General features: G+C 72.7%; 52 protein-coding genes, 4 tRNA genes and 3 pseudogenes (2 of these 59 running past the window's edge). 27 read left to right on the forward strand and 32 right to left on the reverse strand.

Annotated features, from left to right (window positions below):
- Together purF and purM are read left to right on the forward strand one after the other, a co-directional pair.
- Positions 1-679, forward strand: partial view of an amidophosphoribosyltransferase gene (gene purF / locus LBW97_RS12975; RefSeq protein WP_224499799.1) — the end only. It extends 860 nt beyond the left edge of the window; the window shows 679 of its 1,539 coding nt (coding positions 861-1,539); its start codon lies beyond the left edge, outside the window; the stop codon is at positions 677-679.
- Positions 676-1,740, forward strand: a complete 1,065-nt coding sequence (purM, locus tag LBW97_RS12980; protein WP_224499800.1) for a phosphoribosylformylglycinamidine cyclo-ligase — start codon at positions 676-678, stop codon at positions 1,738-1,740. Before purF ends, purM begins: the two co-directional genes overlap by 4 nt.
- Positions 1,741-1,867: 127 nt before the next feature.
- On the opposite strand, the gene LBW97_RS12985 is transcribed toward purM, so the two are convergent.
- Entirely contained in the window at positions 1,868-2,056 is a 189-nt protein-coding gene (locus tag LBW97_RS12985) for a DUF3073 family protein (protein WP_374489915.1), read from the reverse strand.
- Between the two features lie 232 nt (positions 2,057-2,288).
- Positions 2,289-3,353 (reverse strand): Glu/Leu/Phe/Val dehydrogenase, encoded by a 1,065-nt coding sequence (locus LBW97_RS12990; protein WP_224499802.1) that lies wholly within the window; start codon positions 3,351-3,353, stop codon positions 2,289-2,291.
- Between the two features lie 166 nt (positions 3,354-3,519).
- On the opposite strand from LBW97_RS12990, the gene LBW97_RS12995 reads away from it, so the two are divergent.
- The 4 genes from LBW97_RS12995 (at position 3,520) to LBW97_RS13010 (ending at position 7,851) form a co-directional block, all read left to right on the forward strand.
- Complete coding sequence (locus LBW97_RS12995) at positions 3,520-4,500, forward strand: sugar ABC transporter substrate-binding protein (protein ID WP_224499803.1); 981 nt, start codon at positions 3,520-3,522, stop codon at positions 4,498-4,500.
- 74 nt (positions 4,501-4,574) lie between these two features.
- Positions 4,575-5,555, forward strand: coding sequence for an ABC transporter permease (locus tag LBW97_RS13000; protein ID WP_224499804.1), 981 nt, complete (start codon positions 4,575-4,577; stop codon positions 5,553-5,555).
- Complete coding sequence (locus tag LBW97_RS13005) at positions 5,552-6,358, forward strand: ATP-binding cassette domain-containing protein (RefSeq protein WP_224499805.1); 807 nt, start codon at positions 5,552-5,554, stop codon at positions 6,356-6,358. Before LBW97_RS13000 ends, LBW97_RS13005 begins: the two co-directional genes overlap by 4 nt.
- 152 nt (positions 6,359-6,510) lie before the next feature.
- On the forward strand, positions 6,511-7,851 hold the full coding sequence (locus LBW97_RS13010) for a M23 family metallopeptidase (protein ID WP_224499806.1): 1,341 nt from the start codon (positions 6,511-6,513) through the stop codon (positions 7,849-7,851).
- A gap of 6 nt (positions 7,852-7,857) precedes the next feature.
- On the opposite strand, the gene LBW97_RS13015 is transcribed toward LBW97_RS13010, so the two are convergent.
- Positions 7,858-8,298, reverse strand: a complete 441-nt coding sequence (locus LBW97_RS13015; RefSeq protein ID WP_224499807.1) for a hypothetical protein — start codon at positions 8,296-8,298, stop codon at positions 7,858-7,860.
- A gap of 96 nt (positions 8,299-8,394) precedes the next feature.
- Between LBW97_RS13015 and LBW97_RS13020 the strand changes: the two genes are divergently transcribed.
- From LBW97_RS13020 to mftG, 3 genes are read left to right on the forward strand one after another with little or no spacing between them, the layout of a single operon-like run.
- On the forward strand, positions 8,395-9,264 hold the full coding sequence (locus LBW97_RS13020) for an MBL fold metallo-hydrolase (protein ID WP_224499808.1): 870 nt from the start codon (positions 8,395-8,397) through the stop codon (positions 9,262-9,264).
- The gene (locus LBW97_RS13025) at positions 9,261-10,571 is read left to right on the forward strand and encodes a class I adenylate-forming enzyme family protein (RefSeq protein WP_224499809.1); all 1,311 of its coding nucleotides are present in this window, start codon (positions 9,261-9,263) and stop codon (positions 10,569-10,571) included. Before LBW97_RS13020 ends, LBW97_RS13025 begins: the two co-directional genes overlap by 4 nt.
- A complete protein-coding gene (gene mftG, locus LBW97_RS13030) occupies positions 10,564-12,066 on the forward strand; it encodes a mycofactocin system GMC family oxidoreductase MftG (protein WP_224499810.1) in 1,503 nt (500 codons plus the stop codon). The genes LBW97_RS13025 and mftG overlap by 8 nt, the downstream gene beginning before the upstream one ends.
- Positions 12,067-12,122: 56 nt before the next feature.
- Here mftG and LBW97_RS13035 read toward each other — a convergent pair whose 3' ends face one another.
- Positions 12,123-12,338, reverse strand: coding sequence for a hypothetical protein (locus LBW97_RS13035; RefSeq protein WP_224499811.1), 216 nt, complete (start codon positions 12,336-12,338; stop codon positions 12,123-12,125).
- 183 nt (positions 12,339-12,521) lie between these two features.
- Between LBW97_RS13035 and LBW97_RS13040 the strand changes: the two genes are divergently transcribed.
- Together LBW97_RS13040 and LBW97_RS13045 are read left to right on the forward strand one after the other, a co-directional pair.
- The gene (locus tag LBW97_RS13040) at positions 12,522-13,211 is read left to right on the forward strand and encodes a phosphodiesterase (RefSeq protein ID WP_224499812.1); all 690 of its coding nucleotides are present in this window, start codon (positions 12,522-12,524) and stop codon (positions 13,209-13,211) included.
- A 219-nt stretch (positions 13,212-13,430) separates the two neighbouring features.
- Positions 13,431-14,408, forward strand: a complete 978-nt coding sequence (locus LBW97_RS13045) for a glycosyltransferase (protein ID WP_224499813.1) — start codon at positions 13,431-13,433, stop codon at positions 14,406-14,408.
- Positions 14,409-14,467: 59 nt separating this feature from the next.
- Here the strand turns inward: LBW97_RS13045 and LBW97_RS13050 are convergent.
- The 3 genes from LBW97_RS13050 to LBW97_RS13060 form a co-directional block, all read right to left on the reverse strand.
- Positions 14,468-14,541: transfer RNA gene (locus LBW97_RS13050), tRNA-Phe, on the reverse strand.
- Positions 14,542-14,563: 22 nt separating this feature from the next.
- Positions 14,564-14,637 (reverse strand) — tRNA-Asp (locus LBW97_RS13055).
- A gap of 17 nt (positions 14,638-14,654) precedes the next feature.
- Positions 14,655-14,727: transfer RNA gene (locus LBW97_RS13060), tRNA-Glu, on the reverse strand.
- A gap of 82 nt (positions 14,728-14,809) precedes the next feature.
- Between LBW97_RS13060 and LBW97_RS13065 the strand changes: the two genes are divergently transcribed.
- Positions 14,810-15,433, forward strand: a complete 624-nt coding sequence (locus tag LBW97_RS13065) for a hypothetical protein (protein ID WP_224499814.1) — start codon at positions 14,810-14,812, stop codon at positions 15,431-15,433.
- A gap of 15 nt (positions 15,434-15,448) precedes the next feature.
- Here the strand turns inward: LBW97_RS13065 and LBW97_RS13070 are convergent, their stop codons facing one another.
- From LBW97_RS13070 to LBW97_RS13080, 3 genes are read right to left on the reverse strand one after another with little or no spacing between them, the layout of a single operon-like run.
- Positions 15,449-15,772, reverse strand: a complete 324-nt coding sequence (locus LBW97_RS13070; protein WP_224499815.1) for a hypothetical protein — start codon at positions 15,770-15,772, stop codon at positions 15,449-15,451.
- A gap of 23 nt (positions 15,773-15,795) precedes the next feature.
- A complete protein-coding gene (locus LBW97_RS13075; RefSeq protein WP_224499816.1) occupies positions 15,796-17,289 on the reverse strand; it encodes a metallophosphoesterase in 1,494 nt (497 codons plus the stop codon).
- A 46-nt stretch (positions 17,290-17,335) separates the two neighbouring features.
- Positions 17,336-17,773 (reverse strand): GtrA family protein, encoded by a 438-nt coding sequence (locus tag LBW97_RS13080; protein WP_224499817.1) that lies wholly within the window; start codon positions 17,771-17,773, stop codon positions 17,336-17,338.
- Positions 17,774-18,050: 277 nt separating this feature from the next.
- On the opposite strand from LBW97_RS13080, the gene LBW97_RS13085 reads away from it, so the two are divergent.
- The 3 genes from LBW97_RS13085 (at position 18,051) to LBW97_RS20060 (ending at position 20,150) form a co-directional block, all read left to right on the forward strand.
- Positions 18,051-18,932 carry a Rieske (2Fe-2S) protein gene (locus LBW97_RS13085; RefSeq protein ID WP_224499818.1) on the forward strand — a complete coding sequence of 294 codons (882 nt, stop codon included), beginning with the start codon at positions 18,051-18,053 and terminating at the stop codon, positions 18,930-18,932.
- 31 nt (positions 18,933-18,963) lie between these two features.
- Positions 18,964-19,794, forward strand: coding sequence for a hypothetical protein (locus LBW97_RS13090; RefSeq protein WP_224499819.1), 831 nt, complete (start codon positions 18,964-18,966; stop codon positions 19,792-19,794).
- A gap of 221 nt (positions 19,795-20,015) precedes the next feature.
- Positions 20,016-20,150 (forward strand): hypothetical protein, encoded by a 135-nt coding sequence (locus LBW97_RS20060; protein ID WP_255601004.1) that lies wholly within the window; start codon positions 20,016-20,018, stop codon positions 20,148-20,150.
- Positions 20,151-20,207: 57 nt separating this feature from the next.
- Here LBW97_RS20060 and mqo read toward each other — a convergent pair whose 3' ends face one another.
- Entirely contained in the window at positions 20,208-21,710 is a 1,503-nt protein-coding gene (gene mqo / locus LBW97_RS13095; RefSeq protein ID WP_224499820.1) for a malate dehydrogenase (quinone), read from the reverse strand.
- Between the two features lie 210 nt (positions 21,711-21,920).
- Positions 21,921-22,493, reverse strand: a complete 573-nt coding sequence (locus LBW97_RS13100; protein ID WP_224499821.1) for a hypothetical protein — start codon at positions 22,491-22,493, stop codon at positions 21,921-21,923.
- 100 nt (positions 22,494-22,593) lie between these two features.
- Here LBW97_RS13100 and LBW97_RS13105 point away from each other — a divergent pair.
- Positions 22,594-22,666: transfer RNA gene (locus LBW97_RS13105), tRNA-Lys, on the forward strand.
- A 203-nt stretch (positions 22,667-22,869) separates the two neighbouring features.
- On the opposite strand, the pseudogene LBW97_RS20625 reads toward LBW97_RS13105, so the two are convergent.
- The 3 genes and pseudogenes from LBW97_RS20625 to LBW97_RS13120 form a co-directional block, all read right to left on the reverse strand.
- Positions 22,870-23,928, reverse strand: a pseudogene (locus LBW97_RS20625) (tyrosine-type recombinase/integrase); the annotation flags it as partial.
- Between the two features lie 239 nt (positions 23,929-24,167).
- On the reverse strand, positions 24,168-24,725 hold the full coding sequence (locus LBW97_RS13115) for an RES domain-containing protein (protein WP_113810717.1): 558 nt from the start codon (positions 24,723-24,725) through the stop codon (positions 24,168-24,170).
- A gap of 3 nt (positions 24,726-24,728) precedes the next feature.
- Positions 24,729-25,127, reverse strand: a complete 399-nt coding sequence (locus LBW97_RS13120) for an antitoxin Xre/MbcA/ParS toxin-binding domain-containing protein (protein WP_113810716.1) — start codon at positions 25,125-25,127, stop codon at positions 24,729-24,731.
- A gap of 161 nt (positions 25,128-25,288) precedes the next feature.
- Between LBW97_RS13120 and LBW97_RS13125 the strand changes: the two genes are divergently transcribed.
- Positions 25,289-26,515 (forward strand): hypothetical protein, encoded by a 1,227-nt coding sequence (locus LBW97_RS13125; protein ID WP_142023914.1) that lies wholly within the window; start codon positions 25,289-25,291, stop codon positions 26,513-26,515.
- Positions 26,516-26,877: 362 nt separating this feature from the next.
- Here the strand turns inward: LBW97_RS13125 and LBW97_RS13130 are convergent, their stop codons facing one another.
- A complete protein-coding gene (locus tag LBW97_RS13130) occupies positions 26,878-27,537 on the reverse strand; it encodes a hypothetical protein (protein WP_224499822.1) in 660 nt (219 codons plus the stop codon).
- A gap of 178 nt (positions 27,538-27,715) precedes the next feature.
- The gene (locus LBW97_RS13135) at positions 27,716-27,925 is read right to left on the reverse strand and encodes an AlpA family transcriptional regulator (protein ID WP_113810713.1); all 210 of its coding nucleotides are present in this window, start codon (positions 27,923-27,925) and stop codon (positions 27,716-27,718) included.
- A 958-nt stretch (positions 27,926-28,883) separates the two neighbouring features.
- Between LBW97_RS13135 and LBW97_RS13140 the strand changes: the two genes are divergently transcribed.
- Positions 28,884-29,969 carry an ArdC-like ssDNA-binding domain-containing protein gene (locus tag LBW97_RS13140; RefSeq protein WP_113810712.1) on the forward strand — a complete coding sequence of 362 codons (1,086 nt, stop codon included), beginning with the start codon at positions 28,884-28,886 and terminating at the stop codon, positions 29,967-29,969.
- Between the two features lie 468 nt (positions 29,970-30,437).
- Here LBW97_RS13140 and LBW97_RS13145 read toward each other — a convergent pair whose 3' ends face one another.
- Both LBW97_RS13145 and LBW97_RS13150 read right to left on the reverse strand, forming a co-directional pair.
- The gene (locus tag LBW97_RS13145) at positions 30,438-30,914 is read right to left on the reverse strand and encodes a universal stress protein (protein ID WP_142023915.1); all 477 of its coding nucleotides are present in this window, start codon (positions 30,912-30,914) and stop codon (positions 30,438-30,440) included.
- Positions 30,911-31,975, reverse strand: coding sequence for a TerC family protein (locus tag LBW97_RS13150; RefSeq protein ID WP_142023916.1), 1,065 nt, complete (start codon positions 31,973-31,975; stop codon positions 30,911-30,913). Before LBW97_RS13150 ends, LBW97_RS13145 begins: the two co-directional genes overlap by 4 nt.
- A 388-nt stretch (positions 31,976-32,363) precedes the next feature.
- On the opposite strand from LBW97_RS13150, the gene LBW97_RS13155 reads away from it, so the two are divergent.
- Positions 32,364-33,374, forward strand: coding sequence for an IS481 family transposase (locus tag LBW97_RS13155; RefSeq protein ID WP_142023917.1), 1,011 nt, complete (start codon positions 32,364-32,366; stop codon positions 33,372-33,374).
- Positions 33,375-33,384: 10 nt separating this feature from the next.
- On the opposite strand, the pseudogene LBW97_RS13160 reads toward LBW97_RS13155, so the two are convergent.
- From LBW97_RS13160 to nhaA, 3 genes and pseudogenes are all read right to left on the reverse strand, one after another.
- Positions 33,385-34,300: pseudogene (locus LBW97_RS13160) on the reverse strand (IS5 family transposase).
- Positions 34,301-34,346: 46 nt separating this feature from the next.
- Positions 34,347-34,580 (reverse strand): hypothetical protein, encoded by a 234-nt coding sequence (locus LBW97_RS13165; protein ID WP_158544625.1) that lies wholly within the window; start codon positions 34,578-34,580, stop codon positions 34,347-34,349.
- 201 nt (positions 34,581-34,781) lie between these two features.
- A pseudogene (gene nhaA, locus LBW97_RS13170) lies at positions 34,782-36,019 on the reverse strand (Na+/H+ antiporter NhaA).
- Between the two features lie 247 nt (positions 36,020-36,266).
- On the opposite strand from nhaA, the gene LBW97_RS13175 reads away from it, so the two are divergent.
- Complete coding sequence (locus LBW97_RS13175; RefSeq protein ID WP_224499823.1) at positions 36,267-36,821, forward strand: hypothetical protein; 555 nt, start codon at positions 36,267-36,269, stop codon at positions 36,819-36,821.
- 74 nt (positions 36,822-36,895) lie between these two features.
- Here the strand turns inward: LBW97_RS13175 and LBW97_RS13180 are convergent, their stop codons facing one another.
- Positions 36,896-37,564 (reverse strand): ion channel, encoded by a 669-nt coding sequence (locus LBW97_RS13180; RefSeq protein WP_113813087.1) that lies wholly within the window; start codon positions 37,562-37,564, stop codon positions 36,896-36,898.
- A 115-nt stretch (positions 37,565-37,679) separates the two neighbouring features.
- Complete coding sequence (locus tag LBW97_RS13185; protein ID WP_142023920.1) at positions 37,680-38,744, reverse strand: TerC family protein; 1,065 nt, start codon at positions 38,742-38,744, stop codon at positions 37,680-37,682.
- 526 nt (positions 38,745-39,270) lie between these two features.
- On the opposite strand from LBW97_RS13185, the gene mobF reads away from it, so the two are divergent.
- Complete coding sequence (gene mobF, locus LBW97_RS13190) at positions 39,271-42,909, forward strand: MobF family relaxase (RefSeq protein ID WP_224499824.1); 3,639 nt, start codon at positions 39,271-39,273, stop codon at positions 42,907-42,909.
- A 377-nt stretch (positions 42,910-43,286) separates the two neighbouring features.
- A complete protein-coding gene (locus tag LBW97_RS13195; protein ID WP_224499825.1) occupies positions 43,287-43,718 on the forward strand; it encodes a hypothetical protein in 432 nt (143 codons plus the stop codon).
- A 56-nt stretch (positions 43,719-43,774) separates the two neighbouring features.
- Here LBW97_RS13195 and LBW97_RS13200 read toward each other — a convergent pair whose 3' ends face one another.
- Positions 43,775-44,878, reverse strand: coding sequence for a hypothetical protein (locus LBW97_RS13200; RefSeq protein WP_224499826.1), 1,104 nt, complete (start codon positions 44,876-44,878; stop codon positions 43,775-43,777).
- A complete protein-coding gene (locus LBW97_RS13205; RefSeq protein ID WP_224499827.1) occupies positions 44,868-45,446 on the reverse strand; it encodes an RNA polymerase sigma factor in 579 nt (192 codons plus the stop codon). The genes LBW97_RS13200 and LBW97_RS13205 overlap by 11 nt, the downstream gene beginning before the upstream one ends.
- 444 nt (positions 45,447-45,890) lie before the next feature.
- Between LBW97_RS13205 and LBW97_RS13210 the strand changes: the two genes are divergently transcribed.
- Positions 45,891-46,100 carry a hypothetical protein gene (locus tag LBW97_RS13210; protein ID WP_224499828.1) on the forward strand — a complete coding sequence of 70 codons (210 nt, stop codon included), beginning with the start codon at positions 45,891-45,893 and terminating at the stop codon, positions 46,098-46,100.
- Positions 46,090-46,932, forward strand: coding sequence for a hypothetical protein (locus tag LBW97_RS13215; RefSeq protein ID WP_224499829.1), 843 nt, complete (start codon positions 46,090-46,092; stop codon positions 46,930-46,932). Before LBW97_RS13210 ends, LBW97_RS13215 begins: the two co-directional genes overlap by 11 nt.
- Positions 46,933-46,938: 6 nt before the next feature.
- Here the strand turns inward: LBW97_RS13215 and phaZ are convergent, their stop codons facing one another.
- Positions 46,939-47,763 (reverse strand): poly(3-hydroxyalkanoate) depolymerase, encoded by an 825-nt coding sequence (phaZ, locus tag LBW97_RS13220; RefSeq protein WP_224499830.1) that lies wholly within the window; start codon positions 47,761-47,763, stop codon positions 46,939-46,941.
- Positions 47,747-49,510, reverse strand: a complete 1,764-nt coding sequence (locus LBW97_RS13225) for an alpha/beta hydrolase (RefSeq protein ID WP_224499831.1) — start codon at positions 49,508-49,510, stop codon at positions 47,747-47,749. Before LBW97_RS13225 ends, phaZ begins: the two co-directional genes overlap by 17 nt.
- Positions 49,511-49,734: 224 nt before the next feature.
- Between LBW97_RS13225 and LBW97_RS13230 the strand changes: the two genes are divergently transcribed.
- The gene (locus LBW97_RS13230) at positions 49,735-50,388 is read left to right on the forward strand and encodes an enoyl-CoA hydratase/isomerase family protein (RefSeq protein ID WP_224499832.1); all 654 of its coding nucleotides are present in this window, start codon (positions 49,735-49,737) and stop codon (positions 50,386-50,388) included.
- 4 nt (positions 50,389-50,392) lie between these two features.
- Here LBW97_RS13230 and LBW97_RS13235 read toward each other — a convergent pair whose 3' ends face one another.
- Positions 50,393-51,574: an acyl-CoA dehydrogenase family protein gene (locus LBW97_RS13235; protein ID WP_224499833.1), complete on the reverse strand. Its 1,182-nt coding sequence runs from the start codon at positions 51,572-51,574 to the stop codon at positions 50,393-50,395.
- 101 nt (positions 51,575-51,675) lie between these two features.
- Here LBW97_RS13235 and LBW97_RS13240 point away from each other — a divergent pair, with 101 nt between their 5' ends.
- Entirely contained in the window at positions 51,676-52,383 is a 708-nt protein-coding gene (locus LBW97_RS13240; RefSeq protein ID WP_224499834.1) for a hemerythrin domain-containing protein, read from the forward strand.
- Between the two features lie 63 nt (positions 52,384-52,446).
- Here the strand turns inward: LBW97_RS13240 and LBW97_RS13245 are convergent, their stop codons facing one another.
- Complete coding sequence (locus LBW97_RS13245) at positions 52,447-53,487, reverse strand: YihY/virulence factor BrkB family protein (protein ID WP_224499835.1); 1,041 nt, start codon at positions 53,485-53,487, stop codon at positions 52,447-52,449.
- Between the two features lie 108 nt (positions 53,488-53,595).
- A complete protein-coding gene (locus tag LBW97_RS13250; protein WP_224499836.1) occupies positions 53,596-55,071 on the reverse strand; it encodes an MFS transporter in 1,476 nt (491 codons plus the stop codon).
- Between the two features lie 202 nt (positions 55,072-55,273).
- Here LBW97_RS13250 and LBW97_RS13255 point away from each other — a divergent pair, with 202 nt between their 5' ends.
- A complete protein-coding gene (locus tag LBW97_RS13255; protein ID WP_224499837.1) occupies positions 55,274-55,438 on the forward strand; it encodes a hypothetical protein in 165 nt (54 codons plus the stop codon).
- Positions 55,439-55,561: 123 nt separating this feature from the next.
- On the opposite strand, the gene LBW97_RS13260 is transcribed toward LBW97_RS13255, so the two are convergent.
- A protein-coding gene (locus LBW97_RS13260; protein WP_224499838.1) for an acyl-CoA dehydrogenase crosses the window boundary here: on the reverse strand, positions 55,562-55,936 show its 3' end. The gene runs 1,422 nt beyond the window's last position; 375 of the gene's 1,797 nt are visible here — the last part of the coding sequence; its start codon lies beyond the right edge, outside the window — the gene reads right to left on this strand; the stop codon is at positions 55,562-55,564.

Raw genomic sequence — 55,936 nt, forward strand, 5'->3', positions numbered from 1 at the left:
CCGCCGGCTGGCCAAGGAGCACCCGACCGAGGCCGACCTCGTCATCCCGGTGCCCGAGTCGGGCACCCCGGCCGCGGTCGGCTACGCCGAGGCCTCGGGCATCCCGTACGGCCTGGGCCTGGTCAAGAACTCCTACGTCGGCCGCACGTTCATCCAGCCGTCGCAGACGATCCGCCAGCTGGGCATCCGCCTGAAGCTCAACCCGCTGCGCGACGTCATCCGTGGCAAGCGGCTGGTCGTCGTGGACGACTCGATCGTGCGCGGCAACACCCAGCGCGCGCTCATCCGGATGCTGCGCGAGGCCGGAGCGCTGGAGGTGCACGTCCGCATCTCCTCGCCGCCGGTGAAGTGGCCGTGCTTCTACGGCATCGACTTCGCCAGCCGAGCCGAGCTGATCGCCAACGGCCTGGACATCGACGGCATCCGCGCCTCGATCAACGCCGACTCGCTGGCCTACGTCTCCGAGCAGGAGCTCATCGCGGCGACCGAGCAGCCCCGCAACCGGCTGTGCACCGCCTGCTTCACCGGCGAGTACCCGATCGACCTGGGCATCCCCGACGTGCTGGGCAAGCACGTGCTCGAGGGCATCGGTCAGCGGGCCATCAACGGGTGGACCGGCCAGCAGGCCGGCAGCGCGTCGGTCCCGGGTGGCGCCGAGGACGCTCTGAAGCGGCCGTGAGCACCGAGTTCACCTACGCCGCGTCCGGCGTCGACATCGACGCCGGCGAGCGCGCCGTCACGCTGATGAAGGCCGCCGTCGAGCGGACCAACCGGCCGGAGGTCGTGGGTGGGCTCGGCGGGTTCGCCGGCCTGTTCGCGCTCGACGTGCAGAAGTACCGCAAGCCGCTGCTCGCCTCCTCCACCGACGGGGTCGGCACGAAGATCGCGCTGGCCCGCCTGCTCGACCGGCACGACACGGTCGGCATCGACCTGGTGGCCATGGTCGTCGACGACCTGGTCGCCTGCGGCGCGGAGCCGCTCTTCCTGCAGGACTACGTCGCCTGCGGCACGGTCGTCCCGGAGCGGATCGCCTCGATCGTCACCGGCATCGCCACCGGGTGCACGCTGGCCGGGGCCTCGCTGGTCGGCGGGGAGACCGCCGAGCACGGCGACCTGATGGACGCCGACGAGTACGACCTGGCCGCCACGGCCGTCGGCGTCGTCGAGGCGGACGCCGTCCTGGGGCCGGAGCGGGTGCGCGACGGCGACGTCGTGATCGCCATGGCGTCGTCCGGCTTCCACTCCAACGGCTACTCGCTGGTGCGGCGGGTGGTGAGCGCCGCCGGCCTGGACCTGCACGCGACGCCGGCCGGCCTGGACCGCCCGCTGGGCGAGGAGCTGCTCGAGCCCACCCGGATCTACGCCCTCGACTGCCTCGCGCTGGTCGAGGAGCTCGGGGTGGAGACCGTGCACGCCTTCGCCCACATCACCGGAGGCGGGCTGGCCGGCAACACCGCGCGCGTCGTCCCCGAGGGCCTGCAGGCGGTCCTGGACCGCGGCACCTGGGCACTGCCCGCCGCGGTCCGGCTGATGGAGGAGCACGGCGTGCCCCGCACGGAGTCCGAGCGGGCCTTCAACTGCGGCGTCGGCATGGTGGCGGCGGTCTCGGCCGACCGGGCCGACGACGCCGTGCGGCTGCTGACCGCCCGTGGTGTGCCGGCCTGGGTCGCCGGCACCATCGGCGCGCGATCCGACCAGGACGCCGCGCCCGCCGAGCTCATCGGCTCCTACCGCTCCTGAGGGCCGCTGCGGGGACGTGCTCCCCGGGGCGGGCCCGAACGCGACGACACCTCAACAACACGACGACACCGCTGCCCCGAGGGGCCGCGGTGTCGTCGTGTGTGACGTCGATCGGGTCGTCGCCGCGTCAGCGGCTGGCGGTCCAGTCGTCGTCGGTGTCGTCGTCCGCCCAGCGGTCGGCGTACGTGTCGTCCTCTTCTTCGTCGTCGTCCGGCGCGCTGGGAGGCGCGGAGTACGACGACGGAGATCCGGCCAGCTCGCGCTGAAGCGCGGTGAGGTCGGTGTTCGGTGAGCTGTACTTGAGCTCACGGGCCACGCGTGTCTGCTTGGCCTTCGCTCGGCCGCGCCCCATCGGCTCGACCCCCTCGTTACCGGAGTACGGCGGCCCAGCCCGCGGCTGGACGGCCCGCGTGGCGACCCCGACTGAAGTGACTATGTCTTGGCCAACCTTACGACACGGATCCGCGGCGGGCACACGTCCCTCCCCGGGGAGGCCATACGTCCCTCCCCCAGGGGCCCGGCGTCGCCCGTCCGAGCGACCCGGAACCTCAGCGGGGAAGCCGGATCGTGGCCAGTCGGCCCACCGACGAGATGCGCTCCTCGGCCAGGCGATCGGCGGCGACGGCGGGGGAGATGCCATCGGATTCCGCGAGTGCGAACACCCGCAGCGCGACGTCGTAGATGCCTGAGGCCTTGGACTGGGCGCGGGGGAAGGAGAACCCGTGCCGCTCGTCCTCCACCTGGATGACGCCGCCGGCGTTCACCAGGAAGTCCGGGGCGTAGAGGATGCCGCGCTCGCGCAGCCGGTCGGCGATCTCCGGCGTCGCCAGCTGGTTGTTGGCGCCGCCGCAGACGATCCGGCCGGGCAGCTCCGAGACGGTCTCCTCGTCGAGCGCCCCGCCCAGCGCGCAGGGCGCGTAGACGTCGTGCGGTGTGCGCACGAGCGCCGCCGTGTCGGCCACGGCCCGGACGCCGGGGTGACGGGCCTGCAGCCGTTCCACGGCCGCGGGGTCGACGTCGGTGACGACGACGTCCGCGCCGTCGTCCACGAGGTGCCCCGCCAGCCAGGAGCCCACCTTGCCGACGCCGGCGATCGCGACGGTGCGCCCCGCGAGGGAGGGGGAGCCCCAGCACTGCTGCGCGGCGGCGCGCATGCCCTGGAAGACCCCGTAGGCCGTCAGCACCGACGAGTCGCCGCAGCCGCCGTAGGCCTCGGAGCGGCCGTGCGCGTACCGGGTCTCCCGGGCGACGACGTCGAGATCGGCGTTGTACGTGCCCACGTCGCAGGCGGTCAGGTAGCGCCCACCCAGGGACTCCACGAACCGGCCGTAGGCGCGCAGCAGCGCCTCGGTCTTGTCGGTCTGCGGATCGCCGATGATCACCGCCTTGCCGCCGCCGAGATCCAGCCCGGCGAGGCTGTTCTTGTACGACATCGCCCGGGACAGCCGCAGCGCGTCGGCGACCGCGGCGTCCTCGCTGGCGTAGGGGTAGAAGCGCGTGCCGCCGAGCGCCGGGCCGAGCGCCGTCGAGTGGATGGCGATCACGGCTCGCAGCCCCGATCCGGGATCGGTGCAGAACACGACCTGCTCGTGACCGGAGGTGAGGACGTCCACGCAGCCAGCCTAGAACGCCTGCGGCTGTACCCCGGACGGAGGAGACGTCGCCGCGTCGGGCCCCTCCTGAGCGCCTTCCGGCACCGAGGTGGAGCATGATCCTGGGTCGGACCGAGAACACGGTCGGCTCCGCGGGCACGGCCCGTGACCACAGGAGGACTTCCCGATGCCCGCACCGAAGCGACTGCTGGCGCTCGCCGTGGCCGCACCCCTGCTGCTCTCCGCCTGCACCACCGACGGTGGCGGCGACTCGGGCGGGGAGGGCTCCGCCGGCTCTCCGGCTGGTGGCGACCTGACCTTCTCGGTCATCACGCACGGCTCGGCCGGTGACGCGTTCTGGGACGTCGTGCAGAACGGCACCGAGCAGGCCGGCGAGGACCTGGGCATCGACGTCGACTACCAGAGCGACGGCGACCCCCAGCGCCAGGCGCAGCTGATCGACGCCGCGGTGAACTCCGACGTCGACGGCATCGTCGTATCGATGGCGAACCCGGACGCTCTGGAGGACTCGATCTCCGCGGCGGTCGAGGCCGGCATCCCGGTCGTCACCATCAACTCCGGCGGCGACCGCTCCGACGAGTTCGGCGCGATCGGGCACGTCGGCCAGGACGAGGCGATCGCGGGCCGCGGCGCCGGCGAGGAGCTCGCGGCCGGGGGCGCGCGGAAGGTCCTGTGCGTCGTGCACGAGGCGGGCAACATCGGCCACCAGCAGCGCTGCGACGGCGCCTCGGAGGGCCTGGGCGCCCCGGTGACGCCGCTGCAGGTGGACATCAACGACCTGCAGGGTGCGCAGTCGGCCATCGCCTCCCAGCTGCAGGGCGACGCCACCATCGACGCCGTCCTCACGCTCAACTCCGCCGTGGCCGCGGTCGCCGTCGAGGCGGCCGCCGACGCCGGCTCCGAGGCGCGGGTCGCCACCTTCGACCTCAACGAGGACGTCATCGCCGGCATTCAGGCCGGCGACATCGCCTTCGCCGTGGACCAGCAGCAGTACGAGCAGGGGTACCTGCCGATCGTGATGCTCAAGCTCTACGCCGAGAACCTGAACACCGTCGGCGGGGGGCAGCCGGTCCTGACCGGCCCGGGCATCGTGGACGCCGAGAACGTCGACGAGATCGCCGACCTGGCCTCGGCCGGCACGCGCTGAGCGCCCCGCAGGTCACCGCTCCGGCCGAGCGGCGGGCCGACGAGCGGCTGTCCGCTCCCGGCCCGCTCCGCCGGTTGTTGGTCAAGCCCGAGCTGGGTGCCCTCGTCGGGGCGATCGCCGTCTTCGCCTTCTTCGCGGTGCAGTCGGAGACGTTCCGGTCGACGCGCGGGATCGCCAACTGGCTGGACCCGGCGTCGACGCTGGGGATCATGGCGGTCGCGGTCGCCCTGCTGATGATCGGCGGGCACTTCGACCTGTCCGCCGGCGTGCTGGTCGGCACGACCGCGCTGACCGTCGGCATCGTGGCCACGGAGTTCGGTCAGAACCTGTGGGTCGCCATCGGCGTCTCGCTGGTGCTGGCGCTGCTGATCGGCTTCGTCAACGGCTGGCTGGTCACGCGCACCGGGCTGCCGAGCTTCATCATCACGCTGGGCACGTTCCTGATGCTCCAGGGGCTGAACCTCGGCCTGACGAAACTCTTCACGAGCACGGTCACCGTCACCGGCATCGACGACGTCCCCGGCTACGCGGCCGCGGAGTGGGTCTTCGCCTCACGGGTCGAGATCCTGGGCGCCGAGGTGCGCATCGCCGTCCTGTGGTGGCTGCTGTTCACCGCGCTGGCCACCTGGGTGCTGCTGCGCACCCGGTTCGGCAACTGGGTGTTCGCCACCGGCGGTGACGACGCCGCGGCCCGCAACGTCGGGGTCCCGGCCCGCCGCACCTCCATCGTCCTGTTCATGACGACGGCCGGCGCGGCCTGGTTCGTCGGGACGACGCTGGCCGTGCGGCTCACCTCGGTGCAGGCCAACACCGGCATCGGGCAGGAGCTGATCTACATCGTCGCGGCGGTGATCGGTGGCTGCCTGCTGACCGGTGGCTTCGGCTCGGCGATCGGCGCCTCGCTGGGTGCGCTGATCTTCGGCATGACGCAGCTCGGCATCCCGTACCTGCGCTGGGACGCCGACTGGTTCTACTTCTTCCTGGGCGCGATGCTGCTGCTCGCCGTGCTGGGCAACCGGCTGGTCCGGCGCTACGCCGAGGCGGCCCGGCGATGACGCGCCCGCTGATGACCCGGGACGACGCGCCGCTGCTCGAGCTGCGCGACCTGGGCAAGGACTACGGCTCGGTCATCGCGCTCGACGGCATCAGCGCCACGGTGCGCGCCGGCGAGGTGACCTGCGTGCTCGGGGACAACGGCGCGGGCAAGTCCACGCTGATCAAGATCCTGTCCGGGGTGCACCGGGCGGACCGGGGAGAGCTCCTCCTCGACGGCGCCCCGGTGGCGTTCGGCGCACCGCGCGAGGCGCTCGACGCCGGGATCGCGACCGTCTACCAGGACCTCGCGATGATCCCGCTGATGGCGATCTGGCGGAACTTCTTCCTGGGCGCGGAGCCGACGAAGGGATGGGGTCCGTTCCGCCGGTTCGACGGGGCGCAGGCCCGGGACGTCACCCGCCGCGAGCTGGCCGCGATGGGCATCGACATCCGCGACCCCGACCAGCCCGTGGGCACGCTCTCGGGCGGCGAGCGCCAGTCGGTGGCCATCGCCCGTGCGGTGTACTTCGGCGCCCGGGTGCTGATCCTGGACGAGCCGACGTCGGCCCTCGGCGTGAAGCAGGCCGGCGTCGTCCTGCGCTACGTGGCCCAGGCGCGCGACCGCGGGGTGGGCGTCGTGCTGATCACCCACAACCCGCACCACGCCTATCCGGTCGGGGACCGGTTCCTGCTGCTGAACCGGGGCCGCAGCCTCGGGGAGTTCGCCAAGGAGGACATCTCCCGCGAGGAGCTGACCCGGCTGATGGCCGGTGGGGCGGAGCTCGACGCGCTCGCGCACGAGCTGGAACGACCCGGCAACTGACCGGATTGTCGACATACCGATAGCTACGAGACGGTCACCGACCGTTTTGGTTGCGGCGCCCCTCGCGTGCCGCGTGTTGTCTTTGTGACTAGTGGTGACGGTGCGACTCTGCTGGGGCATCACGCCCCACCCTCTTCCCCAGGGAGCGAGTCATGTCCCACCGCCGTCCGACCGGACCGGTGACACCCGGGACCGGTAGCCGCCGGTCCGTTCCGGGTCGTCCCGCCCGGTCCCTGCGCGCCGCGCTGCTCGGCGTCGTGGCCGGCGTGGCGCTGATCGGCTCCACAGTCCCTGCCGTCGCCGCCCCTCCGCCGCCCAACCCCACCGACAGCCAGCTCGGTGCCGCGCGGACCACCCAGCAGGCAGCGGCCACCGAGGTGGGAAGGCTCAGCGGACTCCTCGCCGGAGCCGAGGCCGAGCTCGAGCGGGTCGGCATCCAGGCCGAGGCGGCCGGTGTCGCCTACGAGGCGGCGCTGGAGGCGTTCCAGCTGGCGCAGGCGGCGGCCGACCAGGCGGCCGCCGAGTTGCAGGCGGCGGCCGAGGCCGTCGCCGCGGCCGAGGCCCGGATCGCGCACTTCTCCCGGGACACGTACATGAAGGGTTCGGCGCTCGCCAGCTCCGTGGCGCTGCTGGACTCCGAGGGCCCGGGCGAGCTCATCCAGCGGGCGGCGATCCTCGACTACGTCGCGGAGAACCAGATCGACGTCCTCGGTGCGCTGGAGGTGGCCCGCGCCCGCCAGGCGAACGCCGACTCGCAGGCCCGTGCCGCCCGGGACGAGAGCGCCTCCGCGGAGGACGCCGCACAGGCGGCCAAGCGGACCGCCGACTCCCAGCTCGCCGTCCAGCAGGCCTCCTACCAGCAGGTCAGCGCGCAGAAGGCGCAGTACGAGCAGCAGTTGCAGGCCGCCCAGATCCAGCTCCTCCAGCTGCAGGGGGCGCGCAACGCCTACGCCCAGTGGGAGGCGCAGAAGCGGGCCGAGGAAGCGGCGGCGATCGCCGAGGCCCAGCGCGCCGCGGCAGCCGCGGCCGCCGCCTCCCGCGGGCCGAGCAGCGGTGGTGGCGGCAGCGTCGGGCAGGTCATCTCCGGCCACGCCAAGCCGACCTCGGGCCGGGTGTCGAGCTGCTTCGGCTGGCGCTGGGGCGCGCTGCACGGGGGCGTGGACATCGCCGCCCCGATCGGCACCCCCGTGTACGCGGCCTCCTCCGGGGTGGTGCGCCGGGCCGGTGCGGCCACCGGGTTCGGGCTGGCCGTCTACCTCGAGGGCGACGACGGCGAGGTCACCGTCTACGGGCACGTGAACCGCTACTTCGTCTCGGCGGGTGAGCGCGTCTCGGCCGGTGAGCAGATCGCCGAGGTCGGCAACCGCGGGCAGTCCACGGGCCCCCACCTGCACTTCGAGGTGCACCCCGGCGGCGCGATGCACGGCGGTCAGGTCAACCCCGTTCCGTGGCTCAACGCGCGCGGCATCTACCTCGGCGGCTGCGGGGGATGACGGGCGTCAGCCCGTCGCGTCGTCCTCGATGCCGCACTCGTCCCGGAGGTAGTCGCCCACGTTCGTCGACGCCGCGCCCAGCTGCTGCTGCAGCGGGGTGAGCTGCTGGTCCAGGGTGGTCAGGGCGTCGGGATCGGTGAAGTCGATGCCGGCGATCGCGGCGGAGAACTGCTCGACGCCGCCGGCGAGGGCTGCCCAGTCGCCGGAGATCTCGTCCGGGGCCTGGATGGCCCGGATCTCGCTGGCGGCCTCGTCCAGGATCGCCGGCAGGCGAGTGGGGTCGGACTGATCGCTGACAGTCGCCTGCAGCCGCTCCTGGATGCTCGCGGCCGCGGTGCAGAACTCCGGGTCGGCGGGCTCGGCCGTCGTCGCCGAGGCGCTGGAGGTGCCCGCCTCCTCCTCGTCGGAGCCCCCGCACGCGACGAGCAGCACGGCGGCCGCGGCCACGGCGGGTCCTGTGCGGAGAGCGGAGCGGGGACGGCCCATGGGCGGGAGGTTAGCGGCCGGAAGCGGAGCGCGGTGCCGCACCGTTACCGTGCGTCCGTGCCCGCTCCGACCGATCCCCGCGCCGGCTGGGGCCTCCCCGCTCCCGGGGAGCTGCCCCGCACCGCCGACCTGGAACCGCTGGTCACCCGCGTGCTGGCACCCAACCCCTCGCCGATGACCCTGGACGGCACGAACACCTACGTCGTCGGGGCTCCCGGCAGTGGTCAGGCGGTGCTGGTCGATCCGGGCCCGGACGACGCCGCGCACCTCGCCGCCGTCGAGGCCGCGCTCGCCGCCCGCGACGCCCGTTGCGTCGGCGTCCTCGTCACGCACCACCACGGGGACCACGCCGAGGCCGCACTGCCCTGGGGCGCCCGCTTCGGGGCGCCGGTGGCCGCTGCGAGCGCCGACGTCGCCGGCCCCGGCGGACGCCTGCTGGAGCCGGGCGAGCGGCTGACGCTGGCCGGCACGGCGATCGACGTCGTCCCCACGCCCGGGCACACCGCGGACCACCTCGCCTTCCGGCTGGAGTCCGGCGCCGTCCTGGTGGGCGACCACGTGCTCGGCCGGGGCACCTCCGTCGTGACGCATCCCGAGGGCGACGTCGTGGCGTACCTGGAGTCGCTGCGCCGGGTGCACGATCTCGGTCCGAGCGCGCTCTACTGCGGCCACGGCCCCGAGCTGACCGAGGATCCGGGCGCGGTGCTGACGTACTACCTGGCGCACCGGGCCTTCCGCGAACAGCAGCTGCTCGACGCACTGGCCGACGGCGCCCGCAGCGTCGACGAGCTCGTCGCGAGCATCTACGCCGAGGTGCCGCGCGAGGTCTGGCCGGCCGCGGCGCAGTCCACCCGGGCCGGCCTGGAGAAGCTGGCCGCCGAGGGGCGCGTCGCGCTCGGGACGGCGGGGGAGGTGCGGCCGGCATGACGGTCCCGGTGGTGACGAGCGCCGGCAGCGAGCGGGACCAGCGCCGCGCGGCCGCCTCCCTCGCGGCCGCAGGGCTAGGCGCCGGGGACCGGCTGCTGGTCTCGGCCGCGGCGTCGCCCGAACTGCTGGCCGTGGTGCTCGGGGCGCTGCGCACCGGCATCGTGCCCGTCGTGCTGGACCCGGCGCTGCCGGCCGAGGAGCGTGCGGCGCTGGCGGAGGACGCCGATGCCGCTCTGGACGCCGGCGACGACCCCGGCCGGCTCCTGGGAGAGGACGAGGCTGAGCTGGCCGACGTCCCGCTGGCCCGGCCGATGCACTACACGTCCGGCACCACCGGCCGCCGCAAGGGCGTGTGGTCCGGCGTCCTGGCCGAGGACCACGCCCGCGCCCTGGCCGCGGAGGAGATCGAGCTGTGGGGCTTCGGGCCGGCCGACCGGCATCTGGTCCTCTCGCCGCTGCACCACAGCGCACCGCTGCGGTTCTCGATCCACACGCTGCTCGCCGGCGGCGAGGTGCTGCTGCCCGGCCCCTTCGACGCCGCCACGGCCGCCCGCACGATCACCGGGCTCCGGCCGACCACCACCTTCTGCGTGCCCACCCACCTGCAGCGGCTGCTGGCCCGTGACGACGTCGACTGGTCCTCGTTCCGCCGCCTCGTGCACGCGGGCGCTCCCTGCCCGGAGCCGCTCAAGCGCGCCGTCCTGGCCGCCCTGCCCGAGGGCAGCGTCTGGGAGTTCTACGGCTCCACGGAGGCCCAGTTCACCGTCTGCTCGCCCGAGGACTGGCTCGCGCATCCCGGCAGCGTCGGGCGGGCCCGCCCCGGCCGCCGGCTGGAGACCGACGAGCGCGGTCAGCTGTGGTGCGCCGTGCCCCCGTGGGCGCGTTTCGAGTACTGGCGCGCCCCGGAGAAGACGGCGGAGGCCTGGCGAGGCGACCTGGTCACCGTGGGCGACCTCGGCCGGGTCGACGACGACGGCGTCGTGTGGCTCGACGGCCGCCGCGAGGACCTGGTGATCTCCGGCGGGGTGAACGTCTACCCCGCAGAGGTGGAGGCCGTCCTGGACGCGCACCCGGGAGTGGTGGAGAGCGCTGTATTCGGCGTTCCCGATCCGGACTGGGGCCAGCGGGTGGTGGCCGCCTACGTGGGCGACGCCGAGGCCGGTGACCTCGCCGACTGGGCCCGCGAGCGGCTGGCCCCGGCCAAGCGCCCCAAGGCCCTCCACCCGCTGCCCGGCCTGCCGCGCACCTCCACCGGCAAGGTGCGCCGGCTGGACCTGCCGGGGGTGCTGGGCCTCACCGATGGCTGAGGCCGGCGGCTGGGACGTCGTCGTCGTCGGAGCAGGGACGGCCGGCTGCGCGCTGGCCGCCCGCCTGGTGGACGCCGGCCGCCGGGTCCTGCTCCTGGAGGCCGGGGCGGACGCCGTCGGCGACGAGCTCCGGGACGCCTCCACCTTGCGGGGGGCCGTCGCCGGGCACCCCGCCAACTGGGACCTGCCCGGACTGCTGGCCGACGGCCGGAGCATCCGCGTGCCGCGCGGCCGGGTCGTCGGCGGCTCGAGCGCCATCAACGCGGGCTACTTCCTCCGCCCCACGCGGGCCGACGCCGCCGGCTGGGCCGCCGCGGGCGGGGACCGCTGGGCCTGGGAGCGGCTCCTCCCGGTCCTGAAGCGCCTGGAGAGCGACCGGGACCTCGGCGACCGCCCGGAGCACGGCGCCGACGGCCCCATGCCGGTGAGCCGGCCCTCCGGGGGTCCGCCGCTCGCGGCGGCCTTCGCCGAGGCGGTCGACGAGCTGGGCCTGCCGGCCGAGCCGGACAAGAACGGCGGCGGGCCGCCCGGCTACGGGGCGGTTCCGCGGAACGTGCTCGACGGGGTGCGGGTGAGCACCGCCGACGCCTATCTCGGCCCGCGCCGGGGCGACCCGCTGCTGACGGTGCGCGGCGGCGCCCAGGTGCTGCGGGTGCTGGTCCAACGGGGTCGGGCGGTGGGGGTCCGCACGACGGCCGGCGACATCCGGGCCACCGAGGTGGTGCTCTGCGCGGGCGCCGTGGGCTCGGCGCACCTGCTGCTGCTCTCCGGGATCGGCCCGGCCGCCCAGCTGCGGGCCGCGGGGATCGAGGTGCTCGTCGACGCCCCGGGCGTGGGGGAGGACGGCACCGACCACCCGATCGTCTACCTGCCGTTCCGTCCCCGGGGCGGGGTCGCCGCCGCGCTGGGGCAGGCGCCGCTGCACGGCGTCCTGCACGCCACCTCCGACGGCGCGGGCGTGCCCGGCGACCTGGAGCTGCTGCCCTGGCTCGCGCCGTTCGCGCAGGTGATGACCGGGCTGCCGGCCCCGGGTTCGCCGGTGGAGGTGGGGATCTCCCTGCAGCGGACGGAGGGCCGGTGCCGCCTGTCGCTGGTCGACGCCGATCCCGCGCGGCCTCCGCGGGTGGAGTACCGGCACCTCGTCGAGGCCGCCGATGCGCAGCGGATGCGCCAGGGGGTGCGGCTGGCCGCGGAGCTGCTGGACAGGCGCGCGATGCGCCGGGTCGGCGAGCCCGAGGGCCTACCGGACGACGACGCGGACCTGGACCGGTGGATCGGGTCGCGGCTGACCACCGCCGTGCACCTCTCCGGGACCGCGCGCATGGGCCCCGACGGCGACGGCGGGGCCGTCGTCGACCCGCAGCTGCGGGTGCGCGGTGTCGAGGGGCTGCGGATCGCGGACACCTCGGTCCTTCCCCGGGTGCCTGGGCGCGGACCGGCCCTCACGGCGGTGCTGATCGGCGAGCTGGCCGCGGAGACGATGACCGGCCGCTGATCGGCCGGAGCGTCCCGGCGGCGCGGCCGGGGCAGCCGCCGGGACGCCGGACGAGGTCAGCGGACGGCGGGCATCTCGCTGGTGGCGCCCGTGGAGAGCGGGGACCAGGCGTCGGGGTGCGGGCGGCCGACGTCGCCGGCCCAGGAGGGGGTGCGGGGGCCTGCGGTCGGGCGCGTCGTCGTCGCCGGACGGGCACTGAGGCTCACGATGACGGCGAGCAGTACGAGGAGACCGACCAGCACACCGCCGATGACCAGAAGCGTCGAGAGCATCTTCTCAACGTAGGGCCGGGACCGGTGGGTGTCATCGGGCAGATCTCCCCATATGTGCGGCCTGATCTGCGCAGACTTCACTGCTCGTCAGCAGTCCGGGCACTTCCGTCACAGCAGACTTCGACAACCCTCGCCGAGTGCCCTCCGGCCGGGGTTGACCGCGGCCCGGAGGGGCAGAACCCGGTGGTGACGGATCTGGCGGCGCTGGCCGGCAAGGCGGTGGCCGTGCCCCTGGGCGCGGTGGCCCGGTACCGCCGGGGGAGGGCCATGCACCCGCGAGGTGCGGTCTTCGACGCGGTGCTGGAGCGGCACGGAGCTGTGCCGCCGTTCGGGGTGCCGTGGCTCGACGAGGCGCGGAGGGATCCCGTCGTCGTCCGGCTCTCGCGGGGAGCCGGGCTGCCCGCTCCGCTTCCCGACGTGCTGGGTCTGGCCTTCAGGCTCGGCGACGACAGCGATCCGGTCGACGTCCTGCTGTCGAGCACCGGACGAGGGCCGTGGAGCCGGTTGGTGCCCGTGCCCCGCGTGGACGCCGAGGGCGTCTACAGCTCGATCATGGGCTTCCGGTCGGCGGCCGGGTCCGTCCGGCTCGCGGCCCTTCCGCGCACCACCGGGATCTCCTCCGATCCCGAGCCGGTGCGGAACGCCGCCGACGACGGCGCGATCGACTTCACCCTCGCCGCGGCCGTCGGCCAGGAGGAGTGGCGCCCGTTCGCCCGGCTGCGGAGCACCTCCGCGCGCGGGCCGCTGGACACCGCGCTGCGCTTCGACGCGATCCGGAACGCGCCTCCCGGGCTAGTCGCGGACGGTCCGATGGCCAGGTTCCGGGAGCCGGCGTACGCCACGGCACGTGCGGTGGGCCGGCTGGGTCGGTGACCGCCGGCTCACTCGATGGAGTCGGTCACAGGTTGGGCGCGGAACGGCCGGGGTAGGCGACACCGGACCGGCTCGAACCCCGAGGCTGGGTCCTGAGATCGTCGAGCAGCACCCTCGTGCTGTCGGAATGCTCGACCGCACGAGGAGACGCACCGTCGCGTGACCCATGCTCAACCCCCGGACCCCGGGCTTCCCGAACTGCTCGGATCCGGTATCCGGGTGGCTCCCATCCCGCACCGCGATCCCTACGTGGACGCGGTGCTCCCCGCCGGGGTCACCCGGGTCGGGGACGCCGTCGAGCCCAGTCCGTGGTTCGACCTCGAGCACCTGGCCGACCACGGCGGCGACGTCGACGTCGTCCACCTGCACGTCGGGTACGGGCGGCTGGACGCTGCCGCGATGGAGGCCTGGAGCGAGGCGCTGCAGCGCCAGGGCGTGCCGCTCGTCGTGACCGTTCACCAGCTGCACGTCCCGGGGGCCGGCTCGCCGGGGCCGGACGACGCCTCCCTGGCCGCAGTGCTGAGCACCGCGGAGGTGGTGCTGACGCTCACCCCTGGCGCCGCCGACGACATCGCCGAGCGTTACGGGCGCACGGCGATCGTCGTCGCCCATCCGTCGGTCGCCGTCGCCGATCCGGAGCTCGGCTCCGAGCGCGGCCTGGTCGGGCTGCGCGTGGGTGCGCCGTCGAGCGTGGTCCCCGAGCCCGGTGCCCTGGTGCGGGCGGCCCTCTCGGGTGCGGTTTCCGGAGGTGGCCGCCTTCGCGTCCTGGTCGAGGAGGCCGAGCTCCCGGCCCTGGACGGCGAGATCGTCGACCTGGCGGATGCCGGCCGGCTGGAGCTGGTGACCTTTCCGGCGGCCACGTGGACGGCGCAGCTCCAGCAGCTGCACGTCGCGGTCCTGCCGGAGCGGTGCGGGACGCACTCCCGGAACGTGGAGGTCTGCCGCGACGTCGGCACGCGAGTGGTGGCGCCGAGCTGCGGGTGGTTCTCCGACCAGTGGTCGGAGGTCGTGCCCTACTCCCACGACGAGCAGGGTGGGGTGGATCTGGTGTCGCTGACCGCGGCGATCGGCGCGGCGCTGACCCGCCCCATGCCCCGGCCGGCGGACCGGGTCTGGCGGGACGGTCAGCGCGACGCGGTCCGGCAGGTGCACGCCGACGTCTACGCGCAGGTGGCCGGCGACCGCAGCTGGAGCTGAGAACGGGCAGGGAAACGGAACGGGCCCGGCGCGATGCGCCGAGCCCGTTCGCGTGAGGGTGGGCAGGGGCGGGGTCGAACCGCCGACCTCTCACTTTTCAGGCGAGCGCTCGTACCGACTGAGCTACCTGCCCCTCCCGGTGTCTCACCGGAGAGCGACCCTGACGGGACTCGAACCCGCGACCTCCGCCGTGACAGGGCGGCGCGCTAACCAACTGCGCTACAGGGCCTTGCTTGTGGTGCTGCGTGCCCCCAACGGGGTTCGAACCCGTGCTACCGCCTTGAAAGGGCGGCGTCCTGGACCACTAGACGATGAGGGCTCGTTCGCCGGGGGGCAGCGAGAACAATACATGCCCCTCGCGCCTCCTCGGACCGGGGGTCCCCGGGTGCGAGGCTGTCCTCGTGCGCGCTCCTCTCCGTCTGGCCGTTCCCGCCCTCGCCGTCTCGCTGGCCCTCGTCTCCGGCTGCGCCGAGAAGGGCGACGTCGACGCGGCATCGTCCTCGGAGGGGTCGACCGCTGCCGAGACCTCCGCCGCGGAGACCTCGGCCGTGCCGTCCACCGCCGAGACGCCGGCGGCCGACTTCCCCGGCGACACCGAGCCGGACACCGAGAACGCGTCGGGCGATGCGCGGGTCACCGTCAGCGACGTGCGTCTCGCCGCGCAGGACGGCTTCGACCGGATCGTCTTCGACCTCGGCGGCGCCGGCACCCCGGGCTGGAACGTGCAGTACGTCGAGGACCCGATCGAGCCGGGTCGGGGCGAGCCGGTGCAGCTCGAGGGCGGCGCCGTGCTCCAGGTGGAGATCACCGGCGCCGGCTACCCGTTCGAGACCGGCATCGACGAGTTCAGCTCCGCGGGCACGGTCACCGCCGCGGGCACCGGCAGCGTCACCGAGATCGAGTTCCTGGCGACCTTCGAGGGGGTCACGACCGCCTTCGTCGGCACGCAGGCCGAGGCACCGTTCCGGGTGTACCTGCTGGAGAACCCGATGCGCGTCGTCGTCGAGGTCGCGCACGCCGGCTGAGCCGGGCGGGCCGGCTCAGTTCAGCCGGGCGGTCAGCTCCACCGAGTCGTCGGTGACGCCGGAGCAGGAGAGCTCCAGGGGGCCGGCGGCGACACTCTCGCCCTCCCCGCAGGACACGCTGGCCCCGCCCACGCTCAGCGACGCACGACCGTCCTGGACGCCGCCGAAGGTCACGGTCTGGTTCAGGATCTCGGCCTCGGCGCCCTCCCCGGTCAGCGTGGCGGTGCAGGTCGTGCCCGAGCACGAGACGTTCTCGGAGGTGAACGAGCAGGCGGTGAGGAGCAGTCCTCCGGCCAGCAGTCCACCGGCCAACCGGGCGGTGCGGGTCGTCGTCGACATGGCTGCAGCCTAGGGCGGCGGGCTCACCCGGGCGGGGACGCCGGGGCTGCGGGGGTCTCCGGTCCTGAGTCCACGGGCGCGACATCCTCCGCGGAGCGCGGGACCACGATGCGCTGCACCGTCACCTCCGTCTCGCCGAGGCCGCCCAGCCGGATCTCGTCGTAGGCCCGCAGCGCCCCCGTCGTCCGGTCGAGGTAGAGGACCGTGCAGGTCAACGGCTCGGGGTACTCGCCCTCCAGCGCGCGCAGCCCGGCGCCGCCGGTGGAGCCCTGGACCATCAGCAGGGTGCCGTCCTCGAGCTCGGAGATCTTGCGGCTGTGGGTGTGACCCGCCAGCACGAGCGGCACGCCGCCGTCGAGCGGAGGGGCCTGCTTCGGGTCGTGCACCATGGCGATCGCGGGCGGCTCGGGCAGGTCGGCCACCACGTCGGCGAGCTCCTCGCCGGACTCCTCGAGCACGTCGTCACCGGCGTCGTCGTCCCCGGTGCTCTTGTCCGGGGTGAACCGGGGGTCGGGCGTGCCGACGACCTGCAGGCCGGCCACGGTCACCGCCGAGTCGTCCAGCACCGTCACGTTCGGCTGAAGCGCCAGCAGGCCCGCCGTCGTCGCGGAGTCGTGGTTGCCCCGGATGTAGACGTAGGGGACGTCGAGGTCGCCCACAGAGGTGATCAGCCGGTTCTCCGGCTGGCTGCCCCAGTCGGTGATGTCGCCGGTGTCCAGGATCGCCTCCACCCCGAACTGCTGGCTGACCTGCTGCATCAGGTCGAATCCCGCGGGGTTCAGGTGGATGTCCGAGACGTGCAGGATCGCCACCGTGTCGTCGCCGGCCGCCGGGGCGGGCAGGGCGGAGAGCGTGGCGTACAGGGTGCCGACGTTCGCCACGAGGTCCTCCAGGGAGGCCCGGTAGGCGTCGAAGCGGGCGACGATGTCCTCGGCGCTGCCGATGAGGCTGCCGGCGTTGGTCAGCAGCCCGGTGTAGGTGGGCTGGGAGAGCGCCTCGGGGCGCCAGGTGGCGACGCCGATGCCGCCGGTGGCCGCCAGCACGGCGGTGGTGAGGCCCAGCGCGATCAGCGGTTCCCGGCGCCGGCGGAGCACCGCCCAGGAGGTGAGGGCGCCGCCGGCCAGGGCCGCGAGGGCGGTCAGCCAGATCAGGCGGACGACGGCGGACCGGAGGTCCTCGGTGACCTGGTCGACCACCCCTGCCAGCCGCACGGGGTCCGTGGCCAGTGCCTGGGCCCGCTCCTGGTCGACCCGCTGCAGGTCGACGTCCAGACGCAACGGACCGTCGTACACGTCGACGGCGAGCTCGCCCAGCGGCGCCACGGAGACCTGCGCCCCGCCGCTGGCCGGTCGGAAGGCCAGCGTGGCGTCGAACGGGCCGATGGGCGCATCCACCCGGGCGAACAGGAGGACGGCGGCCAGCGCGCCGCACAGGGCGAGGGCGGCGCGGGCGGCCCACCACCCGGCGACCCGGGCACGGCGGTGCCAAGGGGACGGGCTCGAACCGGGCTCGCTCACCCCGACGAGGCTAACCACGACGCGGGTCGACCTCAGCCCGAACCGCTCAGGAGGCGGCCGGCTCCGGCTCCGGGCGGAAGATCCAGCGCAGGGCCAGGAAGCGCATCAGCCCGATGAAGGCGGTCACCGCGGCGACGACGGCGATCTGCAGCCCGGTGTTCGTGCCGTCGGTGACGGCGTCCAGCCAGCCCAGGGCCGAGCTGGTCGCCAGCAGGCCCAGGACCGTGACGCCGCCGGCCTCCCACTGGGCGGTGAACCAGTGCACGCGCTCGTCGGCGTGGAAGGTCAGCCGGCGGTGCAGCTCGTTGGCCAGCACCGTGGAGACCGCCGTGCCGACGAGGTGCGCGACGAGGTAGCCGCTGCCGGACAGCGTGATGAAGAAGGCCGCGTACACGGCAGTGGTGACGGCGCCGACCAGGACGAACCGGGCGAACTGCGCGGGGGTGTCGTCACGCCGCAGCCGGGTGACGAGCTGTGCTGCCACGCCCGCGTCCGGGCGTGCCGTCGTCCGCGGCGGGTCGCCGAAGGACTCGGTGGCATCGCCACGGTGCAGCAGGGACGCGCAGGTCACGGGGTTCCGATCGGCAGGCGGGCGGGTCAGCAAGAGGTCGAGCAGGGTCAAGGCTCCTCTTCGGCATAACCGTTGTCACCCCTGAACATGCCGGTCGTGACTGTGATGCACCCGTGTCCTTGCTCACGGTTGCCTGTGAGTCCGTCGAGGACGGGGTATCGGGCGCTGACCTCGGGGGTAGTGGTCGGCCATGAGCCTCATGGGGATCCTGGACCGGGTCGCGGACGTGTCGGCCTTCGACAAGGTGATCGAGCCGGCCCGCAAGGCCGTCCAGGGCGCCCTCAAGCCGGGCGCTTTCAAGGACTTCCTGCACGGGACCTGGCTGGGACACCCGCTGCACCCGGTGATGGTCCAGGTACCCGTCGGCAGCTGGGTCTCCGCCGGACTGCTCGACGCGATCCCGCCGATGCGGCCGGCGGCCACCCTGTTGATCGGCACCGGCGTCGCCGCGGCCGTGCCGGCCGCGCTCTCGGGAGCCGCTGACTGGTCGGAGCAGGGAACGGGCGTCCGGCGCCTGGGTGCCCTGCACGCGGTGCTCAACACCGCCGCGCTCGGGTTCTACGTGGGCTCGCTCGTGGCGCGCAGTCGCGGACGGGGCGGACTGGGCCGGGTGCTCTCCTACTCCGGCCTCGGCCTCGCCGGTGGCTCGGCGGCGATCGGCGGCCACATGTCCTACGCACAGTCCTCCGGCGCCTCCCACGCGGCGACGGCGGTGCGCGGTCTGACGACGGACTGGATCGACCTCGGCCCGCTGGACGACCTGGCGGAGGGTCGGCCGACGATGCGCACCGGAAAGGGCGGCAGCATGGCCGTCCCGCTGGCCGTGGTGCGCCGCGGAGCGCGGGTCGACGTCTTCGTCTCCGCCTGCTCGCACCTCTCCGGGCCGCTCGACGAGGGCACGGTCGAGACCGTGCGCGGCTCGGAGTGCCTGGTCTGCCCGTGGCACGGCTCCGCGTTCGACCTGGACAACGGCGAGCCCCGGTGCGGGCCGGCCGCCAATCCGCAGGAGAAGCTCGAGGTGCGCATGGAGGCCGGCCACGTCATGGCGCGGGTGCCCAGCCGCCACCGCTGAGCGCCGCCGGACCGTCCTGGGCTGCGGCGGCATGAGGCGGGCTGTCGCGCTGGGCGCCGCCGTCCTGGTGATGGCCGGCTGCGCTCCGCAGGTGGATCGGGAGGGCACCCGCCCGTCTGCCGCGCCGGGCCTGCCCGCGGTCTCGGGCGTCACGGCCGAGGCGGTCCGGCTGCGCACCGACGCCGCCGTCGGTAACCGGTTCCACCTGCGGATCACCGCCTCCGAGGCCTTCGCGGTGACCGCCGTCGCGCTGCGCGTTCCAGGATTCGATCCCGTCCCGGCGGTACCGGTGACGGCGGAGTTCGAAGCCGGCCGGGTGATCGACCTGCCGGTGACCTACGACGGCGTGGACTGCGCGGTGCGCCCCGGACCGGCGGCTGCGCTGCTGACGGTGCGCCGTCCCGACGGTGCGGTGGAGGAGCTCGCGGTGCCGCTCGCGGGCGACGTGCCGGCTCGGCTGCACGCCGAGGCGTGCGCCGCCGAGCGGCTCGCGGAGTCCGTCGAGGTGGTCGTGACGGCTCTGCAGCCGGGGGACGAGGAGCTCACCGGCCGGCTCACGCTCCGCCGGCGGGACAGCGCGGAGCCGGTGACCGTCGGGCGCCTGGGACGCAGCGTGCTGCTGGACGTCGATGCGGAGCTGCCGCTGGAGCTGCCCGCGGACGCACTCGACGCCGCGGCGGCCGTGGTGTTCCAGCCGGCGACCTGCGAGCCGCACGTGCTCGCGGAGACCAAGCAGCCGCACGTCTTCCCGCTGGAGATCACCGTGGGGGAGGAGTCGCCGGTGGTGGTCGACCTGCCGGTGGACGACGCCCTGCGGACGGCGCTCGTCGATCTGGTCCGCCGCGTCTGCGATCCCGCCTGAGGCCGGAGAAGAAGCCGGCCCGGCTGCCCCGGGGGGAACGGGTCAGCCGGGCCGGGGTCTGCCCGCCGGCGTCGAGGACGCGGGCGGAAACTTTCGGCGGACGGAGGCAGGACGACCCGCCCCCGACCGGAACGAACATGACCGTACGTAACCGAGGTCGTCACCCGCGATCCCCTGAACGGGTGGTGCGGCGCTCGCGCGGGTGACTCACCGCACATGGCGTGTGGGCTCCGCCACTCGGTGGGCACCGGAGGGCGATGTTCTTCCTCTTCTCCAGCCGACTCGGCTGCCTGGGCTCGCTCGCACTCTCGGCGCTGCTGACGCTGATCCTGCTGCTGGTCCTGGACGTGCTCTGACGCACGGAGGGGCCGGTCCCGGGCGGGACCGGCCCCTCCGGGGCGGAGCGGCTGGGATCAGCCGTTGAGTTCCAGCGTCTGCATGGTGTCGGTGCGGACCTGCTCGAGCAGCGCCTTGTCCGAGGCCAGCGAGCGGCCGTAGGAGGGGATGGCCTCCTGCAGCAGCGGACGCCAGCCGGCGACCTTCTCGGGGAAGGCGCGCTCGAGGAGCGTGAGCATCGCCGACACGGCGGTCGAGGCGCCGGGGGAGGCCCCGAGGAGGCCGGCGATGGTGCCGTCGCCGCCGACGATCAGCTCGGTGCCGAACTGCAGCACGCCCTTGCCGGTGTTCGGGTCCTGCTTGATGACCTGCACGCGCTGGCCGGCGGTGACCATGTCCCAGTCGTCCTGGACGGCGGTCGGGACGAACCCGGTGAGGGTCTTGTGCCGGGCCGACCGGCTCTGCAGGAGCTCGCCGACGAGGTACTTCGTGAGCGACAGCTCGGTGCGGGCGACGCCGAGCATGGAGCCGAGGTTGTTGGGCTTGACGCTCAGCGGCAGGTCGAACATCGAACCGGCCTTGAGGAACTTGGGCGAGAAGCCGGCGTAGGGGCCGAAGAGCAGCGAGTACTCGCCGTCGATGAGGCGCAGGTCCAGGTGCGGCACCGACATCGGCGGGGCGCCGACGGCGGCCTGGCCGTAGACCTTGGCCTGGTGGCGGCTGACCAGCTCCGGGGAGCGGGTGCGCAGGAACAGGCCGCTGACGGGGAAGCCACCGAAGCCCTTGATCTCGGGGATGGCGGCCTTCTGCAGCAGCGGAAGCGCGCCGCCGCCGGCACCGACGAACACGAAGCGGGCGCGGACGGTGACCTCGTCACCGGACCTGGTGTCGCGGACGGTGACCTTCCACCGGCCATCGGACTCCTTCTCCAGCTCCTGCACGCGCTGGTTGAGGTAGACGTTCACGCCCTTCGGGGCGACGTCGTCGAGCATGAGGCGGGTGAGCGCGCCGAAGTTGACGTCGGTGCCGGCGGTGGAGCGGGTCGCGGCGACGATCTCCTGAGGGTCGCGGCCCTCCATCATCAGCGGCAGCCACTGGGCCATCTGTGCGGAGTCCTCGGTGTACTCGAGGCCCTCGAACAGCGGCTGGGCGGCCAGCGCCGAGTGCCGGGCGCGCATGTAGCTGCGGCCCTTCTCGCCGGAGACGAAGCTGAGGTGCGGAACGGGGGAGATGAAGTCCTTCGGGGAGCCGGTCATCCCGCCGCGGACCAGGTGCGACCAGAACTGGCGCGAGACCTGGAACTGCTCGTTGATCGTGGTGGCCTTGGTCGGGTCGACCGTGCCGTCGGGGCCCGCGGGCGTGTAGTTGAGCTCGCAGAGGGCGGCGTGCCCGGTGCCGGCGTTGTTCCAGGGGCCGGAGCTCTCGCCCGCGACGGCGCTGCCGGACTCGAAGACGGCGACGCTCCAGTCGGGGGCGACGATCTTCAGCATCTGGGCCAGGGTGGCGCTCATGATGCCGGCCCCGACGAGTACGACGTCGGGGTTCGCGCTGTCCGGAACTGCGCTGCGCTCGGAAGTCACGGCTGCCTCTCTGGCTGTGCTCGGCGAGGCGCCGCGGCGCCCTTCCCCATCGGTGGTCGGCTCGGTGCCGCCGGAACATGACCTATGGGTCATGAGGTATGTCTCCCGCGGGCACGTGCTCGACACCTAAGGATGCACCGCCGTCCGGTCGGCGTGCGTCGCGGGAGGTTGTGATGTGCACCTTGCCGGTGTAGTGCCGCCCCGACGGGCCTACTCCTGCAGCGCCTCGATCACCCGGTTGACGTTGCTCCGTCCTCGGCCGGAGTCGAGGAGCTGACCCCGGCTGAGCGGTCGGCTGGTGACCCGGGCCTGGGGATGTGCCGCGTCCCCGCTGAGCTCGACGGTGACGCGCTCACCTGGACCGTTCCAGGTCCGGAGGGTCTCAGCGACATAGATCCCGGCGTCGGCATCGGCCCGGCGGATCTCCGCGCGCAGGCCGAGGAGGGCGACCTTGATCCGGTAGGGCAGATCGTCGCCGCCGCGCACCGGAACCGTCGCGGCCTGGCGGGGGCCGAATCCGTGGCCTTCCCCCGCACGACGCTCGCCGATCAAGCTCAGGGTGCCCGCGATCGCCGCCCCGACGAGGTGACCGATCGCTCCCCAGGTCAAGCGCATCGGCAGTCCCTCGGATCCGTCCGCAGCCCAGAAGCCGGCGAGGTTGAAGGACATGACCCCGAACAGCAGGCCGGGAAGGACCAGAGCCGCGCCGTAGACCCGCAGGACCTCCACGGACACACCCTGGACGACGGGGATGCCGGTGTCCTGCGGATCGTCGTGGTTCACCTGATGGGGGAGGCCTCCGCGGGTCGGTCCCGAGCCGGCCGTCGCCGTGCCAGCGGGATCACCGAGCTTCACCGACCCCGCCGGTAGCCTTCCAGCCGCCGGGCCTCTAGCTCAACTGGCAGAGCAGCGGACTTTTAATCCGCGGGTTGTGGGTTCGATCCCCACGGGGCCCACCGCGTTGACCTGGGCGTTTTCCCTTCGTCGGAGTCTCGGCTGCTGGCCGCGCCCACACGGCGCCCACACGCGCGTCCGTGGCTGCCCGCGCGGCGGCGTCCATCCGGTCGGCCAAAGCGGCTAGGTCGTCGTCGAACAGGCCCGAGTACACGTCCAGCGTCATGGCCGCCGAGGCGTGCCCGAGCATCCGCTGGACGCTCTTGACGGTCGCGCCGCTGGCGACGGCGAGAGAGGCGGCGGTGTGCCGGAGGTCGTGTGGGGTGACGTCGCTCAGCCCGGCCGTCCGGACCGCCGGATCGAAGACGGCCCGACGCCAGTTCCGCAGCCGCAGCACCGTGCCGCTGGCCGTGGTCCTCAGCAGGTCGTCGCCCTGCTTGCCCTCGCAGTGGCGGGCCAGCGACTCGGCGAGGGTCGCGGGCAGGGGCACGGTCCGCTGCTGATGGGTCTTCGGTGTGCCGAACTCCAGCCGCCCGCCGACTTCGGTGACCGCCTCGGCGATGGTGAGCCGGCGCCGGAGGAAGTCGACCCGTCGGACCCGCAGGGCGGCCATCTCGCCGAAGCGCAGTCCGGTGTAGGCGAGCAGCCGTATGACGTCCCCGTCCTCACCCGCCGCGTCGGCGAGCCGCTCGACCTCGTCATGGTTGAGGAACCTCGGCTCCTGCCGCGTCACTCGGGGCAGGGGTACGCGCTCGGCCGGGTTGCGGGGGATGCGCCCGTCGCGGACGGCGAGGCCCAGGAGGAGTGAGAAGACGCGGTGGGCCTGGCGGACCGTGCCCGGGGCGGATCCCTGCGTCAGCAGCTCAGCCACCCAGACGGCGACGTCGGCGTGGGTGACGTCGGCGAGCCGGTACCGACTCCACGACGGCAGGACGTGGGTCCGCAGGAGGTTCTCGTACCGGTAGAGGGTGCTCGGCTTGACCCCGGTCTGCGAGGACAGCCATCGATCGGACCACTCCTCGACGGTGATCCGGCCTCGGACTGGCGCCGTCCACGTTTGCGTGACCATGGCTGACGTAGCCTCATCCAGCCAGCGCTGCGCATCTACCTTCCGCGCAAAGCGCCTCTCGTGCTGACGGCCGCCTGGGTCGCGATACCGGGCGCGATAGCGGGTTGAGCCGTCGCTGAGCGTGATGCGGGTGATCGAGCCGTCCATGAGGACCTCCGTAGCGAGGTATGCGTCTCTCAGCGTGCCGGACGCCTCTGACAACGGGCCGCCCTCGTCATCCCGGACATGATTATGCCGCTCTCCCCTGAGCAGCATAGTTCGCGCAAACTCCCGTTCTGAGCTGCATGTATAGGCGTGAAGTGTCGTTGGTCGAGGACGGCGCGTTCTGGGTGTCTTGCGGACTTTCTGCGGACTATGTGCGGACCGAGATTGTGAGACAGTCCGCCCGTCAGCCCCGCGCCTGGTCTGGGGGGCGTGACCGCTGTGGCGCCGGGGCGGCGGCCTGGTCCACTACCGCGCAGGTCAGTCAGGAGCCCGGTGTGGGATGACTTGGGTCAGGCCTGCCTGGGCGGGACGGCGCGGAGCTGGCGTGGGTCGGCCGGCAGCGTGTTCCAGGTCTCCTCGGTGCGCACCACCGGCATCTCCCGCAGGGTGATCCGTTCCCGGAAGAGCGCGAGCGTCTCGCCCAGGCCGGTGGCCGAGGGGGCGAGGACGGCATGCAGCTCGAGCTGGTGGGCGGCGGCGGCGACGCGCTGGCAGGCGGCGTAGTCGTCGACCTCGGACCTCAGGTCGGCAGCGGAGAGTCCCACGGCGGCGACGTTGTGGGGGTTGGTGAGGTCGAGCACCGCGTCGACATCCACGGTGACGGTATAGAAGCGGCGCGGCTGCACAAGCTCGACGGGGATCCCGTAGGCCTCGACCAGGTGCCTGTAGGCCTCGGCGGTGACTGACGTCGGTGGACGGCCGAGGTAGATGACGGGAAACGTCTCTCCCCAGCGTCCCTGGTCGCCGCCGGCGAAGGCGTCGCGGTTGACCGCCGCGTGTCGGTAGAAGGTGCCGTGCACGCTGATCGGTGGCACGGCCGCGACGCGTTCGGCGATGGAGCGCTGCACGCCTTACCGAACCTTCGACCCGCCGGCGAGGCGCTGCACCAGTCGCAGCACGGTCTCGAAGTCGCCTGCCTTCAGTACGTCGATCGGGCGGCGGTCGCCTAGGGCGCGTTGTCGGGCGTGCAGCCAGATGTCGATGCCTTCGGGCTTGTAGACGTCGGAGAGCTCTGCGATGACGTACTGCAGCTCCAGCAGCCGGTCGCGCTTGGTGCCCTCGGGCCGCGCGGCGCCGGCGGCCCATTTCTGCACTGCGCGCTCTCCGGCGCCGACGATCTCCCCGATCTCGGCGAGGGTGAGCGCGCGGCGCGTGTCGGCCACGACATGGCGGTAGACGGGGGAGTCTCCGGCCGGGTCGTGCGACGCAGGCTGGGACGCCGCCGCCGCGGCGGTGCGGGTCGGGCTCATCTGACTGGTCTCCTTCTGAGGCAGCGCCGATCGGTCCGTTCGGCCTGCGAGGTAGACGCTATACATCCTCACCGTTCGCCGCTAGGTACATCGTCAAGTTCGTGCTAAGGTTCACCCCGCAAGCGTCACAGTTCGGTAACTCTGTGGTAGGAGACTCACCGATGGATCTGTTGATCAGGGCCGGTCGCGGTGACCACCTGCTCGTCAAGGATCTGTGCGCCCCGGCCGCCAGCGGACTGTGGCCCCTGCGGGAGCTGCCGCTCACCGGGGTGGTTGCCGATGCGCAGGTGGCGATGGAGCGGCCGGGCCTCCGGGAGACTGCGGATGCAGCCGGGGTGCCGTTCTTGGTCGACCCGCTCACCCCGCTGCTGGCCGATCAGCAGTCGCCGAGCAATGGCTGGGCGCGACTGCCGTACGCCACCGCAGACAAGCTGACCCCGGCAGACCTCGGCCACCACGAACTGCAGGACGAACTGGTCGACCAGGTAATCGGCTTCCAGCGCGAGCAGGGCGCTACGGTGCTCATTCCGCCCTACGTCTACGTCGACCGGCGAAACAGCGCCTGGCTGGAGGTCAACCGCAGCCTGTTGATCCGGACCGCCCGCTATCTGGAGCGCGAAGACATCGACCTGCCCGTCGCGCCGGTCTTCGCCGCGTCCCTGCACCAGTTCGGCCCCCAGTCCACCTGGCCGGCCGGGCTGGACCCGTTCCTCGCTACCGCTGATGAGATGAACACCCGCTACGTGGCGCTGTCGATGTCCTGGTCCAAGCAGCGGACCGCCAGCTACGACGCCATCGCCACGCTGATGACCGCCACCCAGCACGCCGCCGCCGGACGGCGGGTGCTGTCCTGGCGCCAAGGCCTCTACGGTGCAGCCCTTACCGGCGTGGGAGCCGCCGGCTACGAGACCGGTCCCGGGCACGGCGAGGCCGGCCACTTTCCCCAGTTGCTGGCCCGCAGGCGTCCCAGCGACAAGCCCCGCACGGGCGGCGGCGAGGCCAACGTGTACTTCACCGCCTTCGGCCGCAGCCTCGACCGCAGCCATGGCCAGAAGCTGCTCGAGAACCGGCTGCTACGGGCCACGCTGGTCTGCCCGGAGAGCTCCTGCTGCCCGGACGGCGCCAGCAGCATGATAAACAGCTGGCGCGAGCACGCCGTGCGCGCACGCCACCGCGAACTGTCCGAGATCGACCGCATGCCCGCCTCGCCCAGCTGGCGACTCAACAAGATCTCCCGGGATGCCGAGCAAGCCGCACTGTCCACCCGAGCGGGGAACGACGTCCTCGCCGAGGCGGGAATCGGCTGGCGGCTGCCCACCGACACCTACCGGCATCTCTCGGACGTGGCCGCCGACATCCGCGCCAACCTCGGCCGGCGAGTGGCGTGACCAGGACGGGCGGTCACCGTCGACTCCGGCGCCGGGCAGGGTGAGCGCGTACTCGTAGCGGCCGTCCGGGGCGAGCAGCCGGCCGCACCGTGGTGGCCGGGACTGGGTGGGCGCCAGGGCGCTTAGCAGGCGCTGGACAGCGGCGAGGGCGACCCGGTTGGCCAGTGGCGCCGGCAATCGCAGCGGCTCGGTCTCGGTGCCCGGATCCTGCTGGTCGTCGTCCTCCCACGTGCCCAGGCGCAGCAGGATCTCTTCCAGGGCGCGCAGCGGGGCCAGCGGCTCGCCGTCGAGGTCGACGACGAGCGGGATGCGCCGCCCTTGACGGGATTTGCTCGTTCGGTCCGGGCTGGCCGGTCGGCTGCTCAGCCACGGGGGGACCACCGCTCGGCCGCCGACCGGCCGGTCAGGCCGGTGACCCGGCCGATGTCGGCCCACGAGGCCCCGGCCGCGACGGCGGCGCGCACCGCCTCGTCCAGCGCGCGGGCGGCGGCGGCCTGCCCGGCGGCGGCCGCCTCGACGTCCTCGAGGGCTTGCCATCCGGCGATGTGCCGGCGCCACTCGGCGATGACCTGCGTCTCGTCGGCGGCCTCCAGGTCGGCCCACGGACCGGCAACGACCAGCTGCCCCGCCGCCGGGTCGGCCAGCTCCCATGCGGTCACGCGGGCCCAGGGGATGCCGCGCCAGCCACAGGTGCAGCCGGCGACCCAGCCGACCACCTCCGCGTCCGGACGCCACTGGTCGGCCTCCTCGATCACCTCGCAGTGCACCGGGTCGCCGGCGTCGGCGGGCATGATCCCGTCATCGCCGATGACCGTGCCGTCGGACCAGACGCCCTCGGCGGTGGCACCGTTGCGGTAGGTCAGCCGGACCCGGTCGCCGTCGCAGGGCCCGTCGTCGGGCCGGCGGGCGATCAGCACCCCGCGGGCGCTGGTGGTGCCGGCGCCTTGCGCGCCGTCGGCGAACAGCGGCACCACCCAGCCCTCGTGCTCCTGGCCGCCCACGACCGGGCCCATCCATCCCATCGCTGCTCCTCTCGGTGATGCGAGCGTCGCCGTTCCGGCGCCGCCGGAGCCTGTCCCGGCCGGCTTCTGTGCACGGCCGTCGTCGTCCACAGACAGGGCTGGCCACACGGCCGCACCGTCTGCCGGGAGTCCGACGCGGCTTCGCGCCCCGCCCAGCCGCCCTCCGCCGGGCGCGGGGCTATCGGCGGGGGGACTGGTCAGCTTGTGCGTCGATCCAGGCGCGCAGGTCGACGCGGCGGTAGAGGACGCGCCGGCCGAGCCGGAAGCTGTTCGGGCCGGTGCCGAGGTGTCGCCAGTACCGGAGAGTGGCCACCGGCGCGCGCAGCACGTCGGCGGCCTCGGTGATGGTCAGCAGCTCCGGCTCGTGGCCGGCGGTGGGGTCGGGCATGGCTGGCTCCCCGGAAGTCGTCGGTGGCGGTGCCTTCACCACAGAAGGCGCCATTTCGGGCCCGCTGGTGACACCTCACAGCCAGCCTTTTCTGACGGGCTCCGGTTCTTCCCCTGTACGGCCACCGGTGGGGGGCACCTGCTAGCGACGGAGACCGGCCGGTGGACAGCCTCCCGGTACTACGGCCGGGTTCGGCCCCGTCCCGATCAGGGGGTCTCCCCGGACCGCCTCCTGTTCGTCTCCGGTTGATCCCCGGTTGTCGCTCCGCGGCCCTGTCCCTGACCGGCCTGCGCCGCCCGCGCTTGGGAACCACGTTCTGCGGATGGCCTTCCTCCGGTTCTCCTCCTGTTGTCCTGCAGCCAGCCGGTGCAGGCCCGGGCATCGGGACGCTCCCGCGCAACCGGTCCCTGTGGACGATGGCTCCTGTCCACAACATCGGGACCGACACCATCGGGCGGGCGCTGGCCTGGCCACGCTCGACTCATGGCGCACGACACCGCACCCGGGGCCCGGCGGGACGGCAGTGCCCGTGGCCGGTCCCTCTGGTCTCTCCGCGACGTGTCGGGTGATGGGGCTCGCTGACCGGTGGGCGCGCCGTCGCCGTCGTCGCGCCGGGGCCGGTGGGGTGGGCCAGGAGCACACATCGGGCCACGCTGCGCGCGGCGCCGGCTGCGCCGTCGTCACCGTCCGCCTGCGGCGGGCTGTCCTTGCTGGTCCCCCGACCCGTCCGGCAGCTCAGCGTAAGGGCCTCCCGCGCCGTCTCCTCCCGACCGGACCAAGATCCTTCCGCCCTTCGGGCGCTGCGCTGCGGAAGCAGTCTTGGTCCGGTCGTCCCCCGCCGTCGCTCCCGGCCCCTGAGCAGAGCTCTGTGCCGGACGGGCCGGGGGAATGGGTGGCAGGACACCTGTTCCGCAGTCCCTTCCGTACCGGCTTCGGCTCCAGTTCCGGGAGGGTCCAGATGACCAGCACCAACAGCACAACCAGTAGCAGCCGCACCGGCAAGGACGAGCGGGGTAGGCGCGCCCGCCTCAGCGAGCCGCAACGGGAAGCCGCCGACGCCGCGCGCGCAGCGAAGATCGCCGCCCTGCACGACCAGATCGGCGAGCAGGTCGAGCAGCTGACCGCCGATCCGCAGTGGCGGGCGATGCTCGATGCCGCCGCGAAGTTCCACACCTACAGCCTCAACAACCAGATGCTGATCGAGCTGCAGGCCGCGCGGCTGGGCATCAGCCCGACCCGGGTTGCCGGGTTCGGCACCTGGAAGGCGCTGGGCCGCAGCGTGGTCAAGGGGTCCACCGGGCTCGCGGTCCTGGCGCCGTGCACCTACACCCCCAAGAACACCGACCCCGGCCAGGCGGCACCCGCCGCCGCGACGGCGACGGGCACGGCGAGGGAGCCGGCCGGCGGGGACGCCGACCAGCGTGCCGGGGCGCGGGTGCTGCGCGGGTTCCGGGTCGCGCACGTCTTCGACATCTCCCAGACCGACGGCGACCCGCTGCCCGACATCGTCCCCGAGCTGCTCACCGGTGACGCCCCCGCCGCCCTGTGGGACGCGCTGGCCACCCAGGTCGCCGGCCACGGCTACACGCTCGTCCGCGAGGCCTGCGAGCAGGCCAACGGCCTCACCGACCCGGCCGCCCGCACCGTCCGCGTGCGCCCGGACGTCCCCGAGGCGCAGGCGGTCAAGACCCTCGCTCACGAACTGGCGCACATCGAGTGCGGGCACACCGCCGACGACTTCGACTACCGGGGGTGCCGCGGGCGGGCCGAGGCCGAAGCCGGGTCGATCGCCTACATCGTCACCGCCTGGGCCGGGCTGGACGCCGGCGCCTACACCGTCCCCTACGTCGCCGCCTGGTCAGCCGGGGACACCGACATCGTCCGCGCCGCCGCCGCGACGGTGACCGCCGCCGCCCGCCGCATCCTCGACCACCTCGACGGCGCCGAGAGCACCGAGAACGCCGCACGGGGGACGGGGACGCCGCCCCGCCAGCCGGACCGGCCGGGCCGACCGCCGGTGCCCGCGTCTCTTGCCACCACCTGAGCGGGGAGAGCGCGACATGGCCGCCACCAGCACCCCACCGAGAGCACCGCCACCCCACAGAAACATCGAAGGAGAACCCACGATGACCACGACAGTTGCCGCCCTGACCACCGGCCGGGAGAGTAAAGGTGGCCAAGTCGACAGGGCTGGCCCGGAAGCGGGTCGCCAAGGCAGCCGTGGTCCCCCGGCTGGACGGCGACCCGCCGCAGTCGCCGTTGCCGGGCCGCCCCTGGACCAGGCCGCCGCCGCCCTCGTCGCGGCAGCGGCGGAGGGGCCGGGCGGTTCCCCCCATGCCCTGACCCGCGCCAAGCAGGCGAGGCAGGAAGCGGAGAAGGCCGCCGCGCTCCTTGCTGAGCTGACCGCTGCCGTTGACCCGATGACTAGGTCGACGCCCTGCCGAAGGGCCCATGCGGCCGCCGCGGCGGGGAGCCACGTTCGCCGCAGGGCCTCGGTAGCCTGCGTGGCGGGTCAGCGGGGAACATGCTCCCCGACGCCCTCGGACGGCGACGGCGCAGGCTGGCCGCTCGCCGCTAGCCCGGTGACCGGGTCGAGCAGAACCAACCCTCGGGTGCCCGTCCGGCCCGCGGCGCGGGGGCCGCAGACGACGACCTCGGCGCCGGCCCGTCGCGCGGCTCGCAGTGCCGCGGTGAGGGCCGGCGTCCGGGCACGGACTGGGCGGTAGGTGACCACGTGCGCGGGCGCCGGCCGCCCGCCGAGGGCGGGGGTGATCCGGCCGAGCACCGCTGCCGCATCGCGCTCGCGGCGCCGGCGTGCGACCTCGTGCAGCGCTGGGTCCAGAGACAGCCCGGTACCAGGCAGAGGGACGAGGAGCAGAAGGGGCCGGTCCCAGTCGCGCGCCAGGCGGACGGCGTGTCGAACGGCGCGTACCGCCTCCAGATCGTCGGTGACGACCGCGGCCACCGGCCCCGGGATGGCCCGTGTCACCTCCGCCGCCTGGCGTCCGGCTCGCGCTCGGTGTCCCCAGGCGCCTGCCGCTGCGACGCACGACCCCAGACCGGCTGGAGCGCGGCGATCTCCTCGTCGGTCGCGACGCGGAACGGGGGCGTGACCGGTGCCTGGAACGCCTTCCGCCCCTGTCCGCGGGTGGCCCGGAGACTCAGGTAGATCGAGATCCCGATGATCGTGGTGATCACGGCGAGGCTGATGGTGGTCGGGATGTAGAAGAGGTCGACCTTGAGCATCATCTTGATGCCGACCCAGATCAGCACCAGGGCCAGGCCGATCTTCAGGTAGATGAAGCGGTGGATGAGGTCGGCGAGCAGGAAGTACATCGCCCGCAGTCCCAGGATGGCGAACGCGTTGGCGGTGAAGACGAGGAACGGCTCGTCGGTGACCGCGAAGATCGCCGGGATCGAGTCGACGGCGAAGATGACGTCGGTGATCTCGACCAGGACCAGCACCGCCAGCAGCGGGGTGGCCATCAGGAGGCCGTTGCGGCGGATGAGGAAGCGCTGCCCGTGGTAGGCGTCGGTGGTCGGGACGTAGCGGCGGAACAGCCGCAGCGCCTTCGACTTCTCCGGGTCGAGGTGCTCGTTGCGCTGGCGGATCATCTTGTACCCGGTCCACAGTAGGAACGCGGCGAAGATGTAGAGGATCCAGCTGAAGCTGGCGATGAGCACCGACCCGCCGGCGATGAAGATGCCGCGGAAGATCAGCGCGCCGAGGACCCCGAAGAACAGCACTCGGTGCTGGTACTCCCGGGGAACGGCGAAGTAGGTGAAGATGATCGCCCAGACGAAGACGTTGTCGACCGCCAGCGATTTCTCGATCACATAGCCGGCGAAGTACTGCTGGCCGAACTCGGCGCCGTAGGCGGACCAGATATAGGCCCCGAACGCGAGCCCGATGGCCACCCAGATCGCCGACCAGACCGCGGCCTCGCGCACGCCGATGACGTGGGCTTTGCGATGCGCGAACAGGTCCACGGCGAGCATGGCGACGATGCCGCCGAGCACGGCCAACCACAACCACAACGGGACATCCATGCGGAGACTCCTGCCTCGGTCGGTACTGCTGACCTGAGGTCTCTCCCGGCACCTCGGCGCGGTCGCCGGGCGCCCGCTACGCCGAGTCCCTCCGGCGGGACCGTACTGACGGCAGAAGCGTCGCTGGGGATACTCCCCTCCTGCACACGAGTGAAGCACACTTCAGCTATCGACGTCGAGGGACCACGGCGAAGGGGGAACACATGCCTGAGGACCGCCGTCGGTCCTGGACGTTCCTGACCAACCACGGCCACGTGCTGCTAGCTGTGATGACCAGGCACGTTGGTCGAGGACCTGCGATCACAGCGTCTGACGTGTAGATGGGCGAAGGCCTCCCGGTGTGGAGTGGAGCTGTTGAGGAACCGCTCCGCCACCAGAGGAGGCCTTCGTGGCCCACGCTACCCATGTCAACGCTGCCCTGACGCCTCGTGCGCGACTCCGTCTTGGTCAGCTGGTGATCGACCACGGCTGGCCCCCCGCCCGCGCAGCCGAGCGTTACGACGTCTCGTGGCGCACCGCGCAGAAGTGGGCCGAGCGCTACCGCGACGAGGGGCCCGCGGGGATGTTCGACCGTTCCTCGGCGCCGCATCGTCAGCCGAACCGGACGCCGGCCCCGGTGGTCCGCAAGATCGTGCACCTGCGGTGGAAGCAGCGGCTGGGACCGGTAGAGATCGGCGACCGGCTCGGCATGGCCTCCTCGACCGTGCATGCGGTCCTGGTTCGCTGCCGGATCAACCGGCTCACCCACATCGACCGCGCGACCGGCGAGGCGATCAGACGCTACGAGCACGAGCGCCCCGGCGACCTGATCCACGTCGACGTGAAGAAGCTCGGCAGGGTCCCCGATGGTGGCGGGTGGCGCTACACCGGCCGGGAACAGGGGTTCAGGAACCGCGCGAGGACCGTGGCCCGCACCGGTGCACCCAGGAGCAAGTACCGCCAGCCGTTGATCGGCACGTGCTACCTGCACACCGTCATCGACGACCACTCCCGGGTCGCCTACGTCGAGGCGCGCGACGACGAGACCAAGGAGACCTCGGTCGCCGTGCTGCGCAACGCCGTCGCCTGGTTCGCTGAACGAGGTGTCACCGTGCACCGGGTGCTCAGCGACAACGGCGGCGCCTACCGCTCCTTCCTGTGGCGCGACACCTGCGCCGAGCTGGGCATCACGCCGAAGAAGACACGGCCCTACCGCCCACAGACCAACGGCAAGATCGAGCGCTTCCACCGAACACTCACCGAGGGCTGGGCATTCAAGAAGTTCTACAACTCCGAGTCAGCTCGGCTCGCGGCTCTGCCAGCATGGGTCCACCAGTACAACCACCACCGGCCCCACTCAGCGGTCGGGAAGGCGCCACCCATCACCAGGTTGAACAACCTGGCAGGGCATCACAGCTAGGGCGCGTCTCCTAAGTCGTTAGCCACATGGTGATGGCCCGGAGGACGACGGCTCCTCGGTAGACGGTGGCGAGCCTGTCGTAGCGGGTGGCGATGCCACGCCATTGCTTGTGGTCGTTGAACGAGCGCTCGATGACGTTGCGGCCCTTGTAGGTGATCGGGTCGAAGGCCGGTGGTCGGCCACCGGCCGAGCCGCGGCGAGCGCGATGTCTGACCTGGTCAGACGGTTGCGGGATCACCGCGGTGATACCGCGCTCGCGAAGCATGGTCCTGGTGGCGCGAGAGGAGTAGGCCTTGTCGCCGATCAGCGCTGTGGGGCGGGTGCGTGGTCGGCCTGGCCCCAGTCGGCGCACCGCGAGTTGAGCCAGCAGCGGCTGCAGCATCGGGGAGTCGCCGGCCTGCCCGGGTGTCAGCGCGATGACCAGCGGTCTACCGCGGCCGTCGACGAGCTGGTGAATCTTGGTGGACAGGCCGCCCCGGGAGCGTCCGATCGCATGATCGGGCGGTTCTTCCCACGGGTTCTTGTAACTCGGCTCAGCCCCCTGTGTGGCGCACCGGACGACGGCCGGCGGGCTCCTCCACCCGACTGGCGTTGGTCGCGTGCTGATGGGCCCGGTTGACGGTGGAGTCCACGCTGACCATCCAGTCGATGTCTCCCGCGGCCTGCGCTTCGGCGAGCAGCCGGGCGTGGATCTTGTCCCACGTGCCATCGGTGCTGAACCGGTGGTGCCGCTTCCACACGGTCTGCCACGGGCCGAACGAGGCGGGCAGATCACGCCACGCGACCCCAGTCCGGAACCGGTAGATCACCCCTTCCACGACCTGGCGGTGATCGCGGAAGGGCCGCGATCTCACGCCGTCCGAGGACGGCATCAACGCCTCAATCCGCTCCCACTGAGCGTCGGTCAGCACTCGATCGCGAGACATATCCGCAGCAAATCAGCCCCACCACGCTCAACTTAGGAGACACGCCCTAGCCGTCGCCGCCGACCCCGACGCCCGGGTTGCGGAGATTGCGGCGCGGGTCCGCATCACCGAACGCGCCACGCTGTCGATCTTGCGCGACCTCGAGGCCGAGGGATACCTGGTTCGTGCCCGCCGTGGCCGCCGCACGCACTACGCCCTCCGGCCGCACCAACCCTTCCGCCACCCCACGACCGCCGACCACGAGATCGACGAACTGCTCGGCCTCTTCACGCCAGGTCAAGCCGCCGAACCGACCCGCCGGGCCGTAGCCGGTCCAGCGACCCGTGGCGGGGCCACCGGAGTGCCGCCGGGCCCTCCCTGATCGGATGACACCTGTGTCGGCGGGATCCTGCCCGGATGATCCGATTGCCCTCCAGACCGACCTTGCCCGACCTTCTCCTCGCAGTGATCCACAACGGCCGATCCGGGCACTGCCGGCGTTTCAGCTGCTCTCCGGGGCCCCGCCGGGGCGGTCGAGCTGCCGGTTACCACCGTGGCCTCCGCGGCCGACCAGGATGAAGGCACCGAGGGCACCGGCGACGGCCGATCCCGCGAGGATGCCGATCTTGGCCTGGTTCACCAACAGAGCGTCGTCGTAGGCGAGTCCGGCGATGAACAGCGACACGGTGAATCCGATCCCGCCGAGAGCGGCAACCCCCCAGACCGTCCGGAACCCCGCGCCTGCCGGAAGCGTTCCCCAGCGGGCTCGCACGGCTAGGTGGGCCGCACCGGCTATGCCGAGGACCTTGCCGACAACGAGCCCGGCGACGATCGCCCACGCGAGACGGCTGCCCACCGCTTCTCCGAGCACGCCGCCGCCGAGGTCCACCCCGGCGTTGGCGAGGGCGAACAGCGGGACGATGACGTAGGCGGTGACCGGGTGCAGCCGGTGCTCGACCGCGACAAGGACCTCCCGCCCGTCGACCGGCCGGGCCGGAACCAGCAGTCCGAGGGCAACCCCCGCGATGGTCGCGTGCACCCCCGAGTTGAAGACAGCGACCCAGGCGACACCGGCGAGCGGGACCTGGATCCACCACCGGGCCAGGCCGGCGCGCCAGGCTGCGGTGACCAATGCCAGAGTGAGCGCGGCGGCGCCGAGCCAGCCCAGGGCGATGTCGTCGGAGTAGAACACCGCGATGACCGTGATGGCGATGATGTCGTCGACGATCGCGACGGACAGCAGGAAGAGCTTCGCGCTCGCCGGCACGCGGTCGCCCAGCAGCGCCATGATGCCGACCGCGAAGGCGATGCGGTCGCCATCGGGATGCCCCATCCCGCCCGCGCCGGCCCGCCGCCGACCACGGCGAGGAACAGCGCAGCCGGGAGAAGCACACCGCCGAGCGCGGCCACGGCGGGCAGGGCTGCCGCGCGCCGGTCGCGCAACTCCCCAACAACGAGTTCGCGCTTGATCTCCAAGCCGACGACGAAGAAGAACAGCGCCATGAGCAGGTCGTTGACCCAGTGCTGCAGGTCCTCAGTGATCGCGAAGGGCGCGGCGCCGATGGTCAGCTCCCGGTGCCAAAAGGAGTCGTAACCCTCGCCCGCCGCGCTGTTGGCCCAGATAAGGGCGGCCGCGGTGGCCACTAGGAGGACCAGGCCGCCGGAAGCCTCAGCGTGCAGGAACCTCTGCACCGGCGAGAGAATCCGCGTGAACCGTCCGCCGTCCCCTTCGACGCCCACCTAGCCTTCTCCCGTCCTGCCGTTCCCGTTTACGACAAGAACCCCGCGAGGTTCCCGCGACCGGGGTCGGAATCTCAACCGCCCGAACTCCGCGGGGAGGTCTCCCGCTCATCCTTGCCGAGGGACCGCGGGATCCCGCCGGGATGCGCCACGTGCCCGGTCTGGTGCTCGGGGACCCCAACACGTGACCGCAAGGGACAGCAAGGTGGGAATCTCCCGCGTGCCCGGGCCATACCCCGTGTGCACATTGGAGAACCAGGTTGACGCCGATGAAGCCCAGGATGGCGGCCAGTCCGTAGCCCAGGTGCACCCGCCTGCCGAGCGCGCCCCCGAGGACGAAGTACAGCGCCTGAAGCAAGCGTTGGTGGCGATCACCAGGAATGGGTCACCGATGATGTCGTACACGCCCGGATTGCAGAGATCGCGGCGCGGGTCCCGCATCATCGAACGGCCAGATGCTCACCCCCATGGGATCCTCGTCGTCTCAAAGGGAATGGTCGAGCGGGCCGATGACCGGCTGCACTGGGTCCGCCGCGTGACCTTGCCGAAGAGCACGGCCAATGCCGAACCGCGGCTTGCCGCCCAGGTCCTGGCCACCCTGCGCAACACCGCACATCAGCCTCCACCGACGCACCGACGCACCGACGCACCGACGCACCGACGCACCGACGCACCGACGCACCGACGCACCGACGCACCGACGCACCGACGCACCGACGCACCGACGCACCGGAGCGACCAGCATCGCCACTGCCTGGCGAGCGACCACCTAGCTAGCGCCGGATCCGTCTGGCGACCTTGATCACAAAACGAAGAGACCAACCTTTCCGAGCCCCTGCCGCGGGTTGCCGCTGAAGGCCTGTCGGCGCGGCGTGACTACTTCAGCCCGCGCCGGATCCGGCCCGCGGAAAGACCGACGAGCCTGGCAACCACCATCGCGATGTAGAAGAGGCCGGCCAGCTGCTCGAGCATCACCACGCTCCTCGCGTGATCCTTCACCGGGACGATGTCCGACAGCCCCGTCCCGGACAGCGTCGAGAAGGACAAGAACAGCAGCTCCGTCCAGGACCGCGGCTCGTTCGGTGCCACTGCGGCGATGAAGCTGCCGGGGTCGAGGGCCTGCACCACGACGAAGGTGTGCGCGAACGCCCAGGCGAGCAGGGTGAAGACCGCGCCGATGGCGAACAGCTCGTCCGTGGTGACCACCTCGTCGGCGAGCATGTAGGCCAGCATGCTGGCGGCTGCGTAGAAGTACAGCACCGCCTCGAACCCGGAGCTCCAGGCATTGAGCCCAGGGCTGCTCACAAAGACCTGCGCCACGAGCAGCACCGTCGCCGGCGCCGCCACCAGGAGCACGACCCACGACAGCATCGGGGTCGCGCGGACGGCGATCACCACCAGCCCCAGGACCAGGAAGCCGAAGATCGCCAGCAGCGCCCCGCCGGCGACGCTGTCCTCCAGGAACGGGTAGAGGAGGACTCCCAGGATCTGTGCACCCAGCAGCGTCGCGCACGGCGTATCGCGGACGAAGCGGATCACTCGCATTGACGGAGGCTAGCCAGCGAGGTCTTCGCCTCCACGGAGAACGGGCCTCACCGGTGGTGGCGGCTGCTGTGCCCCGCCGCCACGAGAGGTCGGACGCCCGGCGATCCGGCCCGGGTCACCGCCGTTCGCCGGAGTCCGGACCTCGGTCGGTGTCCGCCGTCGCCTGCCGCTGCGACGCACGACCCCAGACCGGCTGGAGCGCGGCGATCTCCTCGTCGGTCGCGACGCGGAACGGGGGCGTGACCGGTGCCTGGAACGCCTTCCGCCCCTGTCCGCGGGTGGCCCGGAGACTCAGGTAGATCGAGATCCCGATGATCGTGGTGATCACGGCGAGGCTGATGGTGGTCGGGATGTAGAAGAGGTCGACCTTGAGCATCATCTTGATGCCGACCCAGATCAGCACCAGGGCCAGGCCGATCTTCAGGTAGATGAAGCGGTGGATGAGGTCGGCGAGCAGGAAGTACATCGCCCGCAGTCCCAGGATGGCGAACGCGTTGGCGGTGAAGACGAGGAACGGCTCGTCGGTGACCGCGAAGATCGCCGGGATCGAGTCGACGGCGAAGATGACGTCGGTGATCTCGACCAGGACCAGCACCGCCAGCAGCGGGGTGGCCATCAGGAGGCCGTTGCGGCGGATGAGGAAGCGCTGCCCGTGGTAGGCGTCGGTGGTCGGGACGTAGCGGCGGAACAGCCGCAGCGCCTTCGACTTCTCCGGGTCGAGGTGCTCGTTGCGCTGGCGGATCATCTTGTACCCGGTCCACAGTAGGAACGCGGCGAAGATGTAGAGGATCCAGCTGAAGCTGGCGATGAGCACCGACCCGCCGGCGATGAAGATGCCGCGGAAGATCAGCGCGCCGAGGACCCCGAAGAACAGCACTCGGTGCTGGTACTCCCGGGGAACGGCGAAGTAGGTGAAGATGATCGCCCAGACGAAGACGTTGTCGACCGCCAGCGATTTCTCGATCACATAGCCGGCGAAGTACTGCTGGCCGAACTCGGCGCCGTAGGCGGACCAGATATAGGCCCCGAACGCGAGCCCGATGGCCACCCAGATCGCCGACCAGACCGCGGCCTCGCGCACGCCGATGACGTGGGCTTTGCGATGCGCGAACAGGTCCACGGCGAGCATGGCGACGATGCCGCCGAGCACGGCCAACCACAACCACAACGGGACATCCATGCGGAGACTCCTGCCTCGGTCGGTGCCTTACTACCCCGCCGTTGACGGGAGGTTCGTCGACGTTCGGTGCAGGCTGACCGGTCCGGACTGCCCCGGGTGCGTCGCGATCGTATGTACCGGAGGCCAAGGCCTCTGAAACGGCCGGGGGTTGGATGACGCCTGGCCGCCATGTCACCGCCAGCGGGCGACTCCCACGCTGCAGGGCTCGGCGGCACGGCCGTCGAACTCGTCGCGACGCACAGGCGCCCGCGGCCCTCGGCGTGTCCCTACCTCCCCCGCAAGCGCGAGAGCTGGAACATTGACATTCGGCTCGCAGTCGACGATCGCCATGAACGATTAACAAGATGGCACCTGCACGATTCCTTGCCCCCGAGTGAGCTGCTCCAATAAGTGCTCAGATCTTCACGAGAGAACGGCACGAATGCTACCTTCGGAGGTAGCTCGGGCCCCGCTTCGCGGGGCCCATCGGCGTTTCTAGGGGTGACTCGTTGGTCATTGTCGGGTGGCGTTGAAGATGCACGGCGGAATGAAGATTTACGCCGGCGCGCCGGTGGCTGCCCGGCACTACGTGGAGGCCGACCGCGGCCGGGTCGACGACTACTACCTCACCGAGGGCACCGGCGTCGCCCGTCGCTTCACCACAACGGATGGTCGCGTGGCCGAGCTGGGGCCGCTGACCGGCGACGCCTACGAGACCTGGGTGGCTGGCCGCGACCCGAAGACGGGTGAGCCGAGGGGGCAGCTGCGCACCGATGAGCACGCCGTTCGGTTCGCCGAGGTGGTGGTCAACGGCCCGAAGACGTGGTCGCTGGCCGCCGCGCTGGACCCGGACATCGCGACGGCGTACGAGGCGGCGCAGGACCGCGCCGCCGAGCAGATCATCGCCTGGCTCTCCGAGCACGCCACCACCCGGGTCGGCCCGCGCGGCGGGCAGGTGCAGATACCGCTGGAGGTGCTGGAGGCCGCGACGGTTCGGCACTACACCTCCCGGGCGAACGACCCGCACTGGCACCTGCACCTGCAGTTCCTGTCCCGGGTATTCGCCGCGGGGAAATGGCGCGGCTTGCACACCGTCGGCGTCCGCGACTTCTTGGGCGCGATCAACGGGATCGGGCACGCCGCGATGGCGTGTGACCCGGAATTGAACGCCGCCTTCGCCGCGCACGGCTACCGGAAGGGCGCTACGGGAGAAATACTGGAGCTCGCCGAGTACACGGGTCCGTTCAGCGCCCGGCACGCCCAGATCGCCCGGAATGTGGACCGCTACGAACGGGAATGGACCGCAGCGCACCCCGGCGAATCCCCCGGGCCGGTGCTGCGCCGAGCCTGGGACGTCCGGGCGTGGGCCGACGGCCGCCCGGACAAGATCACTGCCCAGCCCGGGGTCGGGCTGGAGGAACGCTGGCGGGCCGAGCTGTCCGCCCTCGGCTACCGCGACCCGGGAAAGCCGGTCGACCTGGCCCCCACCCCGATCGGGGCCCTCGATCGAGACGAACTGGTGCAGCGCGCGCTGGCCCGGCTCGCGGCCGGGCGGTCGGCGTGGAACGCCGCCGACATCCGGGGCGAGGCCGAGCGGCTGATCGCCGCCGCAGGCGTCGTCGCCGACGCCGGGGTGCGCATCGAGCTGGCCGAAGACCTCACCGCCCGCGCGATGGACCGGTGCGTGCCGTTGCTGGACCGCGACGGGGTGCCCGAGCACATCCGCGCCTGGACCTCCCAGCCGGTCCTCGACGTCGAAGCCGACCTGACCACCCGGCTCGCCGCCCGCGCTGCGCGCGGCGTGCCGGACACCGTCCCGGCACTGCCGGTCGAGCGCGTGGCCGCCGCCGGCCGGCTGGATGCCGGCCAAGCCGCGGCGGTCGCCGCGCTCGCCGGCGACCGGCCCCTGGTGGTGGTCGAGGGCGCCGCCGGGGCGGGCAAGACCACCACCCTGTCCGCCACCCGCGACCTGCTCGAGGCACAACATCGCCGGCTCGTGGTGGTCACCCCCACCCGCAAGGCAGCCAAGGTGGCCGCCTGCGAGGTGGGGACGGCCGCCGGGTCGGCGGCATCCCTGGCCTTCCAGCACGGCTGGCGCTGGAACGACGAAGGGCGTTGGACCCGGCTCACCGCCGGCCAGGTCGACCCGGCGACCGGCCGTGTGTACGCCGGGCCGAACGAGGCCGCGCAGCTACGGCCCGGGGACCTGCTGCTGGTCGATGAGGCCGGGATGCTCGATCAGGACACCGCCCGCGCCCTGCTCACCGTCGCCGACGAGTGCCGGGTCCGGGTGGCGCTGCTCGGCGACCGGCACCAGCTGTCCGCGGTCGGCCGCGGCGGCGTCCTAGACCTCGCCATCGGCCAGGCCGACCCCGGGGCGCACCTGACACTCGACTCCGTGCACCGCTTCACCCGAACCGACGAGGAAGGCCGCACAACACGCGACACCGGCTACGCCGAGCTGACCCTGGCCATGCGCACCGGCGAGGACCTCGGCGCCGTCTTCGACGCCCTCCTCGCCCGCGGCCAGATCCGGCTGTTCCCCGACGCCGCCGCGCTGCGCGACGCGCTGGCCGCCGCCGCCGCCGAGTCTTATGCCGCAGGCCGACCGGTGGCCGTGGTGGTGGACACCCGCGACCAGGCCGCCGAACTCAACACCGCCATCCGGGAACGGCTGGCCGTCGCCGGCCGGGTCGATGACCGAACGGTGGCCGTCACCGGCGCCGGGGAGCCGATCGGCGCCGGGGACCGGATCGCCACCCGGCGCAACGACCGTCACCTCGACGTCGCCAACCGCGACACCTGGGTGGTCACCGCGGTCGGCCGCCGCGGCGGGCTGCTCGTCACCCCTGCTGTCACCCCCACCGGCACCGTCCCCGGGAACGGGTCCGGCGGTGTCACCCCGGCCGGCCTAGGGACCCGCGTACTGCCCGCGGACTACGTCACCGAGCACGTCGAGCTCGCCTACGCCTCCACCGCGTACGGCGTGCAGGGCGACACCGTCACCGCCGCGCACGTGGTGGTCGGCGAGCAGACCGGCGCCTCCTCCTGCTATGTCGGGATGACCCGCGGCCGAACGGCGAACACCGCCCACCTCGTCGCCACCGACGCCGACCAGGCGCGGGGACAATGGATCGCCGTGTTCGCCCGCGACCGCGCAGACCTCGGCCCCGCGCACGCCGCCCAGCTCGCCGCCGCCGAGGCCGCCCGGTACGCCACTCCCCGCCCGCTGGAGCAGGCGCTCGCCGACCTGCACTCTGCGTGGACGGCCGAGCAACGCTGCCTGTACCGGCTCGCCTCCGAGCTGCCGCGCCGGGACGCGCTGCGCGAGATCGTCGCGCTCGAGTCCGCCCACGCCGACCGGGCCGCCGCGCTCACAGATGCGTATCGGCAGACAGGGATCGACGCCCGCCACGCGACGGCGCGGGCCGACGCCAGCGGCGCGGTCGTCACCGCCGAGACCGACCGGATCCGCGACACGCTGCTCGGCAGCTGGGACACTGGGCGTGACGCCGCCCGTGACGCCGCGCAGGTCGTGCTCGATGGTCCCGGCCGGCTCCGGCTGCGGCGGGCGGCGGTGAACCGGGCCGGCGAGCAGCTGGTCGACTGGGCGGACGCCTGGCGGCCCTACCTGCCGGCCATGCCCACCGACCCGCAGCAGCTCGCGCGCCTGGCTGACCGGTCCGACGACCGACCGCGGCTGTGGACTGCCTTCGACTCCTACGCCCGCCACCACGCCGAACACGCCCATCCGGAGCACGCTCAGTTGCGCGAGACCGCAGCCACCGCCCAGGAGACCCACCGGCACGCCGGGGCCGCGCTGGCCGACGCCCGCCGTCAGCACGAGGACCGGCTCGCCCGCTTCGGACCTCTCGCCCGAACCCTCGACCCGGCGGAGCGACTGTCCGACACCGACCGGGCCATCACCGCCGCCCGAGCAGAACTGGCCGCCGTCGGCGCCCGCGTTGCGCGTCTGACGGCCGAGCCGGCTCTTCTCGCCCAGCCGGTCGACCGCCTCGCCCAGGAGCGGGTCACCTGGCGTGCACACCAGGACGCCGACCCGAACCCACACGGATCGGCCGCCCCGCTGCTGACCGCCTCCGAACCGGGTGTCCGCCGCCCGCGGCCCGAGGATCTTCAATACATCTCGCCGCACCGCGCCCCGGGGCGGGGCATATCGCGCTGAACGGGCGGCCCTCCCCGAGCCTCCGACGACGGGGCTGAGACTCGGCCGCCAGCGTCGACGCTCCGTCGCCCAGGCGGGGGTGGGTGCCGCGAGCCTACGGCGCTCACCACCACGCGGATGGTTCACCGGCGGCGTGCGGATCAGTGGGGGCACTTCGCCCGACAGCCGCCCACACCGCGCCCACAAGACGCCCACAGAAGGGCCGTCCGCGACCAACGTCGACCGAACGCAGCAAACGGTATTTCTGCTGGTCAAGACACAGTTCCGCGGAGAATGCGCTGATCAGAAGAGCGTCTCTTGGGAACTTTTAATCCGCGGGTTGTGGGTTCGATCCCCACGGGGCCCACCGTGTGGCTGTGCGAGGACATGATGAGCGCGTGGACGTCCGATGGCGGTCGCTCGCCGCATGGCTGCTGATCGCGCAGTCCGCCGTCCTGGTCTGCCTGTCGTTCTGGGCGCTCCTGTTGCTGACGTGGGTGCCGGACGAGGACGAGGCCGTGAGGTGGGACTCCAGCCGTGCGCACCTTCAGGCGGGGGCGGCCAGCGCGGTCCTCGTGGTTCTCGCGGTCGTCTCCGCCGCGGCCGGTGTCGCCCGGTTGAGAGGCCGTACAGCCGGGGGTGGGTTGCTGGTAGCCGCCCTGCTGGGCGGTGCCCTCGCCGTGCTGGTGTACGGCCTGCCCGGGGTCGCCGCTGTTCTCGCGGTCGCCGGGTGCGCCTGGGTGGGAGTCCTGCGCCGCGACGACCGGCTTGCCCACGATCGGCGCGAGTCGCGGGGCCTTGTCCCGGCCACCAGGGGCACGAGGACCTGAATGTGCGACACGACGGAGCCCGGCCTCCCGGTCGGGGAGAGCCGGGCTCCGGTGGTTCACGGGGTGTAGGTGATCTGCTCCGCGATCTGGAGCACCTGGTCCTGCGTGAGCGCCTGCGGCGCCAGCATCAGGAACCGGTAACCGTCGGGGAGCTGTCCGGCGGCCCGCCAGAAGTCGGGGCTCGCGCCCCCCTCCGCCAGCGCCAGCCGGCCCTCGCGCCCCTGGATCGTCACCGGCGTGGGCGGAGCGGTCAGGTCTCCCGCGTCGACGATCTCGTCGAGCGTCGCCGTCCCGCCCGGATAGACGCTGACCCGGAGCAGCTGCTCGGCATCGCCGTTCCGCGTGAGGTCGAGCTGCCGGCTCTCCTCGTAGCCGGTCAGCGTCCAGCCGGCCGGGGCCAGGCCGAACTGCAGGCCGAGCGGCTGCGGACGGTCCACGACCGACTCCGCCACAGGAAGGAGCGCCGCGAGCGGGCCGTAGTCGCCCTCGCCCAGCACCTGCACCCACCGGTCGTCGGGGAGCTCCCACAGCAGGCTGACGTAGCCATCCCCCTGCCGGACCTCGGCCGGCCGGCCGCCGACGGTGGCCGAGCCGGCCGGGGCCTCGTCGAGGCCGTATCCCGTGTCCTCGGGGCCCCTGGGGTCCTCGGCGAACAGCCGGACCAGCACGCGTCCCGAATCGCCCGTGTAGTCGGCCGTGTGGACCAGCGGCAGGTCGCCGAAGAAGCCGACGCCACCGACCATGCTGAACGTCGGCGTCAGGCCGGGCGGGGCGGGATCGAGCGTCAGCGGGAAAGTCACCTCCTCGGCGGCGACCAGCTGGATCCCGTCGACCGGGGCCTCGGACGTCGGGCCGGGCGTCGCCACCGGCGGCGTCGGCCGGTCGGCGGGCGTCACCAGGACGGCCGTCGTCCAGGCCGCTGCCACGGCGACCACGGCGATGCCGGCACGCACGAAGGCCTTCCGGCCCGGGCGCCGGCGCGGCGTGGAGCGCCGCTCGCGGGCATCGGACACCAGCTGCCGGGCGGCGACCACCGAGGCGGGCTCGCTGCCGGTGGACGTGAGTTCGCGGAGGAACCCTTCAGGCAGGGCCGGCAGGTCCGCGTCGTGCATCCCGGCGGCGGCGTCGAGCCGGGCGTCCAGTTCTCGGTCAGTGATCACGGGAGGTCTCCTGCTCGGATGCGGAAGGGGAGAGGAGGGTGCGCAGCGCGGCGCGGGCGCGGTGCAACCGCACCCGGGCGGTGCCGGGGGAGAGGCCCAGGACGACTGCGGCCTGGCTCGGGGACAGGCCCTCCCACGCCACGAGCGTCACGAGCTCGCGGTCTTCGGCGGAGAGCCGGTCCAGCGCCTCGCGCACGAGTGAGGTCTCCGTCCGGCTCTCGTGGACGGTGGACGGATCGGGGACGACGCCCTCCGTGAAGGAGTCGGCCAACTGCCGGCCGAGGCGCGACGCCCGGGTGGCGCTGCGGATCGAGTTCGCCAGGCAGAGACGGGCGATGCCGAACAACCACGGCCGGACCTCGTCGGGCGCCGCGGGCAGGTCGGCCCGGCGTCGCCACGCGGTCGCGAACGTCTCCGCGACGACGTCGAGCGCGTCCTCCCGGGAGGCGGAGCGCCGCAGCGCGTACCCGAGGACGGCGGTGCCGCTGCGGCGGTAGGCGTCCTCGAAGACGCGCTCCGCGGAGGGTGGTGGGTCGTCGGCCGGTGGGGGCGGTGGCTGCCCCTGCATCGCGATCACACCCCTACATGTCCGGCTCGGACCGAGCGTTACAGCAACGCCCCACGGGTCGCATCGTGCCCGTCGTCCGCAGCCGCGACAGGGGTCCCTCCGCCCCCTCGTGCCGGTACGAGGCGGCCCAGGGGGTGCCGATGGAGAGGTGGACGGCGCAGTGAGGCGGCGTCCACCCCGACCGACACGCCGGAGCGTTCCGGGCGCGGTCGGGATGACCGACACCGCGATCCCCCTTTCCACGCTCGGAGATCGGGGACTTGTCGACAAGACGTCGGGCCGGAGGACGGGTCATCGACCGCCCTCGAGGACGTCCGCAACGAATCGGAAACGGGCCGTCCGCGGAGTGTCCGCGAACGCCTCCCGGGGACCCCTCCAGTACCTAGCCTTCGGGTTGTCCGCGGCGCTTCCCCAGCCGCGGAGCACGACCCTGAGGAGCTCTTCGTGAACGCGCCCGGCCTTCCTGTTCTCGCCCCTGTCCCCGCCGCGGGACGCCCCGACGACGGATTGGCCCTGGTCCTGGACCTCATGACGCACGAGCCGGCGACGACCGCCTCGGCGGCCGGTCCGGGCCTGGCGGCGCGTGCGCAGGACTGGGCCCAGCGGGCGGCGGCCTGGGGCGAGGGACCGCGAGGAGCCTGGCGTGCCTGGTGAGCTGATCTGGCTGGCCGTCTCGCTGCTGAGCAGTGTCGGCCTCGTCGTCGCCCTGGGCACCAGCTCCACGGCCCGGTACGAGTTCGAGCGCAACGGCGTCCAGGCGCAGCGGCAGCGGGCGGCCGCGGCCGCCCCGGCCGCGGCAACGGCCGCACAGGTCCCCGCCGACGGCTCGGGCGCCGCGCAGGCCGCGCCCCTGCCCGCGCCGACCGCCGTCCGGACGCACCCCTCCGCCCGGCTGGCCACCGTCGCTCCGATGGCGACGGGCTGGTGGCTGGTGGACGGTCCCGGCGCCCCGCTCGCCGGCCCCTTCGCGGACGCGGTGGACGCCGACTGGGCGGCGTTCGCCCTCGGCCTCCCGGAGTCCGCGCGCACCGTCTACGGCACCCAGCGCGAGGACGGCGGCGTGGCCCGTCGCCAGTCCCCGCAGGAGCGGGTGTGGCTGGACGAGCTGGGACGTCAGCTGGACCGGCTGCCGGAGGAGTGGACCGAGCTCATCAGCGACGACGACGCCCTGACGACGCTGGCCGTCGACGTCACCGCTGCCCTGCTGGAGGCGGGTCTGCCGCTGCACGACTGCGACGGGCACACCGGTGAGGCGCGCGGAACCGGCGGCGCCTGCCTCGCCCCGCGGCCCGAGGCAGGCGGGCTGGTCGTCACGTGGCGGCAGCACGACCGGATGAGCGTGCAGCAGATGCGCGGTGCCGACGCCGGCAACGCCGTGCAGCACGCGATGACCGAGGCCGTCATCACGGTGCTCGAGGAGCTCGGCTTCGCCGTCGAGCCCTACGGTCCGGCCGGCGGCCACCTGGTCACCGCGAGCGGCCGCTGACCGCGCTCACTCGTCGAGGAACGCCTCGATCACCGGAGCCAGCTCCTGCGCCTCGGTGATGAGCGCGATGTGGCCGCCGCGGTAGACGTGCAACCGCCCGTGGGGGAGCAGCCGCGCCATCACCCGGGCGTTCACCACCGGGATGATCGGGTCGTCGTCGCCGGCGACCACCAGCGTGGGCTGCCGGATCAGCCGCAGGAAGGGCAGCGAGCTCCAGCCCGCGCTGGAGGCGAGCTGGTAGTAGTAGCCGCGCTTCGGGCCGACCCGGGTGTTGGCGTGCAGCGCCGCCGCGGCCCGCTCGGGTTCGGTGCGCATGCTGCCGCCGTAGATGTCGCCGGCGAACCGCCGCGCGTATTCGGGGTCGCGGTGCCGGCGGGGCGTGAGCATGCGGGCGAGCACCCGGGGGTGCGCGGGCACCATCAGCGACCCGGTCGCCGTCGCGGCCAGGACCAGGCGCCGGCAGCGCCGGCGGTGCTGGACCGCGAAGTGCTGGGCCAGCCCGCCGCCCCAGGACAGCCCGAGGACGTCGACCGGCTCGTCGTGGCCCAGCTTGCTCAGCAGGCCGGCCACCACCGGGCTGAGCGTGGACAGCACGTAGGGGACGACGGGGCGCGGCGACCCGCCCACCCCCGGCACGTCGAAGCGGATCACCGTCCGCTTCGGGTCGAGGGCCTCGACCAGCGGCTGCAGCACCTCCAGGCTGGCGCCGATGCCGTTCATCAGCAGCAGCGGAGGGACGTCGTCGTCGGTGCCCCTCCGCACCGCGGTCCGGATGGTCCGCCCGCCGATGGTGAGGCTCCGGACCAGCTCCGGGCTACTTGTCGAAGACATACGTCCCCGGCGCCTCGGCCAGCACGTCCAGCCCGTTCCCGCCCAGCTCGGACGGGGCGTCGATCTCCTCGCCGGAGCGGTCGCCGAGCCAGGTCATGAAGTCCGGCCACCAGGAGCCCTTGACCGTCTCCGCGGCCTTCATCCACTGGTCCGCGTCCGGCGGGGTCGAGCCGGCCACCTGGAAGGTGGACTTCGGGTTGCCCGGCGGGTTCACCAGCGAGGCGATGTGGCCGCTGGTGGAGAGCACGAACCGGCTCTCCCCACCCATCAGCTGGGTGGTCCGGTAGCAGGCCTGCCACGGGCAGAGGTGGTCGGCGACGCCGGCGGTGGCGTAGGTGTCGACCGTGACCGCGGACAGGTCCACGGGCGACCCGAGCATGGAGACCGCCCCGGGCTCGGTCAGCGCGTTCTTCATGGCGACCTCGATGAAGTCGCGGTGCAGACCGGCCGACATCCGGGTGGTGTCGGCGTTCCAGAACAGGATGTCGAAGTTCGGCGGCGGCTTGCCCTGCAGGTAGTTGTTGACCCAGTAGTTCCAGATCAGGTCGTTGGGCCGCAGCCAGGCGAAGACCTCCGCCAGTTGGGCGCCGTCCAGGTAGCCCTTCTTCCGCGACCGCTCGGTCGCGGCCTCGACAGCCTCGGGGTCCATGAGCGCGGACACCGTCCCCGCCTTCGCCCAGTCCAGGACGGTGACGGCGAAGCTGGCGGCGCGCACCCGGTCCTGCTTGCCGGTCGCGGCGAGGTGGGCCAGCACCATCGCGGTGATGATCCCGCCGGAGCAGAACGCCTGCAGGGCCACCTGCTCCTGCCCGGTGATCCGCTCGACGGCGTCCATCGCGTCGAGCAGGGCCTGGCCGTAGGTGTCGAGGTCCCAGTCGGCGTGCCGCTCGTCGGGGTTGCGCCACGAGATCATGAAGACCTGCTGGCCGGCGCCCACGTAGTGCTCGACGATGCTGCGGCCCGGCGCCAGGTCGGTGATGTAGTACTTGTTGATCGTCGGCGGCACCATCACCAGCGGCAGCGCGCGGACCTTCTCCGTCGTCGGCCGGTACTGGATCAGCTCGAACACCTCGGTGCGGAAGACGACGGCGCCGGGCGAGACCGCCAGGTCCTCGCCGACGGTGAACGCGTCCGGCTCGACCATCGAGGGCACCCGCGGCGGCGCGGTCAGATCCGAGACCAGGCGGCGCACACCCTCCACGACGTTGCGGCCACCGGTGTCGATCGTCGCCTTGAGCGCCAGCGGGTTGAGGAACGGGACGTTGCTGGGGGCCAGGGCGTCGACGAGGTTGGTCGCGGTGAAGCGGATCCGCTCGTCGTCCTGCCAGTCCAGGTCGGCGTCCTCGATCAGCTCCCACGCGGTGCGCGCGGTGGCCAGGTGCAGCTGCATCGCCCGCTTCAGCAGCGGGTTGCCGCTCCAGGCGGGATCGGCGAACCGCTTGTCCTTCTTGCCCGGCGCCAGTTCGGAGCTCCCGGTCGTGATCCGGCCCAGCTCGCCGACCAGCTCGCCGGCCCGGCGGGCCACGGTGCCGGGCTTGCGGGCCAGTGCCGAGCCCATGCGCAGCGCCGTGCTCGCCGGCGGGACGAGTCGGCGCAGCGGGCCCCGGCCGGCGTCGACGAGCACCATGTCCAAGCCGGTCGCCGCCTCGGCGGCGGCCTCCGGACTGCCGGTGCCAGGGACGGCTTCGGGCCGCTCCTCGGCGGGAGCGGAGGCGGTGCGGGCTGGTTCGGTGGCGGGCTGAGCCATGTGGGTCTCCTTCACGCGCGCCGCCTGGAGACGAGCCGGATCGCCGGTCCCGGGACACGGTTGTGACCTGCACCACTGAACCACAGCTTCCGGAACGGGGCAGGGTGCAACCGCACCCTCGCCGGGGGTCCGCGGAGAGCCGGTTCTCCTACGCTCTCCGGCGAACGCACCCCGCGGCCGCGCGCCGCCGGGCGGTGCGTGCTCGACCACCCAGAGGAGAACCGATGCCCACGCTGGACCGCCAGGACTCAGTCTTCGTCCTCGACCTCGGTGACACGGAGAACCGCTTCTCCCCGGACTGGCTGACGGCGGTGGAGGCCGCCCTGGACGAGGTGGAGCGGGCCGAGGGCGCCCGCGCGCTGGTCACCACGGCCACCGGCAAGTTCTTCTCCAACGGGCTGGACCTGGACTGGCTGTTCGCGCACGCCGACCAGCACGAGGCCTACGTCGTCCGCGTGCACGAGCTCTTCGCCCGTGTCCTCTCCCTGCCTCTGATCACCGTGGCCGCGCTCCAGGGCCACACGTTCGCGGCCGGTGCGATGCTGTCGCTGGCGCACGACTTCCGCGTCATGCGGACCGACCGCGGGTTCTGGTGCCTGCCCGAGGCCGACATCGGCATCCCCTTCACCCACGGGATGTCGGCCCTGATCCAGTCCCGGCTCGCCCCGCAGGTCGCGCACGAGGCGATGACCACCGGACGGCGCTACGGCGGTGCCGACGCGCAGGCCGCCGCGATCGTCGACCGCGCCGTCGCCGAGGACGCGGTGCTCCCGGACGCCGTGGAGCTGGCGACGTCGATGGTGGGCAAGGCCGGCGACACCCTGGGCACGATCAAGACCCGGATGTACGCACCGGCGCTCGCCACGCTGCGCGACTAGACGATCAGACGATCGCGCTGGCACCCGTGACGCCACGGCCCACGATCAAGGTGTTCACCTCGCGCGTGCCCTCGTAGCTGTAGATCGCCTCGGCGTCGGCGACGTACCGGCCCACGTGGTTCTCCAGCAGGATCCCGTTGCCGCCCATGAGCTCGCGGGCCCAGCCGACCGTCTCGCGCATCCGCATGGTGCAGAAGGCCTTGGCCAGCGACGCCTGCTCGTCGGTCATCTCGTCGGCGCCCTGCAGCTGCGAGAGGCGGGCGCACATCGCCGCCGACGCGGTGATGTTGCCGAGCATCCGCACCAGCAGGTCCTGCACGAGCTGGAACTCCACGATCGGCTGGCCGAACTGCTCCCGGCCCATCGCGTAGCGGAGCGCGTGCTCGTAGGCGCCACGCGAGCAGCCGACGGCGGACCAGGCGACGCCGGCGCGGGTCATGCGCAGCACGTTCGCCGTCTCCCGGAAGCTGTGCGCCTCCTGGAGCCGATTCTCCTCCGGCACCCGCACGCCCTCGAGCGTGATGTGCGCGTTCTGCACCGCACGCAGTGCGATCTTGTCCTTGAGGTCGACGGTCGTGAAGCCCGGCGTCCCCTTCTCGACGACGAAGCCGAGCACCCGCTCGGTCTCGACGTCGCGCGCCCAGATGATGGTCAGGTCGGCGAAGCTGGCGTTGCCGATCCACTTCTTCTCGCCGTCCAGCACCCAGGAGTCGCCGTCGCGGCGGCACGTCGTCTGCAGGCCCTTGGCGACGTCGGAGCCGTGCTCGGGCTCGGTCAGGCCGAAGGCGCCGATCAGCTCCATGCGGGCCATGGCCGGCAGCCAGCGCTCCTTCTGCTCCTCGGAGCCGCACAGGTAGATCGAGCCCATGGCCAGGCCGCCGTGCACGCCCATGAAGGTGGAGATGGACGGGTCGCCCTTGGAGAGCTCCATGGCGAGCATGCCGTCGAAGAGCTGCGACCGGCCCGGGCAGCCGTAGCCGACGTAGGGGTTGCCGGCGATGCCCAGCTCGGCCATCGCGGGGATCAGCTCGCGGGGGAACTCACCGCGCGTCCAGTAGTCGTTGATGATCGGCTCGACCTGCTCGTCCATGAAGGCGCGCACCTTGTAGAGCAGCGCGCGCTCGTCGGTGTCGAGGAGCGCCTCGAGGTCGTAGAAGTCGGACGTGATCGTCGAGCGGTCGGTCATGGCAGCCACTTACCCCCGGCGGACCTCACGGCAACCGGGGCGTGCGCGATCGGGTGAGCGGGAACAGAACGACGGAACCCCGAGAGCACAGGAGGTGTCCCGTGACCCGATCCATCGCCGACCAGACCGTCGACGAGCTCGGCGGCCCCGGCAGCGTGCTGGCCCGCCAGCGCAAGGACCACATCGAGCTCGACCGGCTGCTGCAGGAGCTCGACGGCAGCACCGGCACCGCGCAGGAGGAGGTGCTCACCCGCATCGACCGGTTGGTCTTCAGCCATGCCTTCGCCGAGGAGACAGTGCTGTGGCCGGTGATCCGCCGGGTGCTCCCCGACGGTGACGCGCTCACGCTGCAGGTCGAGGAGGAGCACCAGGAGGTCAACGAGCTGGTCACCGCGCTGGAGCGCGACGGCCTCGACTCCCCGGAGCGGCCCGCTCGGTTGCGCCGGCTGGCGGAGGTGTTGCGCGAGGACGTCCGGGACGAGGAGGACGTGCTCCTCCCGCGCCTCCAGGAGGCGCTCGGCCCCGAGGAGCTCCGGGCGCTCGGCCGGCGCTGGGCGCTCATGGCGCGGATCTCGCCCACCCGGCCGCACCCGACGGTCTCCCGCCGTCCGCCCGGGAACGCGCTCTCCGGGCTGCCGCTCTCGCTCATCGACCGCACCCGCGACCTGGTCGACGCCGGCGTCCGCCGCGCGCCGGAACGGTTCGTCCCGGCCGGGCGCGCGGTGAGCAAGGGCCTGGCCGGCGTCGCCGCCGTCATCGAGCGGGTGCCGCTCTCCCGCACGGGCGACAAGCCGCCGACCAGCCGCTGAACACACGTCAGGGGCCCTCTCCCGGTGCGGGAGAGGGCCCCTGACGTGTGTTCGTACCGACCGTTACGTCGTCTGCTTGTCCTTGGGCTCGTCGCGGGCGTCGAGCTGGATCTCCTTGTCAGCCCTCGGCACGCCGTCCTTCAGCTCCTTGGACCGCTCGATCTCGGCGTCGAGCTCGATGCCCAGCAGCAGCGTGACGTTGATCAGCCAGAACCAGATCAGGAAGATCACGACACCGGCCAGCGCACCGTAGGTGGCGTTGTAGCTGCTGAAGTTGGCCACGTAGAAGGCGAACGCGGCCGAGGCGATGATCGCGACCAGGATGGCGACGCCGGCGCCCGGGCTGACCCACTTGAAGCCGCGGAGCTTCACGTTCGGCGTCGAGTAGTAGAGGACGGCGACCATCAGCGCCAGGATGACCAGGATGACCGGCCACTTGGCGATGCTCCAGACCGTCTGCCCGGCCTCGCCGATCCCGATGGCCGAGGCGATGGCGTCGACGACGGGCCCGCTGAGCACCAGCAGCGCCACGATGATGGCAGCGAACAGGACCCCGACGAGGGTGACCAGCAGCTGGAGCGGCTTGAGCTTCCAGACCTTCCGGCCTTCCGGCGTCTCGTAGACGATGTTGGCGGCCCGGGTGAAGGCGCCGACGTAGCCGGACGCCGACCAGATGGCGGCGGCGAGACCGATGACGAGGCCGATACCGGCAGCCTGGTCGTTGCCGGCGATCTGGTCGATCACCGGGCCGATGGTGTCCGCGGCGCTCTCGGGCACGACGGTGGTCAGCGCCTCTCGGAGCTGCGCGGGTTCGGTGAAGAGACCGACGATCGAGGCCAGGGCCGCGAGGGCGGGGAACAGCGCCAGGACGCCGTAGTAGGTGAGGGCGGCGGCCCAGTCGGTGAGGTTGTCCTCGCTGAACTCCTTCAGCGTGCGCTTGAGCGTGCCCCCGACCTTGGGCGAGGGGTCGGCGCCGGTGGGCGCGTAGTCCGATCGGGTGCCGCTGACGTTGTCGTCGTCGGGCGCGGGGTCGGCAGCCGCGTGGTTGCCTTGGAAGCGGTTGTCCGCCGCGGTGCGGCTGGACGAGCCGGTGGCTCGGGCCATGAAGGTGTCCTCCGGTCGGCGAGGGCGGTCGGTCCGGTGGGTTCCCCGGCCGATCCCGTTCCATGCCGGACGCGCCGGTGCCCGCCGGTATCGATTCGGGAACGGCGCTCAGCGCAGCCCGGACACCGGTGACCACTCGCCGGCTCCGGCGGTGGCTTCCTCGATGCCCGAGTGCGGGCCCCGGCGGCCGCCCCCGGACCGCAGGCCGATCAGTGCGACGACGACGACGGCCAGGGAGGCGCCCACCCCGACCAGCGCCACGAGCGTGAACGCGATCGCCCGCGGCAGACCGGTGCCGGGATTCAGGAACGCAGCGATCAGGGTCACCGCCACGGTGCTGCCCAGTGCCTGCCCGACCGACCGGGCGATGGAGTTCACCGCGTTGGCCACGCCGGTCTCGTCCTCCTGCACGGCGTCCACGACGAGCGCCGGGAGGGCCGCGTAGGCCACCGTCACCGACAGCTGGGTGAGCAGCCCGGCGAGGATGACCTGCCACGGCTCGCCGCGGAAGCCGGCGAGCAGCCCGAAGCCCGCGACACCGCACGCGGCCCCGGTGATGAGCGTGGGCAGGGCGCCGAACCGGCCGACCACGCGCCCGGCGAAGGGGGCGACGACGATGCCGAGGATCCCGCCCGGCAGCAGGTAGACGACCGCGGCCTCCAGGACGCTGGCCCCGAATCCGTACCCGGTGACCCCCGGTGGCGACTGCACGTACTGCAGGACGGCGAGGAAGGACGCGAACAGGGCGATGCCGGTCATCAGCCCGGCGACGTTCGGGACGACGGTGCGCCGATCGGTGAGCATCGACGGTCGCACCAGCGGCTCCGCGATCCGGCGCTGCAGCACGACCCAGCCGGCCAGGACGACGGCGGAGCCCACGAGGCAGCCGATCGTGCCGGGGGAGGCCCAGCCCCACATCGGCCCCTGCGAGAGGGGGAGCAGGAGGAGGACCAGCCCGAGGCCGAGGACCAGCGCCCCCCACCAGTCGATCCGGCCGGTGGCCGTTCCCGGGGAGTGCGGCAGCAGCCACGCGACCATCGCCAGCGACACCAGGCCGACGCCGAGCCCGACCCAGAAGGCGTGCCGGTAGTCGCCGTCGTCGCCGGTGAGCAGCCCCGTGGCCACGAGGCCGACGACCCCGCCCACGGCCAGCGTGCTGCTGACCACCGCCATGGCCACGCTCAGGCGCTCCGAGGGCAGCTCGCGGCGCAGCACGCTGATCGACAGCGGGAAAAGGCCGTAGGAGGCCCCCTGCAGCACCCGCGCCACCAGCAGCAGCGGCAGGGACTCGGTCACGATGGCCAGCAGCGTGCCCAGCGAGACGGCGACCAGGATGCCGAGGATGACCGGCCGCTCGCCGCGCAGGTCACCGAGCCGGCCGAGGACCGGCGTGAGCACCGCCGCGGCCAGCAGGTTGGCGGTGAGGACCCAGCCGGCTGCGCCGGGCGAGATGCCCAACTGGTCCTCGATCCGGCCCAGCGAGGGCACCACGAGGCTCTGCAGCAGGGAGAGGGTCGTGACCCCGAGGGAGAGCGCGACGACCAACGCCGCGGGGCGGGCGCCAGCGGCTGTGGTGTCGGACACGCCCTGATCAGACCACGCCACGCGGAAGGCCTTATCCCCCGCGGCTCCTACACCCCGGAGTGTGGTTGTGGTCACACCCTGTCAGGTGAAGTACCGGATCGGACGATTGGAATGCAGGTGATCGGGGGACAGAGTCCCTCGACGACGTACCGCTCGCCCCTGACCCGGCGGCGGCGAACGACTTGTATGGGGGAAGTATCTGATGATGTTGTGGCCGACGGTTGCCCTGCTGGGGTTCCTGGTCCTGACGGCCCTGGTCATCGCGATGGGCACCCAGTCCACCGCCCGCTACGAGCAGGAGCAGCGTGCCGCTGCCCGCTCCGGCGGGGCCCGCACCGCTTCCGAGGCGGTCGGCGCGAGAGCCTGACGCGAACCGAACGTACCGACGGCGCCCCGTCACTCCCTCGGGAGTGACGGGGCGCCGTCGCGTTCCGGACTCCTCCAGTTCCCGCCGCGAGCCTGCGAGTGGTGGGTGGGAGGGGGTCCTCTGTCAGAGGACGTCGGCGGAGGTGTCCAGCACGGTGCGGTCGAGGGACTCCAGCAGGTCGAACCAGCCGCGGGTGCGGGGCAGCTCCCAGCGCCAGAAGTACCGGGCCGCGGCGCGCTTGCCCTCGTAGAAGGCGCCCGCGCCCGTCCCGGTCGCCAGTGCCTGCTCCAGCCACAGCCACGCGACGACGATGTGCCCGGCGGCCTCGAGGTAGACGTGCGAGTTGGCCAGCGCGAGGTCGGGGTCGCCGGTGCCCCACAGGGTGGCGGTGACCGAGCCCATCCGGGCGACGGCGGCGTCCAGGTCGGCGGCGAAGCCGGCCCACTCGGTCCCCGCGGCCCGCGCCGTCGTCACGGCGATCGTCTCGCCCAGCAGCGC

The organism is Blastococcus sp. LR1 (assembly GCF_020166105.1).
Classification (GTDB): domain Bacteria; phylum Actinomycetota; class Actinomycetes; order Mycobacteriales; family Geodermatophilaceae; genus Blastococcus.

What these genes read in the sequence shown, in the direction of transcription:
- mobF (WP_224499824.1), top strand. Translation starts at nt 39,271, where the DNA reads ATGAAGATTTACGCCGGCGCGCCGGTGGCTGCCCGGCACTACGTGGAG.
- LBW97_RS13185 (WP_142023920.1), bottom strand. Translation starts at nt 38,744, where the DNA reads ATGGATGTCCCGTTGTGGTTGTGGTTGGCCGTGCTCGGCGGCATCGTC.
- phaZ (WP_224499830.1), bottom strand. Translation starts at nt 47,763, where the DNA reads ATGTCTTCGACAAGTAGCCCGGAGCTGGTCCGGAGCCTCACCATCGGC.
- LBW97_RS13090 (WP_224499819.1), top strand. Translation starts at nt 18,964, where the DNA reads ATGAGGCGGGCTGTCGCGCTGGGCGCCGCCGTCCTGGTGATGGCCGGC.
- LBW97_RS13035 (WP_224499811.1), bottom strand. Translation starts at nt 12,338, where the DNA reads ATGCTCTCGACGCTTCTGGTCATCGGCGGTGTGCTGGTCGGTCTCCTC.
- LBW97_RS13230 (WP_224499832.1), top strand. Translation starts at nt 49,735, where the DNA reads ATGCCCACGCTGGACCGCCAGGACTCAGTCTTCGTCCTCGACCTCGGT.
- LBW97_RS12995 (WP_224499803.1), top strand. Translation starts at nt 3,520, where the DNA reads ATGCCCGCACCGAAGCGACTGCTGGCGCTCGCCGTGGCCGCACCCCTG.
- LBW97_RS13010 (WP_224499806.1), top strand. Translation starts at nt 6,511, where the DNA reads ATGTCCCACCGCCGTCCGACCGGACCGGTGACACCCGGGACCGGTAGC.
- LBW97_RS13235 (WP_224499833.1), bottom strand. Translation starts at nt 51,574, where the DNA reads ATGACCGACCGCTCGACGATCACGTCCGACTTCTACGACCTCGAGGCG.
- LBW97_RS13225 (WP_224499831.1), bottom strand. Translation starts at nt 49,510, where the DNA reads ATGGCTCAGCCCGCCACCGAACCAGCCCGCACCGCCTCCGCTCCCGCC.
- LBW97_RS13005 (WP_224499805.1), top strand. Translation starts at nt 5,552, where the DNA reads ATGACGCGCCCGCTGATGACCCGGGACGACGCGCCGCTGCTCGAGCTG.
- LBW97_RS13085 (WP_224499818.1), top strand. Translation starts at nt 18,051, where the DNA reads ATGAGCCTCATGGGGATCCTGGACCGGGTCGCGGACGTGTCGGCCTTC.
- mftG (WP_224499810.1), top strand. Translation starts at nt 10,564, where the DNA reads ATGGCTGAGGCCGGCGGCTGGGACGTCGTCGTCGTCGGAGCAGGGACG.
- LBW97_RS13255 (WP_224499837.1), top strand. Translation starts at nt 55,274, where the DNA reads ATGATGTTGTGGCCGACGGTTGCCCTGCTGGGGTTCCTGGTCCTGACG.
- LBW97_RS13140 (WP_113810712.1), top strand. Translation starts at nt 28,884, where the DNA reads ATGACCAGCACCAACAGCACAACCAGTAGCAGCCGCACCGGCAAGGAC.
- LBW97_RS13135 (WP_113810713.1), bottom strand. Translation starts at nt 27,925, where the DNA reads ATGCCCGACCCCACCGCCGGCCACGAGCCGGAGCTGCTGACCATCACC.
- LBW97_RS13125 (WP_142023914.1), top strand. Translation starts at nt 25,289, where the DNA reads ATGGATCTGTTGATCAGGGCCGGTCGCGGTGACCACCTGCTCGTCAAG.
- LBW97_RS13150 (WP_142023916.1), bottom strand. Translation starts at nt 31,975, where the DNA reads ATGGATGTCCCGTTGTGGTTGTGGTTGGCCGTGCTCGGCGGCATCGTC.
- LBW97_RS13245 (WP_224499835.1), bottom strand. Translation starts at nt 53,487, where the DNA reads ATGGCCCGAGCCACCGGCTCGTCCAGCCGCACCGCGGCGGACAACCGC.
- LBW97_RS13025 (WP_224499809.1), top strand. Translation starts at nt 9,261, where the DNA reads ATGACGGTCCCGGTGGTGACGAGCGCCGGCAGCGAGCGGGACCAGCGC.
- LBW97_RS13120 (WP_113810716.1), bottom strand. Translation starts at nt 25,127, where the DNA reads ATGAGCCCGACCCGCACCGCCGCGGCGGCGGCGTCCCAGCCTGCGTCG.
- LBW97_RS13205 (WP_224499827.1), bottom strand. Translation starts at nt 45,446, where the DNA reads ATGCAGGGGCAGCCACCGCCCCCACCGGCCGACGACCCACCACCCTCC.
- LBW97_RS13180 (WP_113813087.1), bottom strand. Translation starts at nt 37,564, where the DNA reads ATGCGAGTGATCCGCTTCGTCCGCGATACGCCGTGCGCGACGCTGCTG.
- LBW97_RS13130 (WP_224499822.1), bottom strand. Translation starts at nt 27,537, where the DNA reads ATGGGATGGATGGGCCCGGTCGTGGGCGGCCAGGAGCACGAGGGCTGG.
- LBW97_RS13070 (WP_224499815.1), bottom strand. Translation starts at nt 15,772, where the DNA reads ATGTCGACGACGACCCGCACCGCCCGGTTGGCCGGTGGACTGCTGGCC.